General features: G+C 67.7%; 57 protein-coding genes (1 of these 57 only partly in view). 32 read left to right on the forward strand and 25 right to left on the reverse strand.

The features are described from left to right. Positions 1-122 precede the first annotated feature (122 nt). The 3 genes from VGN58_RS01965 (at position 123) to rarD (ending at position 3059) form a co-directional block, all read left to right on the forward strand. The gene (locus tag VGN58_RS01965; RefSeq protein WP_327481094.1) at positions 123-959 is read left to right on the forward strand and encodes a methylated-DNA--[protein]-cysteine S-methyltransferase; all 837 of its coding nucleotides are present in this window, start codon (positions 123-125) and stop codon (positions 957-959) included. Positions 960-1251: 292 nt separating this feature from the next. After that, positions 1252-2157 (forward strand): drug/metabolite exporter YedA, encoded by a 906-nt coding sequence (yedA, locus tag VGN58_RS01970; protein ID WP_327481096.1) that lies wholly within the window; start codon positions 1252-1254, stop codon positions 2155-2157. Continuing rightward, positions 2154-3059: an EamA family transporter RarD gene (gene rarD, locus VGN58_RS01975; RefSeq protein WP_327481098.1), complete on the forward strand. Its 906-nt coding sequence runs from the start codon at positions 2154-2156 to the stop codon at positions 3057-3059. The genes yedA and rarD overlap by 4 nt, the downstream gene beginning before the upstream one ends. A gap of 85 nt (positions 3060-3144) precedes the next feature. Here rarD and VGN58_RS01980 read toward each other — a convergent pair whose 3' ends face one another. The 3 genes from VGN58_RS01980 to VGN58_RS01990 form a co-directional block, all read right to left on the reverse strand. After that, a complete protein-coding gene (locus tag VGN58_RS01980; protein ID WP_327481100.1) occupies positions 3145-3732 on the reverse strand; it encodes a hypothetical protein in 588 nt (195 codons plus the stop codon). 10 nt (positions 3733-3742) lie between these two features. Next, entirely contained in the window at positions 3743-5938 is a 2196-nt protein-coding gene (locus tag VGN58_RS01985) for a xanthine dehydrogenase family protein molybdopterin-binding subunit (protein WP_327481102.1), read from the reverse strand. A gap of 63 nt (positions 5939-6001) precedes the next feature. Then, positions 6002-6457, reverse strand: coding sequence for a (2Fe-2S)-binding protein (locus tag VGN58_RS01990; RefSeq protein WP_327481104.1), 456 nt, complete (start codon positions 6455-6457; stop codon positions 6002-6004). Positions 6458-6627: 170 nt separating this feature from the next. Between VGN58_RS01990 and VGN58_RS01995 the strand changes: the two genes are divergently transcribed. Together VGN58_RS01995 and VGN58_RS02000 are read left to right on the forward strand one after the other, a co-directional pair. Further along, on the forward strand, positions 6628-7587 hold the full coding sequence (locus VGN58_RS01995; RefSeq protein WP_327481106.1) for an XdhC family protein: 960 nt from the start codon (positions 6628-6630) through the stop codon (positions 7585-7587). After that, a complete protein-coding gene (locus VGN58_RS02000) occupies positions 7584-8183 on the forward strand; it encodes a nucleotidyltransferase family protein (protein ID WP_327481108.1) in 600 nt (199 codons plus the stop codon). The genes VGN58_RS01995 and VGN58_RS02000 overlap by 4 nt, the downstream gene beginning before the upstream one ends. 44 nt (positions 8184-8227) lie before the next feature. Here the strand turns inward: VGN58_RS02000 and VGN58_RS02005 are convergent, their stop codons facing one another. From VGN58_RS02005 to VGN58_RS02020, 4 genes are all read right to left on the reverse strand, one after another. Next, entirely contained in the window at positions 8228-9538 is a 1311-nt protein-coding gene (locus VGN58_RS02005; protein WP_327481110.1) for an ABC transporter permease, read from the reverse strand. Positions 9539-9551: 13 nt separating this feature from the next. After that, complete coding sequence (locus tag VGN58_RS02010) at positions 9552-10712, reverse strand: ABC transporter permease (RefSeq protein WP_327481112.1); 1161 nt, start codon at positions 10710-10712, stop codon at positions 9552-9554. A 12-nt stretch (positions 10713-10724) separates the two neighbouring features. Further along, positions 10725-11417, reverse strand: coding sequence for an ABC transporter ATP-binding protein (locus VGN58_RS02015; protein ID WP_327481114.1), 693 nt, complete (start codon positions 11415-11417; stop codon positions 10725-10727). 507 nt (positions 11418-11924) lie between these two features. Continuing rightward, the gene (locus VGN58_RS02020; RefSeq protein ID WP_327481116.1) at positions 11925-13169 is read right to left on the reverse strand and encodes an efflux RND transporter periplasmic adaptor subunit; all 1245 of its coding nucleotides are present in this window, start codon (positions 13167-13169) and stop codon (positions 11925-11927) included. Between the two features lie 233 nt (positions 13170-13402). On the opposite strand from VGN58_RS02020, the gene VGN58_RS02025 reads away from it, so the two are divergent. The 4 genes from VGN58_RS02025 (at position 13403) to VGN58_RS02040 (ending at position 17086) form a co-directional block, all read left to right on the forward strand. Beyond that, positions 13403-14323, forward strand: a complete 921-nt coding sequence (locus tag VGN58_RS02025; protein ID WP_327481119.1) for an ABC transporter ATP-binding protein — start codon at positions 13403-13405, stop codon at positions 14321-14323. Beyond that, complete coding sequence (locus VGN58_RS02030; protein ID WP_327481121.1) at positions 14323-15081, forward strand: ABC transporter permease; 759 nt, start codon at positions 14323-14325, stop codon at positions 15079-15081. The genes VGN58_RS02025 and VGN58_RS02030 overlap by 1 nt, the downstream gene beginning before the upstream one ends. Before the next feature lie 28 nt (positions 15082-15109). Further along, a complete protein-coding gene (locus tag VGN58_RS02035) occupies positions 15110-16300 on the forward strand; it encodes a sensor histidine kinase (protein ID WP_327481123.1) in 1191 nt (396 codons plus the stop codon). A gap of 183 nt (positions 16301-16483) precedes the next feature. Further along, positions 16484-17086, forward strand: coding sequence for a response regulator transcription factor (locus VGN58_RS02040; RefSeq protein ID WP_327481125.1), 603 nt, complete (start codon positions 16484-16486; stop codon positions 17084-17086). Positions 17087-17263: 177 nt separating this feature from the next. Here VGN58_RS02040 and VGN58_RS02045 read toward each other — a convergent pair whose 3' ends face one another. From VGN58_RS02045 to VGN58_RS02075, 7 genes are all read right to left on the reverse strand, one after another. After that, positions 17264-18634, reverse strand: coding sequence for a leucyl aminopeptidase family protein (locus tag VGN58_RS02045; RefSeq protein WP_327481127.1), 1371 nt, complete (start codon positions 18632-18634; stop codon positions 17264-17266). After that, positions 18631-19371, reverse strand: coding sequence for an HAD-IA family hydrolase (locus VGN58_RS02050; protein ID WP_327481129.1), 741 nt, complete (start codon positions 19369-19371; stop codon positions 18631-18633). Before VGN58_RS02050 ends, VGN58_RS02045 begins: the two co-directional genes overlap by 4 nt. Positions 19372-20194: 823 nt before the next feature. Continuing rightward, positions 20195-21292 carry an AI-2E family transporter gene (locus VGN58_RS02055; protein ID WP_327481131.1) on the reverse strand — a complete coding sequence of 366 codons (1098 nt, stop codon included), beginning with the start codon at positions 21290-21292 and terminating at the stop codon, positions 20195-20197. Between the two features lie 192 nt (positions 21293-21484). Then, the gene (locus tag VGN58_RS02060) at positions 21485-21913 is read right to left on the reverse strand and encodes a hypothetical protein (protein ID WP_327481133.1); all 429 of its coding nucleotides are present in this window, start codon (positions 21911-21913) and stop codon (positions 21485-21487) included. Then, on the reverse strand, positions 21913-22392 hold the full coding sequence (locus tag VGN58_RS02065) for a phage holin family protein (protein WP_327481135.1): 480 nt from the start codon (positions 22390-22392) through the stop codon (positions 21913-21915). Before VGN58_RS02065 ends, VGN58_RS02060 begins: the two co-directional genes overlap by 1 nt. Before the next feature lie 9 nt (positions 22393-22401). Continuing rightward, positions 22402-22764, reverse strand: coding sequence for a hypothetical protein (locus VGN58_RS02070; RefSeq protein ID WP_327482030.1), 363 nt, complete (start codon positions 22762-22764; stop codon positions 22402-22404). Positions 22765-22926: 162 nt separating this feature from the next. Next, positions 22927-24387, reverse strand: a complete 1461-nt coding sequence (locus VGN58_RS02075; RefSeq protein ID WP_327482032.1) for a Do family serine endopeptidase — start codon at positions 24385-24387, stop codon at positions 22927-22929. Between the two features lie 541 nt (positions 24388-24928). Here VGN58_RS02075 and VGN58_RS02080 point away from each other — a divergent pair. From VGN58_RS02080 to VGN58_RS02145, 15 genes are all read left to right on the forward strand, one after another. After that, positions 24929-27079 (forward strand): adenosylcobalamin-dependent ribonucleoside-diphosphate reductase, encoded by a 2151-nt coding sequence (locus VGN58_RS02080; protein ID WP_327481137.1) that lies wholly within the window; start codon positions 24929-24931, stop codon positions 27077-27079. Between the two features lie 418 nt (positions 27080-27497). Further along, a complete protein-coding gene (locus VGN58_RS02085) occupies positions 27498-28094 on the forward strand; it encodes a hypothetical protein (RefSeq protein WP_327481139.1) in 597 nt (198 codons plus the stop codon). A gap of 121 nt (positions 28095-28215) precedes the next feature. Further along, complete coding sequence (locus tag VGN58_RS02090) at positions 28216-29058, forward strand: NrdJb (protein ID WP_327481141.1); 843 nt, start codon at positions 28216-28218, stop codon at positions 29056-29058. 12 nt (positions 29059-29070) lie between these two features. Beyond that, positions 29071-30093: a RelA/SpoT domain-containing protein gene (locus tag VGN58_RS02095; protein ID WP_327481143.1), complete on the forward strand. Its 1023-nt coding sequence runs from the start codon at positions 29071-29073 to the stop codon at positions 30091-30093. A 139-nt stretch (positions 30094-30232) separates the two neighbouring features. Further along, positions 30233-30715 carry a hypothetical protein gene (locus VGN58_RS02100; RefSeq protein ID WP_327481145.1) on the forward strand — a complete coding sequence of 161 codons (483 nt, stop codon included), beginning with the start codon at positions 30233-30235 and terminating at the stop codon, positions 30713-30715. A gap of 128 nt (positions 30716-30843) precedes the next feature. Continuing rightward, on the forward strand, positions 30844-32256 hold the full coding sequence (locus VGN58_RS02105) for a KAP family P-loop NTPase fold protein (protein WP_327482034.1): 1413 nt from the start codon (positions 30844-30846) through the stop codon (positions 32254-32256). A gap of 131 nt (positions 32257-32387) precedes the next feature. Then, the gene (locus VGN58_RS02110) at positions 32388-32741 is read left to right on the forward strand and encodes a hypothetical protein (protein ID WP_327481147.1); all 354 of its coding nucleotides are present in this window, start codon (positions 32388-32390) and stop codon (positions 32739-32741) included. 37 nt (positions 32742-32778) lie between these two features. Beyond that, on the forward strand, positions 32779-33204 hold the full coding sequence (locus VGN58_RS02115) for a hypothetical protein (RefSeq protein ID WP_327481149.1): 426 nt from the start codon (positions 32779-32781) through the stop codon (positions 33202-33204). 568 nt (positions 33205-33772) lie between these two features. Then, positions 33773-34240, forward strand: coding sequence for a hypothetical protein (locus tag VGN58_RS02120; RefSeq protein ID WP_327481151.1), 468 nt, complete (start codon positions 33773-33775; stop codon positions 34238-34240). 396 nt (positions 34241-34636) lie between these two features. Continuing rightward, positions 34637-34990 (forward strand): lysozyme inhibitor LprI family protein, encoded by a 354-nt coding sequence (locus VGN58_RS18320; RefSeq protein ID WP_414710742.1) that lies wholly within the window; start codon positions 34637-34639, stop codon positions 34988-34990. 304 nt (positions 34991-35294) lie between these two features. Next, positions 35295-35594, forward strand: a complete 300-nt coding sequence (locus VGN58_RS02125; protein WP_327481153.1) for a hypothetical protein — start codon at positions 35295-35297, stop codon at positions 35592-35594. A gap of 131 nt (positions 35595-35725) precedes the next feature. Further along, positions 35726-36250: a hypothetical protein gene (locus tag VGN58_RS02130; protein ID WP_327481155.1), complete on the forward strand. Its 525-nt coding sequence runs from the start codon at positions 35726-35728 to the stop codon at positions 36248-36250. Continuing rightward, positions 36250-38118 (forward strand): glycoside hydrolase family protein, encoded by a 1869-nt coding sequence (locus VGN58_RS02135; protein WP_327481157.1) that lies wholly within the window; start codon positions 36250-36252, stop codon positions 38116-38118. Before VGN58_RS02130 ends, VGN58_RS02135 begins: the two co-directional genes overlap by 1 nt. A gap of 206 nt (positions 38119-38324) precedes the next feature. Continuing rightward, on the forward strand, positions 38325-38678 hold the full coding sequence (locus VGN58_RS02140; protein WP_327481160.1) for an FKBP-type peptidyl-prolyl cis-trans isomerase: 354 nt from the start codon (positions 38325-38327) through the stop codon (positions 38676-38678). A gap of 121 nt (positions 38679-38799) precedes the next feature. Beyond that, on the forward strand, positions 38800-39447 hold the full coding sequence (locus VGN58_RS02145) for a hypothetical protein (protein WP_327481162.1): 648 nt from the start codon (positions 38800-38802) through the stop codon (positions 39445-39447). A gap of 117 nt (positions 39448-39564) precedes the next feature. Here the strand turns inward: VGN58_RS02145 and VGN58_RS02150 are convergent, their stop codons facing one another. The 3 genes from VGN58_RS02150 to VGN58_RS02160 form a co-directional block, all read right to left on the reverse strand. After that, positions 39565-40008, reverse strand: coding sequence for a hypothetical protein (locus tag VGN58_RS02150; protein WP_327481165.1), 444 nt, complete (start codon positions 40006-40008; stop codon positions 39565-39567). A 214-nt stretch (positions 40009-40222) separates the two neighbouring features. Further along, positions 40223-40804, reverse strand: a complete 582-nt coding sequence (locus VGN58_RS02155; protein WP_327481167.1) for a pyridoxamine 5'-phosphate oxidase family protein — start codon at positions 40802-40804, stop codon at positions 40223-40225. Between the two features lie 108 nt (positions 40805-40912). Continuing rightward, the gene (locus VGN58_RS02160; RefSeq protein WP_327481169.1) at positions 40913-42343 is read right to left on the reverse strand and encodes a M20/M25/M40 family metallo-hydrolase; all 1431 of its coding nucleotides are present in this window, start codon (positions 42341-42343) and stop codon (positions 40913-40915) included. 288 nt (positions 42344-42631) lie between these two features. Between VGN58_RS02160 and VGN58_RS02165 the strand changes: the two genes are divergently transcribed. Beyond that, positions 42632-42874, forward strand: a complete 243-nt coding sequence (locus VGN58_RS02165; RefSeq protein ID WP_327481172.1) for a DUF2789 domain-containing protein — start codon at positions 42632-42634, stop codon at positions 42872-42874. Positions 42875-43397: 523 nt separating this feature from the next. Here the strand turns inward: VGN58_RS02165 and VGN58_RS02170 are convergent. Next, complete coding sequence (locus VGN58_RS02170) at positions 43398-43634, reverse strand: hypothetical protein (RefSeq protein ID WP_327481174.1); 237 nt, start codon at positions 43632-43634, stop codon at positions 43398-43400. A gap of 184 nt (positions 43635-43818) precedes the next feature. On the opposite strand from VGN58_RS02170, the gene VGN58_RS02175 reads away from it, so the two are divergent. Next, positions 43819-44214 carry a hypothetical protein gene (locus tag VGN58_RS02175; RefSeq protein WP_327481176.1) on the forward strand — a complete coding sequence of 132 codons (396 nt, stop codon included), beginning with the start codon at positions 43819-43821 and terminating at the stop codon, positions 44212-44214. Between the two features lie 39 nt (positions 44215-44253). Here the strand turns inward: VGN58_RS02175 and VGN58_RS02180 are convergent, their stop codons facing one another. The 7 genes from VGN58_RS02180 to VGN58_RS02210 form a co-directional block, all read right to left on the reverse strand. Beyond that, the gene (locus VGN58_RS02180) at positions 44254-44916 is read right to left on the reverse strand and encodes a DUF1109 domain-containing protein (protein WP_327481178.1); all 663 of its coding nucleotides are present in this window, start codon (positions 44914-44916) and stop codon (positions 44254-44256) included. Continuing rightward, complete coding sequence (locus VGN58_RS02185) at positions 44909-45565, reverse strand: RNA polymerase sigma factor (protein ID WP_327481180.1); 657 nt, start codon at positions 45563-45565, stop codon at positions 44909-44911. The genes VGN58_RS02180 and VGN58_RS02185 overlap by 8 nt, the downstream gene beginning before the upstream one ends. 28 nt (positions 45566-45593) lie before the next feature. Beyond that, entirely contained in the window at positions 45594-46103 is a 510-nt protein-coding gene (locus tag VGN58_RS02190; protein WP_327481182.1) for a DoxX family protein, read from the reverse strand. Positions 46104-46125: 22 nt separating this feature from the next. Further along, complete coding sequence (locus tag VGN58_RS02195) at positions 46126-46911, reverse strand: DNA-binding domain-containing protein (protein WP_327481184.1); 786 nt, start codon at positions 46909-46911, stop codon at positions 46126-46128. Next, positions 46908-47804, reverse strand: coding sequence for a DUF692 domain-containing protein (locus tag VGN58_RS02200; RefSeq protein WP_327481186.1), 897 nt, complete (start codon positions 47802-47804; stop codon positions 46908-46910). The genes VGN58_RS02195 and VGN58_RS02200 overlap by 4 nt, the downstream gene beginning before the upstream one ends. Before the next feature lie 22 nt (positions 47805-47826). After that, positions 47827-48147 carry a DUF2282 domain-containing protein gene (locus tag VGN58_RS02205; protein WP_327481188.1) on the reverse strand — a complete coding sequence of 107 codons (321 nt, stop codon included), beginning with the start codon at positions 48145-48147 and terminating at the stop codon, positions 47827-47829. A 116-nt stretch (positions 48148-48263) separates the two neighbouring features. Beyond that, entirely contained in the window at positions 48264-51134 is a 2871-nt protein-coding gene (locus VGN58_RS02210) for a protein kinase domain-containing protein (protein WP_327481190.1), read from the reverse strand. A gap of 283 nt (positions 51135-51417) precedes the next feature. Here VGN58_RS02210 and VGN58_RS02215 point away from each other — a divergent pair, with 283 nt between their 5' ends. From VGN58_RS02215 to VGN58_RS02240, 6 genes are all read left to right on the forward strand, one after another. Next, a complete protein-coding gene (locus tag VGN58_RS02215) occupies positions 51418-52197 on the forward strand; it encodes a hypothetical protein (protein WP_327481192.1) in 780 nt (259 codons plus the stop codon). A 24-nt stretch (positions 52198-52221) separates the two neighbouring features. Beyond that, positions 52222-53502, forward strand: coding sequence for a glutamate carboxypeptidase (locus tag VGN58_RS02220; RefSeq protein WP_327481194.1), 1281 nt, complete (start codon positions 52222-52224; stop codon positions 53500-53502). Between the two features lie 56 nt (positions 53503-53558). Further along, the gene (locus VGN58_RS02225; protein ID WP_327481196.1) at positions 53559-53759 is read left to right on the forward strand and encodes a hypothetical protein; all 201 of its coding nucleotides are present in this window, start codon (positions 53559-53561) and stop codon (positions 53757-53759) included. A 154-nt stretch (positions 53760-53913) separates the two neighbouring features. Next, on the forward strand, positions 53914-54192 hold the full coding sequence (locus VGN58_RS02230; protein WP_327481198.1) for a type II toxin-antitoxin system RelE/ParE family toxin: 279 nt from the start codon (positions 53914-53916) through the stop codon (positions 54190-54192). After that, entirely contained in the window at positions 54192-54485 is a 294-nt protein-coding gene (locus VGN58_RS02235; RefSeq protein ID WP_327481200.1) for a HigA family addiction module antitoxin, read from the forward strand. Before VGN58_RS02230 ends, VGN58_RS02235 begins: the two co-directional genes overlap by 1 nt. A gap of 193 nt (positions 54486-54678) precedes the next feature. Next, on the forward strand, positions 54679-55726 hold the 5' portion of the coding sequence (locus VGN58_RS02240; protein WP_327481202.1) for a DNA/RNA non-specific endonuclease. Its footprint extends 26 nt past the window's final position; the window shows 1048 of its 1074 coding nt (coding positions 1-1048); the start codon lies at positions 54679-54681; its stop codon lies off the right edge, out of view.

Consider the following 55726-nt stretch of genomic DNA (forward strand, 5'->3'; position numbering starts at 1 on the left):
GGAGTGAGCGTACGCAATGCGCTCACCTCGTTACCCACTCCTTCGCACTCACCCCTCGTCTGGAGCGCAAGATCCGGATAGTCGGACTGGCGCACTCGCCCTAGTCTGGGCGCATGGACACCATGACGCGCCGATCGCTTCCCACCGCTGCCGTTGATCCCCTCGAGCAGGCGCGCCGCCTGCTCGAGAAGGGCGAACCGTCGTTGTCGGAACTGGCGTCGCGGACCGGCCTGAGCGCCTCCCATCTGCAGCGCCGCTTCCGCGCCCGCTTCGGCCTGAGTCCGGCCGAGTACCTCGCACGCAGGAAGCTCGGCACGCTGAAGAGCGCGCTGCGCCAGGGCCGCGATGTCACCACCGCGCTGTACGACGCCGGCTACGGTTCGCCGTCGCGCCTCTACGAACAGGGCGCGGCGAAGTTGGGCATGACGCCGGCCACGTATCGCGCCGGCGGGCGTGGCGTGGCGATCCGCTGGACCGTGGTTGATACGGTGCTGGGCCGCACACTGGTGGCCGCCACCGAGCGCGGCATCTGCGCGGTGGAACTGGGCGATGACGAGGCGGCGCTGGAGCGTCGGCTGCGCGAGGAATTCCCGCTGGCGCACCTTGAACGCGTCGAAGCCGGTCGCGACGACTTCCTCGCGCCGCGGCTGCGCGCGGTGGCGGAGCGGTTGGCCGGAGGTGAGGCGGACGTGCCGGTCGACCTGCTGGGCACCGGCTTCCAGCAGCGCGTCTGGGATGCGTTGATGAAGATCCCGGCGGGCGAGACGGTCAGCTATGCGGGTCTGGCGCAGTCGCTGGGTGCGCCGCGCGCGGCACGGGCGGTGGCCAGCGCGTGCGCGCACAACCGCATCGCGGTGGTCGTGCCCTGCCATCGGGTGATTCGCGGCGACGGATCGCTCGGCGGCTACCGCTGGGGGCTGCCGCGCAAGCAGCAGTTGCTGGCGCGCGAGCGCGGCTGATCGACCCGTCCGTTGTGGGAGCGACGCGAGTCGCGATGGGTGTGCAGGGTGGCCGCACTTTGTCGGTGAATCCCGCAGGGGGGGCAACGCCCTGATGCGCGCGCGCATGATGTCCAGCGCGCTCCATCGCGACTGACGTCGCTCACACACCTGTGACCCCGGACCCGGGGCCGTCTTGAAGGCAGCTCAAGCCTGCCCGGAAAGGTTTCAAGCAGCCGAGAGCGTCCGTGTCATGCCGCGGATCCGCCGCTGGCCTAGAATTGCACCACACCGCACTCCCCACGGCTCCCCCATGACGTCCTCCGTTTCCGCCGCGCCCGCGCGTGGCGGCCTTGCCGTCGCTGCCGCCCTGGCCATCGTCTACGTGGTCTGGGGTTCGACGTATCTCGGCATCCGCTTCGCGCTCGAAGGGGGGTTCCCGCCCTTGCTCATGGTGTCGGGCAGCCGCTTCGTCGCCGCCGGCCTAGTGATGTTCCTGTTCCTGCGGTGGCGCGGCGTGGCGCCGCCGACGCGTGCCCAGTGGAAGAACGTGCTGGTGATGGGCGCGCTGCTGCTGTTGATGGGCAACGGCATGGTGGTGTTGGCGGAGCAGACGGTGTCGTCCGGGCTGGCCGCGGTGGCGGTGGCGTCGATGCCGCTGTGGATGGGGCTGTTCGGTGCGCTGCGCGGACAGCATGCGACGAAGGCCGAGTGGCTGGGCATCGTGATCGGCTTCGCCGGCGTGGTCTGGCTCAACGCCGGCAGTTCGCTCACCGGTTCGCCGGTCGGCCTGGTGCTGCTGTTGATCGCGCCGATCGCCTGGGCCTACGGCTCGGTGTGGTCGCGCGGCCGCGACCTGCCGTCGCCGTTCATGACGGCGGCGGCGCAGATGCTGGCGGCGGGCGTGATGCTGGTCGTTGCCGGCCTGCTGCACGGCGAGCGCTTCAACACGGCGGACTGGACGCTCACCGGCGGACTGGCGGTGGCCTACCTCGCGGTGTTCGGCTCCATCGTCGCCTTCACCGCCTACGTGTGGCTGCTGCACCATGCGCGTCCGGTGCTGGTCGGCAGCTATGCGTACGTCAATCCGGTGATCGCGGTGGCGCTGGGTGCCTTCATCGCGGGCGAGACGTTCACGCGCCACGATATCGGCGCGATGGTGGTCATCCTGGCCGGTGTGGTGTTCATCACGCTGGCACGCGCGCGCCAGGCGAAATGAGCACCGCGCCGATCGACCGCAAGGGGCTGGCGATCACCGCCGGCACGTTCCTGATCTGGGGCGTGGTGCCGCTGTACTGGCACCTGCTCAAGGCGGTGCCGTCGTTCCAGATCATCGCGCACCGCATCGTGTGGAGTGCGGTGCTGGTGCTCGGCTGGCTGCTGCTGAAGCACGGACGCAGCTGGTGGCGGCAGGTGCGTGCGCAACCCCGCGCCGTGCCGCTGCTGGGCCTCAGCAGCCTGCTGATCGCGTTCAATTGGGGCCTGTACATCTGGGCGGTGAACGCCGGCCATGTGGTCGAGACCAGCCTGGGCTACTTCATCAACCCACTGATCAACGTGGTGCTGGGCGTGCTGGTGCTGCGCGAGCGTCTTTCGCCAGCGCAATGGATCGCGGTGGGTTTCGCGCTGGTCGGTGTGGCGTGGCTGACGCTGCAGGCGGGCTCGCCGCCGTGGATCGCGCTGGGTCTGGCGTTCTCGTTCGGCCTGTACGGGCTGGTGCGCAAGCTGGTGGCGGTGGATCCGGTGGCTGGGCTCGGCGTCGAGAGCGTCTATCTGTTCCTGCCCGCGCTGGCCTATGTGGTCTGGGGCGAGGTCGGCCACGGCGGTGGTTTCGTCAGCGGGTTCGGCTGGAAGAACGACCTGCTGCTGGTGTTCGGCGGCGTGGTGACGGCGGTGCCGCTGATCGGCTTCGCCTACGGCGTGCGCCGCATTCCGCTGTCGGTGGTGGGCCTGCTGCAGTACATCGCGCCCAGCATCCAGCTGCTGATCGGCGTGCTGGTGTTCAAGGAAGCCTTCGGCGTCGAGCGCGCCATCGGCTTCGCCGCCATCTGGACCGGGCTGCTGATCTTCGCCAGCGATGGGCTGTGGCGCGCGCGCCGCCGCGACATGGCGACCGTGTAGAGCGGAGCCTGCTCCGCCGCACCTCTGATACGAGACGTAAGCCGAGCAAGCTCGGCTCTACGAGAGGGCCAACAGCGCGTGCGTCCTAGCCTTGCGCCGCGGGTGCCGGCGCCGGGCACGGACCGCCGGCGTCGGACCAGGTCTTGAACGCGGCGACGAACTGGTCGTGCGGCACCGGCACCGGGGCGCGTTCGCCACCGGGGTTCCAGCCCCACAGCACCAGCTTGTCCTCGGCCACGTGCTTGAGCAGCGCGTCGAAGTCGCGGTCGCCGTTGCGCTTCCTGTCCTGGATCATCGCGCACAGCTGATCGGCGGGCAGGCCGATCCAGGCCATCTTCTGGTCCGGCGGCGGCAGCTGCCAGTGCGGTGCGCCGGGCGGAGCGTGCGGGCCGTAGCTGGCGGGTGCGTTCTGTTCGGCGTGGCAGGTCGAGCAGGGCAGGCCGGGCGCGCCCTTGCCTTCCGGACCGCGGACGACGTTCATCGCGTGCGGCGTCTGCGCATCGAACTGCAGCGGGGCATCGCCCGGGATATGGCAGTTGCTGCAGCGCGGGTGCTGGAACACCTTCTCGACCGTGGCGAAGGCGGTCAGGGCCTGCGCCTTCTGTTCCTCGCTGATGCGGGGGCCGCAGGCGGCGAGCAGGAGCACGGTCAGGGACATCAGGGCGATGCGCATGGCGGTCTCCTCAGGCAGTCGGCGTGGAGGTGGCGGAGGCGACCGGCAGCCGCAAGGGCAGTTCGCGCAGGCGCTGCCCGGTCAGGGCGAACACCGCATTGGCCACGGCCGGTGCGATCGGCGGCGTACCGGGTTCGCCCACGCCGCCCATCTTGTCGGTGCTGGGCACGATGTGGACCTCGATCTTCGGCATTTCGTGCATGCGCAGCACGCGGTAGTCGTGGTAGTTGGATTCCTGCACCTGGCCTTCCTTCAGCGTCAGCGTGCCGTGCAGCGCCGCACTCAGGCCGAACACGATGCCCGACTCCATCTGCGCCTCCACGGCGGACGGATTGACCGCCACGCCGCAGTCGATGGCGCAGACCACGCGGTGCACGCGGATGCGGCCGTCTTCCACCGACACCTCGGCCACCTGTGCGACGTAGCTGCCGAACGATTCGTGCACGGCGACGCCGCGTCCGCGCCCTTCCGGCGACGGCGACGACCAGCCTGCTTTTTCCGCCGCCAGATTCAACGCCGCGAGATGGCGCGGATGCTCCTTCAGCAGGGCGCGACGGTACTCGACCGGATCCTTGCCGGCGGCATGCGCCAGTTCGTCGACGACGCCTTCCATCACGAAGCCGTTGGCGCTGTGGCCGACCGAGCGCCACCACAGCACGGGGATGCCGGTCCTGGGCGAATGCAGGTCGACGCGGTGCGCGGGCGTGCCCAGCACATACGGCGAATTGGCGACGCCTTCGGTCGAGGTGGCATCGATGCCGTCCTTGACCATCATCGCTTCCATGAAGGTGCCGGCCATGATCGACTGGCCCACCATCACCTGGTGCCACGCCGTCGGCAGGCCGTCCTCGCCCAGGCCGACCTTGATCTTCTCGACGAAGGCGGAACGGTAGTAGCCACCGCGCGTGTCGTCCTCGCGCGTCCACACCGTCTTGACCGGGGCCTTGGCCGCCCTGGCCACATGCACGGCCTCCGACACCACGTCCGAGCTGGGCGTGGCGCGGCGACCGAAACCGCCGCCGAGGAACGGCGTGTGGATGCGGATCTTCTCCGGCGCCATGCCCAGGATCTTGGCGGTGCTGTTCTGGTCCAGTGTCGGGAACTGCGTGCCGCACCAGATATCGCACTCGCCGTCGCCGATCTTCACCGTGCAGTTCAACGGTTCCATCGCCGCATGCGCCAGATACGGCACGGCGTATTCGGCATCGACGGTCTTCGCGGCCTTGCTGAGCGCCGCAGTGACGTCGCCGGCGCGCACGGCGGTCGGCCCGTCCTCGGTGGCGAGCTGCGAGAACTGCTGGCGTAACGCGGTGCTGTCGAGCTTGGCGCCTTCGCCGGCTTCCCACACCACCTGCAGCGCGTCACGGCCCAGCTTGGCGGCCCAGAAGTGTTCGGCCACGACGGCGACGCCGCTGGGTATCTGCACCACATCGCGCACGCCGGGCACGGCGCGCGCGGCGGTGGCATCGAACGATTTCACCGTGCCGCCGAACACCGGCGAGCGCAGCACCACGGCGGTCAGCAGGCCGTCGAACTGCACGTCCATGCCGAACACCGCCTTGCCGGTGATCTTCTCCGGCGTGTCCAGCCGCTTGGTGCCCTTGCCGATCAGCTTCCAGTCCTTGGGATCGCGCAGCGTCAGCGTGGCGGGATCGGGTGGCGTGAGTTTGCCCGCCGCATCGGCGATCTCGCCATAGCGCAGGCGCTGGGTACCGGAGACAACGGCGCCGTTCTCGGTACGCAGGTCGGCGAGCGGCACGTTGAGGCGCGCCGCCGCGGCCTGCAGCAGCAGGTTGCGCGCGACGGCACCGGCCTGGCGGTAGCGGTCGAACTCGGACCACGTGGTGGTCGAGCCGCCGGTGCCCTGCATGCCGAACACCGGGCTGGTGTAGGCCTTGTCGGCCGGGCCGTGTTCGACGCGGATCTTCGACCAGTCGGCGTCCAGCTCTTCGGCGATCAGCATCGGCAGCGTGGTCCAGATGCCCTGGCCCATTTCGGCATGCGCGAGCAGCACGGTGATCGAGTCGTCGGCGGCGATGCGCAGGAACGCATTCGGCGCGAACGCCGCGGCGGTGGCCGGCTGCGCCTCCTGCGCCCAGGCGAGGCGGCGGGCGCCGGGCACGGCGATGGCCACCACCAGTCCGCCGCCGACCAGGGCGGTGGAGCGCAGGAAACCGCGGCGCGAGGATTTCAGTTCAAGGTTCACGGACACAACCTCCGTCGAACATCGGATCGGGGCCACGGCACGGTGTACCGCAGCGAAGTGGAATCAGGCTTTACCGATTTCCGCGGCGCGGTGCACGGCCGCGCGGATGCGCTGGTACGTACCGCAGCGGCAGAGGTTGCCGGAGAGGGCGTGATCGATGTCGTTGTCGGTCGGCGCGGGCACCACCGCCAGCAAGGCGGCCGCCGACATGATCTGCCCGGACTGGCAGTAACCGCACTGCACCACGTCCAGTTCGGCCCATGCCTTCTGCACGGGATGCGAGCCGTCGGCGGACAGGCCTTCGATGGTGGTGATCTTCTTGCCGGCCACGGCGGAGGCCGGCGTCACGCAGGCGCGCAACGGCGAACCGTCCACGTGCACCGTGCAGGCACCGCACTGCGCGATACCGCAGCCGAACTTGGTGCCGGTGAGGCCCATCAGGTCGCGCAGGACCCAGAGCAGCGGCATGTCGTCGGGCGCGTCGACCTCGCGCTCCGATCCATTGACGTTCAACTTCATGGGGTCTCCTGGCGGCGGCGTGGGACTGAGCGACGATACTCCGTGCCCCCGTGGCATGCCAGTGAAAATGCCGGCGAACACTTGCACGATCCTGCGCGATGCTTGCCCGATGCCCCCACGCGCGTGCGGGGCGTTGCCTTCTGCCCGGTGCTTGCGCCATCGTGGTGCGCATGTCGGTCCCTCGCCATCCCTTGCAAGCATCCGCGCGCGCCAGCGAGGCCGGCGACGGCAGCGCGCTGGTCGTGGTCGTCGCCACCGAAGGCTCGACCTACGTGCGGCAGGGCGCGATGGCCGTGTTCGCCGCCGACGATGCGCAGACCGGCTGGCTCAGCGGCGGCTGCCTGGAGCCGGAGATCGCACGCCGCGCGCGGCACGCGGTGGCGGCCGGCCATCTGGACGCGATGGACATCGATACGCGCGATGACGAAGACCTGCTGGCCGGTTCGGCGGTCGGCTGTCGCGGTCGCCTGCATCTGGCGTTGCTGCCGCTGGATCGGCTGACCGGCTGGTCGCACCTGGTCCAGGCATGGTGGCAGGGCGCCGGTGTGCTGTCGCTGCGGCTGACGGCCGACGGTGGCGTGTCCGCCGATGTCGGTAGCTTGCGGAATGCGTGGACGTTGCCCGTCGCTGGCGCCGCCACGGTCGGCGTCGCGGGCGAGCTGACGCTGCCGCCGCCGCCACGCGTGGCGATCTTCGGTGCCGGCCCCGAAACGCCGATGCTGGTGACGTGGCTGCGCCAGCTCGGTTGGCATGTCACCGTGGTGGAGCGGCGCGCGCGCTGGATTCCGGACGACGACATGGCGGACGACTGGCGCATCCGGTCGCCGCAGGAAGCGCTGCAGGCGCTGCATCCTGCGCCGGATGCGGCGCTGGTGATGCATCACCACTTCGAACACGACCGCGAGACGCTGGTGGCGCTGGCGAACACCGCGATTCCCTTCATCGGCCTGCTCGGCCCGGTGCGGCGCCGCGAAGACCTGCTGCGGGTGATTCCATCGCGTCTGCACGCGGTGTTGCTGGCTCGCCTGCGCTCGCCGATCGGCATGAAGCTGGGCGGGCAGGGACCGGAGGCCATCGCGCTGAGCATCGCCGCCCAGCTGCAGGCCTGGCATCACGGCGAGCCGGCGTGAGCGGATCGCATGCGGCGGTCGTCCTGGCGGCGGGCGGCAGCACGCGCCTGGGTCGGCCGAAGCAGTTGCTGACGCGCGAGGGTGAAACGCTGGTGCATCGTGCGGCGCGCCTGGCGCTGGCCTCCGGTGCCTCGCGCGTGCTGGTCGTCGTGGGCGCGCAGGCGGACGACGTTGCTCGCGCGGTGAGCGACCTGACCGTGGAATGCGTGGTCAACGCCCAATGGCGCACGGGTCTGGCAGGGAGCGTGCGCATCGCCGCGGAGGCACTCGCCACGCATGCGGAGACGACGCTGTTCGTCACCTGCGATCAACCTGCCCTGGGGGTTGCCCATCTCCTGACGCTGCTGGACGCCTCCCGCCGAGCGCCTTCGGGTTCGGCGGCGACGCGTTTCGGTGATCGCGTCGGCATTCCCGCCGTCGTCGCACCCACGATGCTGCATGCCGCCCTTGCCGTGCAGGGAGATCGGGGATTGCGTGATGTGCTGAATGCCGCGGATGCCGGCGTCATCGGCTGCGATGCGCCGGATCTCGGTGTGGACCTCGATACGCCCGCCGATGTCGCGCTGGCGATATCGCGAGGCTGGCTCGATCCCTGAACGCGACAAGGCGCCGGCAGGCACCGGCGCCTTGCCGATGGCCGTCAGATCGCGCGCAGGGCCTGCGTGATCGGCAATCGCGCCGCGCGCAATGCCGGGAACAGGCCGCCGACCAGGCCGATGCCGAGCGCCCACTTCAGCCCGCTCCACAGCAGTTCCGGCGTGACCTTGAACTGGAACACCACCTGGCTGAAGTTGCTGCCCAGCGTGGCCACGCTGTAACCGTTGAACACGACCCAGGCGATCAACCCGCCCAGCACGCCGCCCAGCAGCGCCAGCAGCATCGTCTCCAGCATCACCGCCATCACCACCGGCAGGCCGCGGAAACCGATCGCCCGCATGGTGGCGATCTCGCGCGCACGGCCGGCGACCGCCGCATACATCGTGTTGAGCGCGCCGAACACGGCGCCGATGGCCATGATGGTGCCGATCACCGTGCCCAGCACCTTGATCAGTGTGTTCAGGCCGGTCGACTGCTTGGTGTAGTAGTCGCGCGTGGTCAGTACGTCCAGCTTCAGGCGCGGGTCGTTCTCCATCGCCTGCTTGAACTGGTCGAAGCCGGCCTTGCCGTCCGTACGCACCGTCACCGACTGGTAGGCGCGGCGGTCGTAGGCCGACGACAGTGTGTCGATGTCGGTCCACAGTTCCGAATCGTGCGCGTCGCCGGAGGCGAACACGCCGACCACCGTCCACTCCTGGTTGCCCAGTTTCAGCGTCTTGCCGACGTCCAGGCCGCGGTACTGGCCCTTCGCGCCCTGGCCGACCACGATCTCGCGCACACCCACGTTGAACTTCCGGCCCTCGATCAGCTTCACCTGCGGACGGATCGACCATGCCGCTTCGCTGACGCCGCGGAACTGCGCGTTGGCATCTTCGCCGGTGCTTGCCGTGGGCAGGTTGACGATCTGCGACAGCTCCGGCGACAGCAGCGCGCGGCCGTCCTTGCCCTTGGCGACACCGGCCAGCGTGGAGATCAGCGGTACCTGGTCGCGACTGATGACCGAGTTGGTCTCCGCCTGCGAGCCGCCGCGCAGCACGATGGCCGTGTCCTCGCTGCCGGTCTGCTTGAGCGTGGCGGAAAAGCCTTCGCCCATCGCCAGCATCGCCACCAGCACACCGACCACGCCGGCGATGCCGACGACGATCACCGAAGATGCGCCCCAGCGCTGCGGCAGGCTGGCGATGCCGATCTTCGCGGCCTCCAACGACAGCCGTCCGCTGCGGGTGAGGAACAGCCACAGCACCAGCGCCACGGCGATGCCGAGCACCGCGAACCACGGCAGCACGATCCACACGCCGAGGCCGACCACCAGTGCCACGATGGAGATGAGGTTGCCCAACCATTGCTTCTTCATGTCATGTCTCCTGTCAGCGGCCGGCCAGTGCATCGACGATCTTCAAGCGCATCGCACGCGTCGCGGGCAAGGCGCCGACGATCAGGCCGATCGCGACCATCAGTCCCAGGCCCGTGCCCCAGGTCTGTGCCGGGATGCTGGGCAACGCGATCATGCCGTTGCTGGCGCCGCTGACCACCGGGATGAGGGCCGAGGCGATCGCCATGCCCAGCACGCCGCCCAGCACGATCAGCAAGACCGACTCGACCAGCACGAGTACCAGCACGGTGCCGTTGGTGAAGCCCAGCGTCTTCAGCACGGCGAGTTCGGGGACGCGCTCGCGCACTGCCTGCGCCATGGTGTTGCCGGTCAGCAGCAGCAGGGTGAAGAACACCGCCGCCATGATCGCGGTGACGATCAGGCCGATGTCGGCGAACTGCTTGGCGAAGGACTGGTTGAAGGCCTGCTCGGTCTGGGTCTTGGTCTCGTGCGCCGAGTTGGCGGAGATCGCATCGATGGCATTGGCCACGCGGGTGGCGTGGTTCACGTTGTCCAGCTTCACCATGTACCAGCCGATCTGGCCGTTGACGTACTGGTTGGCTTCGTCGAAGTACTTCCAGTGGAACAGCAGCTGGTTCTCCTCGCCCTTGCGCTTGCTGTCGGCCAGCCTGAACGTGCCGCGCAGCGTCAGGGGCCAGGCGTTGCTGCCATCCTTCTGCGGGAAGATGGTCGCCTGCAGCGGAATGGTGTCGCCGATCTTCCAGCCGAATCGCCTGGCCAGGTTCTCGCCGACGATGGCGCCGGTGCGGTCGGCCTCCCAGGCCTTCAGCTGTGCGGGATCGATGATGTATTCCGGGTACATCTCCATGTAGCCGGGGCCGACCGAGAAATTGGGGAAGAAGTTCTTCGGGTCCTTGTAGATGCCGCCGAACCACGCGGCGTAGGCACTCTTCTTCACGCCCGGCGTGGCGTCGATGCGGGCCGACAGGCTGTACGGCAGCATCTGCGTGATTGACAGTCGCGACGCGACCACCAGGCGATCCGCGCCGGCCACGCTGCCGCCGGAGTTGAACGCCACGCGCACCGAATCCAGCAGGCCGAACAGCAGGAAGGCCGCCACCACCGAGAGCAGGGTCAGCAGCGTCCGCGTCTTGCTGCGGAACAGCGCCGACCATATCAGCGAGAAATATTTCATGGCCGCCTCCGGTCAGTGCGCGCCGGCCGGGGCGTCGGCCAGTTCGCCCTTGTCCAGGTGGATGGTGTGGGTGGCGTAGTCGGCCGCCTTCGGATCGTGCGTGACCATGATGATGGTCTTGCCATGCTCCTTGTTGAGCATCTGCAGCAGGTTGAGGATGTCCTCGGCGGACTGGCGGTCGAGGTCGCCGGTCGGTTCGTCGCAGATCAGGAAGGTCGGGTCGGACACGATGGCGCGGGCGATGGCCACGCGCTGCTGCTGGCCGCCGGAGAGTTCGTTCGGGCGATGCGACTTGCGGTCGGCCAGGCCGACCAGCTGCAGCGCGATCTCGGCATTGCGCTTGCGCTGTGCGCTGCCGAGCTTGGTCAGCAAGAGCGGCAGTTCGACGTTGCGCTGCGCGGTGAGCGTGGGCATCAGGTTGTAGAACTGGAACACGAAGCCGACGTGCGAGCTGCGCCAGTGCGCCAGCTGCGCGTCGTTCATCCGGTCGATGCGCTGTCCCTCGATCTCGATCTCGCCGCCGCTGGGCGTGTCCAGGCCGCCGATCAGGTTCAGCAGCGTGGTCTTGCCGGAGCCGGACGGGCCCATCAGCGCGACGAAGTCGCCGTGCGGGATGTCCAGGTCGATGCCGTGCAGCACCTGCACCTGCTCGGGGCCGCGCTGGTAGGTCTTGGTGAGGTTGCGGATGGAAACCAGGGAGGACATAGGCGTTTTCCTTCGGTGCGATTCGGGAGGTGGCGCAGGCGGGGCGGTGATCGTGGGGACGATCGGCACGGGGCGTGGCCTGAGCGATGGATCGTGCGGTTCTTTCGTGCGACGAAACGGTTGACCGGCTTTCGACACGTTGGCGGTGGTTCGCTGGACGTGCTTGTTGCGCGTTGCTGTCTTGCCCCTGCGGTGTGTCATTCTGGTGCGCTCGCCGCGGGGCGTCCCTTTTCTTTGCTTGTGCAAAGAAAAGGAACCAAAAGAAACACACCCCGGCGGTCCGCCCGCCACGCCGTGGCGGGTTCGCAGTCCCGGCAGGAATTTCCGGAAGACACCGCCTGTGTCATCCGGAAACGGCGCACGTCCTGTGCGCCGCCCCTGCGGGGTTTGACCTGCCGTGCCAGCCGGACCTCAAGGGGCCCCGTGAAGCAAGAGCAAAAGCGAACAGCCACTACCCGGTGATTCGTCGCAGCGTGGGTTTCCTCACGCGCGCCGTTTCGGTGGGTCTTACTCGGTGTCCTCGGCCAACACGACCTTGGCGCCGTCCGTCAGCTCGGCGGGCGGATCCAGCACGACGGTTTCGCCGGCCTGCAGTCCGTCAGTGACGTGGACGTCGTCGCCCAGCTTTCCGGCCACCTTCAGGGTCCGCTGCTGCACGGTGTCGTCGTCGCCGACCACGAAGGCCACCTGCGCGCCCTCGCGCGCGACCACGGCGGCACCGGGTGCGCGCACGCCCTTCGGTTGTTCGGCCTGCTGCGGTTTGGCGGCTTCCATGAAGCTCACCCGCACGCCCATGTCCGGCACGATGCGCGGATCCTTCACGCCCAGCGCCACACGCACCTTCACCGTCGCCTTGCTGCGGTCGGCGGTCGGGATGATGGCGATCACCTCGCCGGGGATCTGCCAGTCGGGATAGGCGTTGAGCGTGGCCTGGATCGGCATCTTCGGCTGCACGCGGCCGATGAAGGACTCGTTGACCTCCACTTCCACTTCCAGCGACTCCATGTCGACGATGGTGCCGATGCCGGTGCGGGTGAAGCCGCCGCCGGCCGACAGCGGCGAGACGATCTCGCCCGGCTGCGCGGCCTTGGCGATCACCACGCCGGCGAACGGCGCGCGCACGATGGTGTTGTCCAGGCCGATGTCGGCGATCTTCAGGCGGTCGGCCGCCGTGCGCTCGTTGCGCTGCGAAGTCTGCAGCTGCGCGCGCAGCAGGTCGCGCTGGGCGACGGCCTGGTCGTACTGCGCCTTCGACACCAGTTGCTGCGCCACCAGCGACGACAGCCGGCGCGCGTTGGCCTCGGCTTCCACCAGCTGCGCCTGCACGCCGGCGGTCTGGCTGCGCGCGGCCTGCAGCTGGCTCTGCGACAGGGCGCGGTCCGCATCGGCATCGATCGGCTCCAGCCGCGCCAGCACCTGGCCGGCTTCCACGCGCATGCCTTCCTCGATCAGCACTTCCTGTACCTTGCCGGTGACCTTGGCCGACACCGTCGCCATGCGGCGCGCGACCACGTAGCCGGAGGCATCCAGCACCGAGGCGGATGCGGCGTTGTTGCCCAGCGCCACGGTGGGGGCGGTACGCACCTCGATCGGCTTCTCGCGCCCGAACAACACCCAGCCCGCCGCGGCCAGCGCCAGCAGCACGACGACCACGCCCAGGGTGATCCACAGGCCGCGGCGCGACCGGGGTTCGGGCGGCGGCGCCTTGCGGTCGATGCGGAGTTCCTTCAGCAGGTCGGCGGACGTGTTCATGCGTATCCAGACGGTGAATGCGGGGAAGTGTGACCAGCAAGGGTAACGGAAGCCTAGTTGCCGGAAGTCACTTCGTGCGGCGAGGGCGGGCCACGGCCTGCCATGGGACGCATCCTGGGCCAGCGACGGTCCGCTGCCCAGTGACACCTGTCATCTGATTCGCCTGAGAGGCCGCACTCATCACGCCATGCGGGCCGCGGCAGGATGGCGGCACCCTCCGGCGAGATCCGCGCATGACCGTCACCAGCCTGACCTCCGCACCGTTGGCCCGCCTGCGCGGCGTACGCCATCACTACGGCAAGACCCTGGCGCTGGATGGCCTGGACCTGGCCCTGCCCGCCGGCCAAGTGCTGGCGCTGCTCGGTCCCAATGGGGCCGGCAAGAGCACGGCCATCAGCCTGCTGCTCGGCCTGCAGCGCGCCGACGCCGGTACGGCCGAACTGTTCGGCCTGCCGCCGCAGTCGCTCGAAGCGCGCCGCCGCGCCGGCGTGATGCTGCAGTCCGCCGCCGTGTCCGACACGCTGAAAGTGAGCGAGCTGATCGACCTGACGCGCGCCTACTACCCGCAGCCGCGCAGCGTGGCGGACCTGGTGGCGCTGGCCGGTCTCGATGGCCTGATGGCGCGCCGCTACGGCCAGCTCTCCGGTGGCCAGCAGCGGCGCGTGCAGTTCGCGCTGGCGGTCTGTGGCCGGCCTGCGCTGCTGTTCCTCGACGAACCCACCACCGGCCTCGACATCGATGCGCGCCAGACGCTGTGGAAGGCGATCCGCGAACTGCGTGCGCAGGGCTGCGCGGTGTTGCTGACCACCCACTACCTGGAAGAAGCCGAAGCGCTGGCCGACCGCGTGGTGGTGATGACCCGCGGACGCGTGGTGGCGGAAGGCACGGTGACGCAGATCCGCGCGCACGTCGCCCAGCGCCGCATCCGCTGCACGAGCGCCGTGCCGGCCGAGCGCGTGCGGGACTGGCCGGGCGTGCAGCAGGCGCAGCGCGACGGCGCGCGGCTGGACATCGTGGCCGACGCCGCCGAAGCCGTCGTGCGCCGCCTGCTGGCCGAGGATGCCGCGCTCTCCGACCTGGAAGTCCAGCGCGCCGGCCTGGCCGACGCCTTCCTCGCCCTGACCCGTGATACCGCCGACCAGGAAGCCGCCTGATGGACACCACCGCCGCCGTTCCGTTCTCCTCCCGTCGCGCGTACCTGCTGGAAGCGCGCTACGAATTCCTGCGCCTGCTGCGCACGCCCTCGTTCTCGCTGCCCTGCCTGCTGTTCCCCCCCGTGTTCTACCTGCTGTTCGGCGTGCTGCTGGGCGGAAAGGGCGGACCTGCCGCCGCCACGTACATGTTGGCGGGCTACAGCGTGTTCGGCGTGATGGGCGTGGCGCTGTTCGGGTTCGGCGTGACCGTGGCGATGGACCGCGAACAGGGCCTGCTGACGCTCAAGCGCGCGCGGCCGATGCCGCCGGGCGCGTACCTGGTGGCGAAGATGGCGATGGCGGTGCTGTTCGGCGCGATCATCCTGCTGCTGCTCGGCACATTGGCGATCGGGGTGGCCGGCGTGCGCCTGTCGGCGCTGCAATGGCTGGCGCTCGTGACGACCTGCCTGGTAGGCGTGTTGCCTTTCAGCGCGCTGGGCCTGTGGCTGGGCACGCGGGTGAGCGGGCGCGGCGCGCCGGCGCTGATCAACCTGGTCTACCTTCCGATGGCGTTCCTGTCCGGCCTGTGGGTGCCGCTGGCGATGCTGCCCGCGTTCCTGCAGACCATGGCGCCGTTGTGGCCGGCGTATCATCTGGCGCAGATCGCGCAGGGCATCGTCGGCGTCGGCATCGACGGTCCGCTGTGGGTCCACCTCGCTGTCCTGCTCGCGGTCATGGCGGTGTGCTTCCTGCTGGCCCGCCGTCGGCTGGTGCAATGAACCGGCCTGCCGGTACAAGGAGTCGTCGATGAGTCTGTCCTCTTCCCCGCTGCTGCGCACGCTCACCCGACTGCGCGATGCGCTGGTGCCCGAAGCGCTGGGCCTGGGCTGGATGCCGGTGCTGCTGCTGGGCTATCTGCTGTTCCTGTTCATGCCGGTGCTGGTGCCGTCCGGAAGCGAGTGGGGCGAGGGGCTACAGTGGCGCCTGTGGCCGACGCTGCTGTCCATCGCCGTGTTCCTGCCGATGTACTTCCTGGCCTATCGCGGCAGCGCGCTGACGCGGGTACTGTGCACGTTGGGCATCGCCGCGCTCGGCTGCGGACTGATGGCCTACAACGCCTTCTCCAACACCTACATCATCTACGCGGCGGCGTTCGTCGCGCTGCTGCCCGGCACGCTGTGGACGCGACTGGTGGCGCTGGCGGCACTGCTGGGGACGTACCACGGCTTGTCCGTGTGGCTGGGGTTCCCGGTGTTCGTTCCGGTGTTGACGGCGATCATCTCGGTGGCGGTATTCACCGGCAACTACTTCCAGTCCGAAACCGTGCGCAAGCGCGCCGAGCTGAAGCTCTCGCACGAGGAGGTCCGGCGCCTGGCCGCGCTGGCCGAACGCGAGCGCATCGGTCGCGACCTGCACGACCTGCTCGGCCACACGCTGTCGCTGGTGGCGCTGAAGTCCGATCTCGCCGGTCGCCTGATCGAGCGCGATCCGCAGGCCGCGCGCAACGAGATCGTCGAGGTCAGCCGCGTCGCCCGCGACGCGCTGGCGCAGGTGCGCCGTGCGGTCACCGGCATACGCGCCGCCGGGCTGGCGGCCGAGCTGGCGTCGGCGAAGCTGCTGCTCGAGTCCGACGGCGTCACCCTGCGCTACGACGCGAACGAGGTGGTGGTGCCGCCCGATCTCGAAACCGTACTCGCCCTGGCCCTGCGCGAAGCCGTCACCAATATCCAGCGCCACGCCCGCGCCACGCTCGCCGAGGTCTCGCTGGCATCGGCCGACGACCACGTGCGCCTGCGCATCCGCGACAACGGCGTCGGCAGCGCCGCCGTGCCCGGCAATGGCCTTTCCGGCATGCGCGAGCGGGTCGAGTCGCGCGGCGGCCGCCTGCGCATCGATTCCACCCTGCGGCAGGGCACGACCGTGGAAATCGTGCTGCCGCTGCCGTTACGCGAAGACGTCGTGTCAGCGCCAGCGAAAGCCCCTGTAGGAGCGACGTAAGTCGCGACCACACATGTTCCGGGTCATGAGGCTTGGCAGTACGACCGGATGCCATTTCTCCCCATCCAGCGCGTAGGCGAGGATGCTTGACGGTCGCGACTGACGTCGCTCCTACAACGGGCGATCCACTTTCATGGGCCGATTTGCTAGCGTGTCGTCCTACCTTCCTGCCACGACGTCCCGATGATCCGCGTACTCCTCGCTGAAGACCAGGCCATGGTGCGTGGCGCGCTCACCGCACTGCTGGGCATGGAGAGCGACATCGAGGTGGTCGGCAGCGCGCCCGATGGCGAGACGGCGTGGTGCGAGCTGCAGCGGCTGACGCCCGACCTGCTGGTGACCGACATCGAGATGCCCGGGCTCAGCGGGCTGGAGCTGGCGCAGCGCATCCAGCGGCACGAGCTGCGGTGCAAGGTCGTCATCGTCACCACGTTCGCCCGCGGCGGGTTCCTGCGGCGCGCCCTCGATGCCGGCGTGTCCGGTTACCTGCTGAAGGACGCACCGGCCGAAGACCTGGCCGAGGCGTTGCGCAAGGTCCATCGCGGCGGCCGCGCCATCGATCCCCAGCTCGCCCTGGAAGCCTGGTCCGACGCCGACCCGCTCAACGACCGCGAGCGCCAGGTGCTGCGGCTGGCCGGCGAAGGCCAGTCGGCGGGCGACATCGCCAAACAGCTGAACCTCTCGCAGGGCACCGTGCGCAACTACCTGTCCGAAGCGATCGGCAAGCTGGGCGTCGCCAACCGCATCGAGGCGTACCGCATGGCGCGCCAGCGGGGATGGTTATAGCGCCCGCCGCCGCGCTCTTCTGTAGGAGCGACGTAAGTCGCGACCGCAGACCCGAAACCGCACCACATCCCCATCCGATAGACACGAAGCCTTGCGTGTCCACTACGCCGTGATCCGGACTACGCGAGCGCTGATGGCATGTGGTCGCGACTTACGTCGCTCCTACAGAAGGCAAGCTCAACCGCCGTAACGCGCCTTCAGCATCGCGTACGCGCTGCGCAGTGCCAGCGCTTCGCCACCGGCAGGACGGCCGGCGCGGTCGCTGTCGTTCCATGCGTACACGTCCAGGTGCGCCCACGGCATGCCGTCGGGGACGAAGCGCTCGAGGTACAGCGCGGCGGTGACCGCGCCGGCCATGCGCGAGCCGGCGTTGGCCAGGTCGGCGATGCCGCTGGTCAGGTAGCGCAGGTAGGGCCGCCACAACGGCATCCGCCACACCGGGTCGCGCATGCGCTCGCCGGCGGCGATCCAGTCGTTGGCGACGCTGTCGTCGTTGGCGAACAGCGCCGGCAGGTCGGGGCCCAGCGCGATGCGAGCGGCGCCGGTCAGCGTGGCGAAATCCAGCAGCAGGTCGGGCGCCTGTTCGCTGGCATAGGTCAGCGCATCGCACAGGATCACGCGGCCTTCGGCGTCGGTGTTGTCGATCTCCACGCTCACGCCCTTGCGCGTGGCGATCACCTCGCCGGGGCGGAACGCGTTCGGCCCGATCGCGTTCTCCACCGCCGGCACCAGCAGCGTCAGCCGCACCGGCAGCGCGCGTGCCATCACCAGCTGCGCCAGCGCGATGGCATGCGCGGCGCCGCCCATGTCCTTCTTCATGTGGCGCATGCCGTCGGCCGGCTTGATGTCCAGGCCGCCGGTATCGAAGCACACGCCCTTGCCGACCACGGCCACGTGCGGATGCGCGGCATCGCCCCAGCGCAGCGCGATCAGCCGCGGCGCACGGTGCGAGGCGCGGCCGACCGCGTGGATCGCCGGGAAGTTCTGCGCCAGCAGCGCGTCGCCGGCGATCACCTCCACCTCGGCGCCATGCGCGGATGCCAGCGCGCGCACGGCCGCTTCCAGTTCGTCGGGCCCCATGTGTTCGGTCGGGGTGTTGACCAGGTCGCGCACCTGCAGGCTGGCCGCCAGCAGGTCCAGCGCTTCGGCATCGGCCTGCGGCACCACCAGGCGCGCCGGCACGCGCGCGGGCTTCTTGTAGCGGTCGAAGCGATAACTGCCCAGTCCCCAGCCCAGCTGCAGCGCGACGCGCGCGTCCGCCGCCAGATCGGTGGCCACGTCCCAGTCGCCCGCCGGCAGTCCGAAAGGCGCGTGCGCGTAGGCATAGGGATCGAGCGCATCGCCGATGCCGATCACCGCGCCGGCCAGGCCGCCGTCGCCCGGCAGCAGCAGCAGCGAACCGGGCGAGGCGGTGAACGCCTGTGCCTCGATCCAGGCATCGACGGCCGCCGACTGCGTCGCGCGCCACGCGCTCAGCTGGGCGCGTTCCAGGACGTGCAGCGGACGGGCGCTGGTGGACGAATCGGTATAGGCGAGGGCAGCGCTCATGCGGCGGCGGGCTCCGTGGCGAAGTCGGGGTGTGCGTCCAGCCAGTCGGCCAGCGCGGTGAGGGTGGCGAATTCCAGGTCGGGGCGCAGCGCATCGTGCGGCCACGCCGGCGCCTGCCCGCCGTGGTCTTCCGGACGGTTGATCCAGCAGCTGCGCAGACCGGCGCGGAGCGCGCCGACCACGTCCATCTCGATGTGGTCGCCGACATGCAGCACCTCGGCCGGCGGCACGCCCAGCAGGTCGCAGGCCACGTGGAACAGCGCGGGCTCCGGCTTCGCCACGCCATGCTCGCGCGAATGCACCTGGTGCACGAACAGATGGCCCAGCCCGATCCGCTGCAGGTCCGCGTTGCCGTTGGTCACCGCCGCGACCGGCACGCGGGCGGCGATGCGCTGCAGGGCGTCCAGCGCGTCCGGGTAGTACTCCACCTGGTTGCGGGCGGCGTAGAAGGTCTCGTAGGCCGGTTCCAGCAGCGCCATGTCGGCGCCGCTCTCGCGCAGGGCGTGTTCCAGCGTCATCCGCCGCAGGATGCTGAGGTCGTGCTTGTACTGGGGATGCGCGGCGAACACCTGTTCGCGCACGGCACGCATGCGTTCGACCGGGAACATCTCGGCGGTGGCCGGGCTGTGCTGGCGCAGCCAGTCGTCGAGGACGCGCTCGATGCGCGCGCCGATGGGGGCGAACGGCCAGAGGGTGTCGTCGAGGTCTAGGGTGATGGCGCGGACGGGGAAGCTCATCGGCGCGATTTTACACCCGGGCGGGAGGCGCCCTTTCACCGGCGCCAGGATGAAGCCCCTCTCCCTGCGGGAGAGGGGTTGGGGTGAGGGGCAACGAAGTCCATCGCCTGTGCAGGCATTGGACCGCTCCAGAGGCATGCTGCCGCTTCGGGTTTCTAGGCCTGACGGGATGGTCGCCTAGCTTGCAAGCATGGCGCCGCTAGCCGCGGAGGCCTTACTTTCTTTGCTTGTGCAAAGAAAGTAAGCAAAGAAAGCACACCCCGGCGGCCCGCCCGCCGCTTCGCGGCGGGTGCGCAGTCCCGTCGGGAATTTTCGTAAGGGCCATCCTGGCCCATACGAAAACGGCGCACGTCCTGTGCGCCGCCCCTGCGGGGTTTTACCCGCCGGGACTGCCGGACCTCAGGGGCCCAGCAGCAAAGGCAGAAGCGTCCGAGCGCCGCGATTGCTTTTGCTTGCTTTCGGGTCCCCATGAGGCACGGCGAGTGGGTCGGGCAAAACCCGCAGGGCGCCGTCATGGATGACGGCGTTTCCGTAGGCACACGGATGTGCCTTACGGAAATTCCCGGCCCGCTCGCGGACCCTGCGCGCAGCGCAGGGCGTGCCGCCTGGTGTGTGTTTCTTTGCTTACTTTCTTTGCACAAGCAAAGAAAGTAAGGCCTCCGCGGCGAGCGGCGCCATGTGTGGAAAAGAAGATGCGACCCGCAAGGCGCCATGCAGTCAAAGCGCCATCGTGGATGTTGTGCCAGTCAGGCAGATCAAAGAGGCGGGCTTCGTTGCCCCTCTCCCCAACCCCTCTCCCGGCGGGAGAGGGGCTCAAGCCTCCTCACTCCAGCAGCCTCGCCCAGCCTTCCATCCCCTCCACCCGCGCCAGCACCAGCTTCACGCATACCAGCAGCGGCACTGCCAGCAACAGCCCGATGATGCCCCACAGCCAGCCGAACAGCATCAGCGCCAGGATCAGGATCAGCGGCGACAGCGCCATGCGCCGGCCCAGGATGATCGGCGTGACGATCTGGCCCTCGATCGTGTGCAGCACCAGGTAGGCGATCGCCGGCAGCATCGACTGCAGCGGCTGCTCGAAACTGATGAACCCCACCAGCAGCATCGACACCATCCCGATCAGCGGGCCCACGTAGGGCGCGAAGTTCAGCAGCGCCGCCATCGTGCCCCACAGCAGCGCCTCGGCCAGCGGCAGGCCCAGCAGGTACAGCACGCCGGCGAACACCAGGCCCACCACCGTGTTGATGATGCTGATGGTCAGCACGTAGCGCGACACCTCGCGCTCGATCGAATGCAGGATCTCCACCGTGAACTTCTTCTGCTGCCGCCCGGGCAGCAGCGCGATCGCGTTGCGTTGCAGGTTCTCGCCGTAGACCATGAAGAAGAACGTCAGCAGCACCACCGCCAGCAGCGAGGCCAGCACGCGCGGGGTGGCCAGCAGCTTGCCGTACGGGTCGTCCGGCGTGGCCTGCACCATCTGCGGCTGCCGGCCCGAGGTCTGCCCGCCGGCGGCGGCACGGGCGAAGTTCTCGGCCGCCTTGTTGGCGTCCTGCACCGGCTTGGTCAGTTCGCGAAGCTTGGGCGCCAGCTGGCGCATCTCGCGCGGCGCCTGCTGCGCCCATTCCATCGCCGAGGGCAGCATCTTCTGCGCCAGCAGGCCGGCCGCCGCCATGCCGCCGAGCAGCACGATCAGCGCGCCCAGGAAGCGCGGCACGTACAGGCGCCGCAGCGTGCGGATGATCGGATTGCCCACCAGCGCGAAGAACATCGCCAGCAGCACCGGCAGCAGCACCGCCTGCGCGGCCCAGAGCGTATAGCCCACGGCCAGCGTCGCCACCACCAGCATCGGCGTGGACGCACGCGGACGGGGCGGGGGCAGGGAGGACGCCACGGATGCGTCGGGTGGGGCAGGTGTGCTCATGGGCAGGTGGCCACCGGGAAGGAGGCGCGATTGTGCAGTGATCCCTGTAGGAGCGACGTGAGTCGCGACCGCGCGCCACGGCAGCCAAGGGGGGCCACGGGGTGGCCGCGATGTTTCCGCACGGGTCGTGTCCCAGGGACGTCCTTCGTGCGGTCGCGACTCACGTCGCTCCTACATCAGCCCCGCGCGCTGTCAGCGCTCCGACAGCTCCGTCGCCGCTTCGGCCGGGCGCGGCGCGGTGACCACGATCTCGTCCTCGTCGAAGGCCTCGTCCACCATCGGTTCGTCGTCGGCCACCCCTTCGGCCTGCTGCTGCACGTCCTGGGCGGTATCGGCGGCCTGCTCCGCGGTCTCCGCCGCGGTGGCGGCCTGCGCGGTGGCCAGGAAACTGGAAACCGCGGTGAACATCTGCATCCAGCGCGCGCCGGTCAGCGCGCGCAAGGGTTCGGCGCGGCCCACCAGGAAGCCGCTGACCACGCCGGCGATGACGATGCGCGCCGGCGTCCAGCCCTCTTTCCAGGACTGCTTGAGGATGGTCCAGTACAGCGAGGACTGCGCGCTGCGCAGTTCCACCCGCTTCTCGGCCCGCGCCACCCGCTGCTGCAACTGTTCGAAGCGCATCACGGACCTCCGTTGCCGGACGGCGGCGCGGGGGGCGGGGCCTCGTCCTCGTCGCCGGTACCGTGCTCGTCGAACAGCCCCAGCTGCGACAGCTGCCGGCGGGTGGCGTGCATGCCGGTGTAGTCGAAGTAGCGGCTCACCCGCCATGCCGCGAATGCGGTCATCGCCAGGCTGACGAAGGCCGCCAGCGACAGCGACTGCAGCCACGAGAAACCGAACCGCTGCATCAGCGCGATCAGCGCGCCGGTGATCAGCAGCCAGGCCGAGGCGCCGAACACCACCGCCACGCACGCCCACGCCAGCGCCCGCCCGAAGGCGCTGCGCGCCAGTGCGAAATCGGCCGACACCAGCGCGCGCATCGCACGGCCGGTGTCCCGGGCGGAGCCGTACGCAGCGCGCCCGGCTTCACCGACCTCCTTGAGGCTGTCGATGAAGTCGGGCGGCGGTGGCACGTCGTTGTCGCGGGGCGCGTCGCTCACGCGTGGGGCTTACTTGTCGCCGCCGCTGCGCGCCAGCTTGGCGATGATCCAGCCGGCGGCGAAGGCCACGCCGAACGAGGCGATCGGCCGCTCGCGGATCAGGTCGGCGGCGCTGTCGATCAGGTCGCGGCCCTTGTCCATCAGCGCATCGACCTGCTCGCGCGCGGCGCCGCCACCGGCTTCGGCCGCAGCCAGGCCCGACAGCGCGCCGTCGGCCAGTTCGGACTTGATGTTCGCCTTGCCCAGGCGCAGTTCGTCGCCGGCAGCGCTGGCGGCGCCCTTGATCGCTTCGCCGGCGGCGGCGGCGGCCGAGACGAGGTGCGAGCCGGCTTCGCCGAGGTTGGACTTCAGGGCATCGGTATTCGTGGGCATGCTCATGGGTGTCTCCTGCAGGCGGGGGATGGGGGCACTCTAATGCACGGCGGTGAAGGGGCTGTTAGATGAGGAGGGGCGAGGAGTGAGTGGCGAGGAGTGAGGCGTGAGCGGAAGCAAGGTGCCACTTCTCCCTCCTCTCCACTCACCCCTGCTCCACCGTCACTGCATCAGCGCCCGCGCCACGCGTCGGCCGCGCAGCACGTCCACCACCAGCTGCGCCGGCTTGCGCTCGAAGCTGGCACGGAAGCCGGGCAGATCGCCGAACTCGCCGCTGCTGCTGCCCACGATGATGTCGCCCGGGCGCAGGCCGTTGTTCCAGGCGCGGCTGTCGCGCACCACGTTGCCGACCTGCACGCCGCCGTTGGCGCCCATGCTCCGCAGCTGCTGCCGCGCGGATTCGTCCAACTCCTTCAGCGTGGCGCCGGTCAGGCGCGCATCGATCGTCGCGCCCTCGGCCGAGCGCGCGCCTTCCTTCAACGCCACGCTCAGCTGAAGCGGCTTGCCGTCGCGGCGCACGTCCAGCGCCACCCGCGTGCCCACCGGCTGCAGGCCCTCGAAGTTGTGCAGGGCGGCGCGGTTGTCGATGCGCTGGCCGTTGGCCGACAGCACCACGTCGCCCGGCTGCAGGCCGGCGGCGGCCGCGGCCGAACCGGCATACACGCGGGTGATCAGCGCGCCGCGCGGCAGCTCCAGACCCACGGCGCGCGCAGTGCGTTCGTCCAGGTCCTGCGCTTCCACCCCGAACGTGCCGCGCCGGACCACGCCGTCGTTGGCGATCAGCTGGTCCATGATCCCGCGCGCCATGTTGATCGGGATGGCGAAGCCCAGGCCGATGTTGCCGGCCATGCTGCCGCGCGGGTTGAAGCTGGCGGTGTTGATGCCGACCAGCCGGCCCTGCAGGTCGACCAGCGCGCCGCCGGAGTTGCCGGGGTTGATCGAGGCGTCGGTCTGGATGAAGTTCTGGTAGCCGGCCACCGGAATGCCGCTGCGGCCCACCGCCGAGACGATGCCCGAGGTCACCGTCTGGCCCAGGCCGTAGGGGTTGCCCATGGCCACGACGAAGTCGCCCACCTGCAGCTGGTCGCTGTTGGCCATCGGCACCGCGGTCAGGCCCTGCGTCGGGATGCGGATCAGTGCCACGTCGGTGTCGGGATCGGAGCCGATGAACTCGGCTTCCACCTGGCGGCCGTCGTTGAGCGTGACCGACACGCCGTCGGCGTTCTCCACCACGTGGTGGTTGGTCAGCACGTAGCCGCGCGCCGCATCGACGATCACGCCCGAGCCCAGCGCGCGCTCGACGCGTTCGCGCGGCATGTCGGGGATGCCGAAGATGCGACGGAATACCGGGTCGTCGCCGAACGGCCCCAGCGGGCTGGCCACGCGCACGGTCTGTCGGCTGTACACGCTGACCACCGCCGGGGTGACGCGCTTGAGCATCGGTGCCAGCGACGGCAGCGCCTGGCCGTCCACGCTGGTCGGCAGCGCGGCGGCCATCGGCACGGCCGCGGCGGCCGGCGTGGCCTGGGCGGGCTTCTGCAGCAGGTCGTTGAGGCCGGTGGCGGCGAACCCGCCGAACGCGGCGGCGGCGGACAGGGCGATCAGGGTGGGGAGCGGGCGCAGCGCTTTCTTCATAGTCGGTCGTCAGCTCGTGGCGTCGAAGGGAGCGGGCGGCCGGCGGCCTGCCCGCGAAGCTGAATGAGTCTGCTGACGGACCCCTAAACCTGCAATGAAGTTCGGCCGCCTTGCGGCCTCACGCCACCCTCGCGCGGGATGACGGACGGTGGGGTGGAGGCCATGCAATTGTCATGTCAATCCGGTTGACAGGGGGGACCCCCGGGCGTAGTTTGGCGCCTTCGTGCTGACACAAGATGTTGCGGTCCAGCACGGGACGGACCCAAGCACTGGTGTTTTCAAGGGGTTTGCGCTTGGGACATCGGGCGCCTCTGGGGATTGGCGCATGAGGGCGAGGGAAACAGTGGGCACCACGGCAACGGCAGGTCCCGCTTCCACAATCCGGCCACCGGTGCGGCGCCTCGCGTGCAGCCGCCCGGGCAGCCGTCGCCGTCGTCCGGGTCCGCGATGAGATACCGGGGTGGGCCACGGCCCGCCCGCCACCACAGTCATCCGTAGTTCCAGTCGTTTTCAGGAGAACAACACAACCATGAGTACGGTGCGCCTCGAGGCGATCAAGACGGAACAGCCCACCCTGGTCCCCATGCAACCGGCGTCCCAGGACATCTGGGACAAGAAGTACCGGCTGAAGACCAAGCAGGGCGAGGCCCTCGACGCCGACATCGACGGTACCTACCAGCGCGTGGCCCGCGCCCTGGCCGACGCCGAAGCCACCCCCGAGAAGCGCGCCTACTGGTACGAGCGCTTCGTGTGGGCGCTGCGTCGCGGCGCCATCCCGGCCGGCCGCATCACCTCCAACGCCGGCGCCCAGCAGCACAAGCCGGCCACCAGCACCATCAACTGCACCGTCTCCGGCACCATCGAGGACTCGATGGACGGCATCCTGGACAAGGTCCACGAAGCAGGCCTGACCCTCAAGGCCGGCTGCGGCATCGGCTACGAGTTCAGCACCCTGCGCCCGAAGGGCGCCTTCGTCGCCGGCGCCGGCGCGTACACCTCCGGCCCGATGTCCTTCATGGATATCTACGACAAGATGTGCTTCACCGTGTCCTCCGCCGGCGGCCGCCGCGGCGCGCAGATGGGCACGTTCGAAATCTCCCACCCGGACGTCAAGGACTTCATCCGCGCCAAGCGCGAGGACGGCCGCCTGCGCCAGTTCAACCTGTCGCTGCTGATCACCGACGGCTTCATGGAAGCGGTCGACACCGACGCCGACTGGCCGCTGGTGTTCCCGGTGAACATCAAGGAGAAGGGCGACATCGACGTGGAAGACCCCCGCCAGGTCGTCTGGCGCGAGTGGCCCACCCACAAGAACTACATCGTCCGCGACGACGGCCTGGTGGCCTGCAAGATCTACGGCCACATCCGTGCCCGCCACCTGTGGGACATGATCATGGTCTCGACGTACGACTACGCCGAGCCGGGCTTCATCCTGATCGACCGCGTCAACGAGATGAACAACAACTGGTGGTGCGAGACCATCCGCGCCACCAACCCGTGCGGCGAGCAGCCGCTGCCGCCGTACGGCGCCTGCCTGCTGGGCTCGGTCAACCTGACCACCTTCGTGCGCGACCCGTTCACCGACCAGGCGCGCTTCGACTGGGAGGAATACAAGGAAGTCGTGCGCGTGTTCACCCGCATGCTCGACAACGTGGTCGAAGTGAACGGCCTGCCGCTGGAACAGCAGCGCCAGGAGATCCTGCGCAAGCGCCGCCACGGCATGGGCTTCCTGGGCCTGGGCAGCACGCTGACCATGCTCAAGCACAAGTACGGCAGCCCCGAGTCCTGCGAGTTCACCGAAGCCATCGCCCGCGAGATGGCCGTGGCCGGCTGGGAAATGGGCCTGGCCCTGGCGAAGGAGAAGGGCCCGGCCCCGATCATGGAGGAGCGCTTCGCCGTCACCGCCGCCATGCTGCGCCAGCGCCCGGAAATGGCGAAGGACGGCTGGAAGGTCGGCCAGGAGATCCCCGGCAAGGTGCTGCACGCCAAGTACAGCCGCTACATGCAGCGCGTGGCCACGGTGGCCCCGGAGCTGGTGGACGAGCTGGCCGAAGTCGGCAGCCGCTTCACCCACCACAGCTCCATCGCCCCCACCGGCACCATCAGCCTGTCGCTGGCCAACAACGCCTCCAACGGCATCGAGCCCTCGTTCGCGCACCACTACAGCCGCAACGTGATCCGCGAAGGCAAGAAGTCGAAGGAAAAGGTCGACGTCTATTCCTACGAGCTGCTGGCCTACCGCGAGCTGGTCAACGGCAAGGCCATGCCGTTCTCCGAAGACCCGGAGGCGAAGCTGCCGGACTACTTCATCGCCGCCGACGACATCTCCCCCAAGGAGCACGTCGACGTCCAGGCCGCCGCGCAGAAGTGGGTGGACAGCTCCATCTCCAAGACCGCCAACGTGCCCACGGACTACCCGTACGAGCAGTTCAAGGACATCTACCGCTACGCCCACCAGCAGGGCCTGAAGGGGTGCACCACGTTCCGCTTCAACCCGGCCGCCTTCCAGGGCGTGCTGGTGAAGGAAGCCGACCTGGAGAACACCACCTACCGCTTCGAGCTGGAAGACGGCAGCGTGATCGAGGTCAAGGGCAACGAGCAGATCGAGTACGACGGCGAAATGCACACCGCCGCCAACCTGTTCGATGCGTTGAAGGAAGGCTATTACGGCAAGTTCTGAGGTAACCCCTCAGCGCGTGTCAGAGCATGACCCCTCTCCCCGTGTGGGAGAGGGTGCCCCGAAGGGGCGGGAGAGGGGGAGCGAGCGCAGCGAGTTGCTTTGGCTCTTCGCGAACAGCACCCTCTTCCGGCCTCCGGCCACCTTCTCCCACAAGGGGAGAAGGGAGGAACAAAAGCGTTACCCCTCTCCCCTTGCGGGAGAGGGTGCCCCGAAGGGGCGGGAGAGGGGGGAGCGAGCGCAGCGAGTTGCTCTTGCTCTCGGCGCGAACGGCGCCCCCATCCCAACCTTCCCCCGCACGCGGGGGAAGGAGCAGCGCCAAGAAGTTGAACCACCGATTCACCCGCTTCACACGTTCCACCCCGCGCCATCGGGTATAGCATCGGCAGCGTCAACCAACCTCGCCCACTAGGAGGGCAACATGAGCAACGGTAATGGTGTCACGGCGACGCTCTCCGGCGCCGCCGAGAGCGTGAAGGAAACAGTGGCCGGCATCGGCGAAGCGGTGGCTTCCACCGCCAGCGAGACGGTCGCCAAGGCCAAGAAGGCGGCCAAGAAGGCGCGCAAGACGGTGACCGCCGACATCGCCAAGGCGAAGAAGGCCGTGGCCAAGCGCACCGACAAGGCCACCAAGGCGGTGAAGAAGACCGTCGCCAAGGCCAAGAAGAAGCTGGCCGCCGCCAGCAGCGCCGCCAAGGCCGAAGCGGCCAGCCTGCAGAAGAAGGTGACCGGCAAGAAGGCCGCGAAGAAGGCGACCAAGAAGTCGGCCGCCAAGAAAGCTACCAAGAAGGCCGCCACCAGGAAGACCGCCGCCAAGAAGGCGGTGAAGAAGGTCGCCCGCAAGGCCGCCGCCAAGAAGGCGCCGGTCAAGAAGGCCGCCAAGAAGGCAGTGAAGAAGGTCGCCCGCAAGGCGCCCGTGAAGAAAGCGGCGAAGAAAGCCGCGCCGAAGAAGGCGGCCAAGAAAGCCGTCCGCAAGGCAGCCCCGAAGAAAGCGGCGAAAAAAGCCGCCCGTAAGTAAGACCTGAAGCTTCACCCCTCCTCCCCCGGGTCCGGGGGAGGGTTGGGGCGGGGGCCGGCCCGGAAGGCCAGGCGCCGCCCATTCACGACACCACACAGATTACGAACAGGATTCCACCGTCATGGCCGTCAAGATCGACAAGAAAATCAAGGGCTACAGCGTGCTCACCCCGGAAGACAAGGCGCGCGAGGCCGCCGCTGCCATTCCGACGGCGTCGGTGCCGCGCGAGACGGTGGAAAAGGAAGTGCCGCAGGACAACATCATCCAGATGCACGAGCGCATCGAGCGCCCGGAGGTCCTGATCGGCAGCACCTACAAGATCAAGTCGCCGCTGGTGGAGCACGCCATGTACGTGACCATCAACGACATCGTGTTGAATGCCGGCACGGAGCACGAGCTGCGCCGTCCGTTCGAGATCTTCGTCAACAGCAAGTCGATGGAGCATTTCCAGTGGATCGTGGCGCTGACGCGCATCATGAGCGCGGTGTTCCGCAAGGGCGGCGACGTGACGTTCCTGGTGGACGAGATGAAGGCGGTGTTCGATCCGCGCGGCGGCTACTTCAAGGCCGGTGGCGTGTACATGCCGTCGCTGGTGGCCGAACTGGGCGCCATCGTGGAAGAGCACATGAAGTCGATCGGCCTGATCCACGACCCGGAAATGAGCGCGCACCAGCGCGCCATCCTGGCCGAGAAGCGCAAGCAGTACGAAGACCGCGCAAAAAAAAACTCTGACGTAAGCGCATCTCCCCTCCCTTCCCCTGCGACAGCGGGGGAAGGTGCCCGAAGGGCGGATGGGGGCGCTTCTCCCGTCAGCCCCGGCTCCTCCGAAGACATCGCCGTCACCGGCGATGGCGCCAGCTTCCCGCCCTCCGCGACCCTTTGCCACAAGTGCAACACCAAGGCGCTCGTCATCATGGACGGGTGTGCGACGTGTTTGAACTGTGGTTATTCGAAGTGCGGGTGATGTGGGTGCAGTATGTCGCGGACCTCGTGGGTTGAACCAGCCTTCAGTCGTAGTCGCGTTGACAAATCAGCGCGCGTGCTCGTTGATTTGGAGGCGAGCGATGAGGAGTTTGGAGATGCGCTGCGAGTCTTCAGTAACTGGCGTGCAGCTCACGGATATCCTCTGAATACAGCGCAAGTTGTGTTGCGCGCTCGAGCTCGCAGGGTTTGCTCAACTGCTCTCATCTCTCAGCGACATAAACGAGAGATATCAATCATCAGGAAGATTGAGCGAAGCCGTAGCATGCGGCTTACGCAAATGCAGGATATTGCTGGGTGTAGGGCGATAGTCAACACAATGCGGCAGCTTTCCGCCTTGGAGCGAATCTATCGCGACGATGTGCGAGATGATTACGTCAAGTCTCCGCCGGCATCCGGTTATCGCAGTGTGCACGCGGTTTCGCTCTATGAGGGGAAGAAGAAAACTGCATTCGATGGGCTGCTGGTAGAGACGCAACTTAGAACTGCCTTGCAGCACGCTTGGGCGACCGCTGTTGAGACTGTGGACACCTTTACCGGCAGTGATCTGAAGTCAGGTTTCGGTGAAGATGATTGGCGTCGACTGTTCGCGCTCGTGAGTACGTCATTTGCCGTTAGGGAAAGAAGTCCCCCAGTTCCAGATACTCCAGCATCAATTGAATTGGTCAGGCGAGAGCTGCGAGAGCTGGAGTCGGAGCTAGGGTTAACGCAGAGACTGATGGCTTGGCATAGGGCCTCCCAGTTTGTTCGTGCGCCCGAGTTCCGATTCAAGAAGCACCTGCTTATCGAGCTCTGGCCCACAACCGGTGTCGTGAAGCTTCACACGTTTTCGGCGGACCAGTTTGAAAGCGCTGCCCAGAAATATTCTGAGCTGGAGCAGCAGGTAACTACTGAAAATAGGCTGCAAGTTGTGATGGCGTCAGCTGACTCGCTTCAGGCACTCAAACGCGCGTATCCAAACTTGTTTGTGGATCCGACGGCATTTCTGGTTGCATATTCTCAAGCTTTGCTTGAGTAATTCTTGAGATGTTGTGGATAGGATAGTCTCGTTAGCATGTAGGGCGGCTTGGGCGTAGCGATGTTATAGGTATGCAGCGCGTAGGGTGGGTTGAGCGTAGCAATACCCATCAATCGGGACGACAAGGCAAGGGGATGCCATGGAACGTCAGGAGCCCAAGTTCGACAAGGACATGAAGGACGTTGAGTTTCGTCCGCGCACCTATCGGGGCCCATCATTACCTACGCCCTCCCGTGATAATGACGGCCTCTCCTGGAAGATCGGCGTGGCCGTCGGCATCGGTGTACTCGCCGCACTGCTGATCTTCAATGCCTACGAGCGCTATCAGGCGCGCCGTGACGCCGAGCAGGTCCTGCAAGTCCTCAAGCAGGAGACCGCCAAGCTGGAGCGCGAAGCGCGGGCCACGCTCAGCACGGTCACCGTTCCTCCACCTCACCTGGTTGACGTCATCCATCCGGTCCCGCCCGGCTACCGCTGCGCCGGCGGTGCGCTGCTGTATCGCGATGGCAATAGCTGGACGCAGATCACCGCGCGCTCCAACCACATCTACTGCCCGCTTGATGGAGGGTCGGTGGACGACTGTTATCCAGTGACACCTCAAAGTATCGGGTGTCTTCGCTGACCTAATAGTGGTTAGGCCCTGGCCAATCCGCACGAACGACGTTTACGACAAAGAGGTCAAGTATGTCTGAGCAAGTATCGTGGGCTCGTGATGCGTTGGAGCGGAAGGACCTCGCTCAGTTCTTGTCAGTGGCACTGACAAACTTGTCGTCTGCCAGTACAGACGAAGGAAAGGGTGGCCTGACGGTTGCGCTGGATGCGGAGTGGGGTGCTGGCAAGACGTTCTTTGTGAAGGAGTGGATGAAGGATCTTCGGGCTGCCAGCCATCCCGTTGTCTACTTTGATGCTTGGGCCAATGATCTAGGCGAAGAGGCGTCGGTCGCCCTGATGGCAGAGATCCTGGATGGCCTTGATGAGTGGCGGGAAAAGCTTCCCAGAAGCAAGGGTTTGGCGACTTCAGCAGGCGATCTGACGAAGCAGACAGTTAGGAGTTTGCGGGCTGCCCTTCTCCCCGCTGCTGGCGTTATAGCTAAAGGGTTGGTGAAGAAGGCTACGGGAGTTGTCGTCGATGAAGTTATTGATTCGTTCGGCGCAACCGATGAAGAAGATGGCGCCACTTCAGCTGGCGCAGTGGTGGAGGGTGCACTTGATAAGTTGTTTGAGAAGGCAATCGAGGCTCACGGTGCTCGTAAGAAGGCGGTTGCCGAATTTAAGGAGAATCTCACCGGATTAATCAATCTCCTTAGTGAAAGCGCCGGCGCTTCGCTCCCGCTGTTTGTCTTTATCGATGAGCTTGATAGGTGTAGGCCGTCCTATGCGTTGAAGATGCTGGAGGAGGTAAAACATATTTTTGGGATATCAGGTGTTGTCTATGTCATATCAACAAATATAGATCAGCTTCAAAACTCAGTTCGAGCTGTCTACGGCGCCGAGTTCGATGGCCGAGGCTACTTGCGGAGAATGTTCGATAAAGAATACTCGCTACCAGTTCCAACTGTGGATGCAATAGCGATGGTTGTGGAGGATCGCCTCGCCGCGCTGGTGAAAGCGGATGACGTGAAGGGTGTTCCACGGGCTGCCCAAGGTAAGGAGCTGAAGCCCTGGGGGCTCGTTGCGCGAGCGATGATGCCAAGCGATATTCGCAGCCAAAAGCAAACCGTCTCGCTGATATGCGAGGTCTATCCATCTCTTGGTGGGTCTGTTCATCTGCTTTGGCTCTATTACTTGTCCGCGCTGTATCGAACAAATAGAGAAATGCTCGATCAGTTGGTAATGGGTAGCGTGCCTAAGGCCGATCTCAAACGATTTGTTGTAGGTAGTCTTAAGCTTGATGTTGAAATTCCATACATAGCCATGTCCGATCGCTTCGGTCATGACAAGCGGGAAGCGTCGACAACGCTTAGTGAGGCCATCCTTGAGTACATACGTATGAGCGCAATGGATAACGATGCTCTCAGGCAGCACGCCAGATTCGATGGGTACTCATATCCAAGGGTGTTGGCGATCAATGTAGTAGACGGCCAAGTAAGGGGAGATACGCAGCTTGCTAGCTACCCTCCTTTAGTGCGCAGTGCCGGCTATCTGACGACTGGCCCTCACTAGCTTGGTAAGTAGCGTAGCCCGGGTAAGCGCGGCGCACCCGGGACGCCCTACACGTTACTGATCCGATCCCCGGGTGCGACCTCCGGCCTTACCGGGGCTACCATCCAGCTTCGATACGCACGGGGAAGACGATGCTGTTCAAACGCAAGGCAAGCCTCAGCTGGTGGCGCTTCGCGGGAGGAATGGTGTTCGCGCTGCTTCCGTTGGCCTTCATTCTCTTCGTGCTTACACGCGAGGACGACTTCCTCGACTCAGCCCCGGTGTTGTTCCTTGTAGCTGCCGCAGTGGCGTATGCGGCCTTGCGCTGGCATCAGATGAGGAAGCAATTCAACGGTGACGCGGACGCCGCCGCAGCGGCCATCAGACAGAACCCGTTCGGCCTGGCGTTCGGCTCGCCACGCACCTTCATCGTGTGGCTGCTGGTCACCTCGCTGATCGTGATCGCGTCGGTGTTCGCGTGGGCGCTCTGGCACGAACTGCAATGACGCGTGTCACTGACGTCCATCGCCACCCCGCATCCCCATGACTGAAACCCCCAACCCCTACGACGCCCCACGTGCCGCGCTGGTCCAGACGGACCGCGCGCCCATGCGCATGCCGCCGGCGATGATCGCGGCGCTGGTGATCTACGTGGCGATCTACCCGATCGAGGTCATTCCGCTGATCGACACGCCCGTGTGGAGGTTGGAGTTCTTCATGCCCACCATGGCATCGCTCGGCGTTTACACCTTGGGGATGACGTTCGCCCTGTGGCGGCGCTGGCAGTGGGCCAGGCTATGGCTGGTGCTGACCACCGTCGTCTCCGTCTTCCTGCTGGCCCGCATGGTCTGGCGCGGCGCCTCAATGGCGCATTGGTATGCCTACCTGGCCGCTGTGCTGCGCATCGGCGTGACGGTGCTGGTGTTGCTGCCTGCCAGCCGTCGGTGGTTCGCGGCGAAGGGCGGGTAGGGTGGGCTCAAGCCCACCGTCGCGTACCAGTCGCGCACCCTGAGCGGCGGGCCAAGGCCCGCCCTACGTCGGATGAGATTCGGGGCGCCGTTACTCTCACATTGAGCGCCAATCGACGGGGCGCCGCGCACCGTCGCCAGGACTCAGCGCTCCGTCCGCAAGGCTCGGAATGCCAGGCGCGAAGCTCGGAATCCTAAGCGCAAGGCGCACGCGCTCCGTCGTCCGGGCGCGGAACGCCATCGCCCGCGCGCTATGCTTCGTCGATGGCGCGCCGAGCCTCGTCGTTCTCACATTGAGCCCCGTCGATGGGGCCCAAAGCGCGATGTCTCCGAAGCTCCCAGCCCCAGCCGCAAGGCGCGATGCTCCGGATCTCACACGCCGAGCCCCAACCGCAAGGCGCCGCGCTCCGCGCCTCACATTCCGAGCCTCGTCGTTGGCATTCAGAGCTCGATCGCCGTGTCGCCACGCCCTGCATTTGTGAGAGGTAATGCGCGCGATCACGCGCTAGGCTGCGGTCGTCGGCGCCGCGTCGCCGACGTGTCCTTTCCACGTGATCAACGGAGTGACCATGACTCAGAACCTCGTGTCCCTGCGCCTTGCCGCCGACGACCTGAGCGCCATCGAAGCCGCGCTCGACAGCCTGGAACAGCGCCTCACCGGCCTGGTCGGCCTGACCCCCGACGAACGCCGCCAACTGACCAAGATGGGCGACAAGTCCGAAGCCTTCTGCCGCCAGGCCGTCGTTACCCTCGGCAAGCATTCCGAAGTGCTGCCGCGCAACTTCGACCTGGACGAATACCGCGCCGACCTCGCCGCCCTCGACGCGCTGCGCCCCATCCTGGCCCGCCTGCAGCGCCTGTACGAACGCATGGTCGATACCGAGACGGCCCTGGGCAGCGACGTGATGGTCAGCTCGCTGGAAGGCTACGCCCACCTGCAGGTAAGCGGCCGCGGCGACGGCCTGGAAGGCCTGCGCGAAGCCCTGGGCGCACGCTTCATCCGCAAGCGCCGCGCCGAGGCAGAACCGGCGGCGTGATCCTGACGTCATGTGAAAGAAAGGCGAGCTTCGGCTCGCCTTTCAGACAAAGTGCAACGATCTGAGGCTCACCTTCCGTTCTTGCATGCCGTTGATCGTTTGGTGGCACTACCTCTTTGCCAGACTAGAGCCTCGGCTCGAAGGTCCGCCGAGCGACACGCAAAGGAGAAACACATGTCATCTGGTCATTGTCGAACCATCAGACACTCTCATGTGCATGCTGGGGTGCTGAAATCCAAGTCCTTGATCGCGAAGACACGCGCAACGCTTCTCATCTTTACGCTGGCTGCATGCCAGCACGAAATTCCGACTGCGACCCCTTCGCCATCTTCAGGAGGTGCCGCTGTTTCACCCGTATCTGCGTCCAGAGATGTTTCGCCCGATCATTCCAAGGTGATGGAAGAACTTTCCGCCCGCAGCCGAATCCCGACCTCAGAGCTGCGGCAATTGTTGGATGATTGTGAGCGCACACAGCGCAGCATGAACATCTGCGCCTTCCGAAACTTTGTCGCATGGGATCTGGAGCTCGATGCCGCACTCAAGGCTAAACGAGAGTCGGCGTCACTGCAGTGTCGAGCTGATCTTGATCGCGCGCATGCTGCTTGGGAGGCAGAGCGTGATAGAGCATGCTATGAAGAGACAGAAGTAGATGCAGGGGGCTCGATGCGGCCGATGCTTATCAGTGGCTGCAAAACGGACCTAACCAGGGCGAGACTAGTCTTTGTGGGAAAGATGGATGCCTGTCCATGAGGGTGGTGATAATGGTGCCCGTAGTGAGTCAGCGTCGAAATTAGACAGGGAGCAGGTACATGGTCTATGGGAAAGCTAGTGCGGGCGCCCGTCCGCAACTGGGCCTAGCCTTCGGCTTATGTGTGGGCTTGGCAGCTTGCGCTTCCGGTCCAGTTGTCCAAACAAACAAGCCGGACTTCACTGGAACTTGGTCAGCCAAGTGGTGCGACTCGCAGTATCCCCGGGCTGAGTGCGGCAACTTTTCCCGCATCTCGTTCAACGTGGCGAGCGCATTTGTGGCCAGCACTTCGCCGCAACGCCGAGGATGTCCAAGCTTGAGGAGGGCGAGCCGGGCTCGGTGCTCGGCACATCCGTTGGTAACGCAGCCGTCCTGTTGGTCGACAACGCGCGAACCGGAGAAAAGAATATCGCTATCGTGACGCTCACGACCAAGGGTCTGCGATGGCGCATGATCGGGACGGCTGTGCGAGGCGAGTGGCCTGGTGAGAGCATCATTGGCGGGACGTGGATGCTGAGCGAAGACACATCGGAGCATGCACGCTCGGTATTACGTGACTTGGAGGAGCTTTCCTGCCGCTGGCCGGATGAGATCCCGTCTGGCTAGCCACGCGTCAAGGCACGGCGCCGCCAAGGTGTCGTGCCAGGTTCAATACGAACCCGGTACCGCAGATCACCGTAGCGCTCATTCATCTCTGGCAGACTGCCGCCTGTCAGGAAAAAGGTCAGGAGGACCCCATGGCAATCCAAAGATTTGCTGTCAAAGCGTCTGCGATCTCTCTGATCGTTTCCTGCGCTGGATTGGTTGGTTGCGCATTCAACCAACCGATGCAAGCGGCGAAGCCAGACTTTACGGGTGGATGGTCGGTGAAGTGGTGCGACAGAACCAATCCGGCGCTCGAATGTGGCGGCTTCGACGTTGCTCTCGTGCAGGACGGCGAGCGCATCTGTGGCGACTTCGGCGGCGCACTCGTCAACCTGCGGCAGATCGACGAAGGAAGCATTGTCGGCACCGCGGTAGGTGATACCGCCATCCTGGCGGTGGAAAGCTTCCGGAACGGATCCATTGCGCTGGTGCGCGCGACGCTGAAGGGAAGCGACCTGCATTGGAAACAGGTGGATAACGTTCGACGCGGGGAAACAGATATCGCCATCATTGCTGCGGACGAGGTTCTGGTGAGATCGCTTGAGGCTTCATCGCAAACGGATGCGAAGAAGAGGGGGCAGAGTTGTGACGCGGTCCTGGGAAGGAAGGAGAATTGATGATGGACTATCGGGAATTGAGCCAGTCTGAGTACGATCGAAAGCTGCGCCTCGTTGTTATAGGGGCCGAGGGGTTGCATGCACATGCACAGAACATTGGCGATGGCATGGCGACGATCGGTTGGGGATACACCTTCAACCGGGACAACAACGTTGAGATATGGCGACAATCAGGTATTGATTTGACGCAAGACCAATGGCGGACGTTGGCGACCATTGATGCGGCTGAGACCAATGCCGAGAAGACCCGAATTGGTGTGACGTTCACGCGGGTGCTGGATGCGAGGGATTCAGATAGGTTACTGCGGGCCTCGCTCGCAGAATACGAACGCCCCGCGAACGACCTTGAAATGCCGCTGTCGGACGAAAGAGTCGCGGTGGTGTCGTTGGCATACAACCGGGGAGTGGGCAATCTTTCGGGTTCGCAGCAGCGTAACGTTCCCGAGCATTCGGTGATGGATGCCATACGCAACGGCGACCGTGCGGAAGCGTGGTTCCAGATGCGATACAACTGCTGGGGCAGCGACGAGCTTCATGAGCAATATCCGGATGCGGATTCGAAGGAGGCGGGCCTTCGCAAGCGACGGTTCGCGGAGGCAGAAGTGTTCGGCCTGTACGATGATCCCGACAACGTTACGCCCCAGCAGGCCCGTGACGTGTATCGCGCGTTTCAGCTACACCGCGACGAAGTAGATCGCGTCGAGAGGGAGTTTGGCGTTACCGTCGAGGGTGAAGCCGCACGTCGCAACCGGGTTGCCCAGGCGAACAGAGACTATCCGGAACTGGTGAACGAGTACGGTCGTGTATCCACTATAGCTGACGCGCTCGCACCCGCGCGCACTGCGCTGCTACAGGACCTGCGCCGGCAATACCCGGAACTGTCGGATCGACTTACCGACGCCAATTTCAATGCGGGGCGTATCCATCTCGATGCGGGCCGTGACCTGCAGGACGCGGAAGCGGTGGCTCGCGCGCACGCCGGGAACAACCGAACCCAGAATGCGGTACGTCGAGAACAGCGCAACACGAGTGTTGAAGAGGTAGACCAGGATCATGCCGCCACCCTCGACTCCCGCAGGATGCGAGGCAATGCCGAGATCTCAAGCAACGACCTGCTGATCGGCGAAGGCGGCAACGACACACTGCGAGCCCATCGGGGCGATGACATCCTGATCGGTGGGCAGGGCCGGGACCGGCTGGAAGGCGGTGAGGGTCGCGATACCTATGTGATCGATGCCGGCGACACCGTGAGGGACAGCGACGGCGTGGGCGAGGTGCGCTGGGGCGGGGAGGCCCTGACGGGCGGCGCGCGCGCAGCGGACGATCCTGCCAACACCTACCGCAGCGAAGAGGGGCGCTTCATCTACGCGCTGGAGAACAACACTCTCTCGGTGACGGACACGTTGGCCCAGGATCAGGTGGGACGCGAGCCTACGGTGATCGAGCATTTCCAGAATGGACAGTTGGGAATCGTGCTGAGCGAGCCGGGTGGCGGTGCACGAGTGCGGGCTGAGCTGCAACGCGCGGAAGAACATGACCACATGGAGGCACGAGAAGGGGATCGCGGGACGGTCGACACGCTGCCACGCATTCCAGCCACGGCCACGGAAACCCACGATCGCCAAAGCGCCCGTGAACCCGCACGCGGACCTTTCGACGATCCGTACGTCAACAGCGTCTATGCCGCCCTGCTGGCGGGCGACAGCCATGAGCTGGACCGCATCGCCGGCGCGTTCTCCCGGTCTCCCGAGGGGCAGCGCATGGCGGAGCTGGGCGAACAGATGCTGATCCAGCAGCAGCGTGAGGCGCAAACGCCGTTGCAGGATCAACAGGTGCAGGCGCGTGAGGGGCCGGCCATGCGCATGTGATGCGCCCGACGTAAGCGCCGGAACAAGAGGATCAACAAGGAGTCCACGTAGCCCGGGTAAGCGCAGCGCACCCGGGGTGCATTGCACACGTCACGGTCGCGATCCCGGGTGCGGCCTGCGGCCTTACCCGGGCTACGTGAAGCGCTTGGGGTTCACGGGCGATAAACTACGTCCCGGACACTTCCGATCCCCACAAGGAACACCCCATGGCATTCACCACCACCGCCTCCGGCCTGCAGTACGAAGACACCGTCGTCGGCAGCGGCGTCGAGGCCAAGCCCGGCAGCAACGTCACCGTGCATTACACCGGCTGGCTGTACGAGAACGGCGCGCAGGGCGCCAAGTTCGATTCCAGCAAGGACCGCGACGAACCCTTCATCTTTCCCCTCGGCGACGGGATGGTCATCAAGGGCTGGGACGAAGGCGTGCAGGGCATGAAGGTGGGCGGCCAGCGCACCCTCATCATCCCCGCCAACCTCGGCTACGGCGCCCGCGGCGCCGGCGGCGTCATCCCGCCCAACGCCACCCTGAAGTTCGACGTGGAACTGTTGGGGACCTGAGGATCGTAGGGCGGGCCTCGGCCCGCCATCGCACGCGATCCGTACACGTCGAACGGCGGGCCAAGGCCCGCCCTACCGCGATCCCGAAGGTCGCGTTCGCAGCCATGCAAGAGGTCGCGCCATGGAGAAAGGTTTGCGCATCATTCTGTGGTTGGTCTGCGCCATGGCGGCCATTGAGCCAGCCATGGCCGCAAAACGCATACCGCTGACCGATGCGCATTACTCGGGCGCGGTCACTGCCCAGTCGTCTGCCTCTGTCGTCGTGGAGAGCACCACGTTCACGCCTGACGAACAGACCTGGTCGGACCTGGCGATGGCGGGTGGCATGTATATCCCTGTTTTCGGAAAGACCAAAACGGAGTTCTTCTTCAATCCTCCGGATCAGGAAGCGCTGGCGTCGATACTGGCAGCAGAACTTGAGCGGGTCGGCATCTTCGCCCCGACGGGTACCGCCGCCCAAGCGGTCATGCCGATCAGGCTGATCTTCAAGAAGGGCACGTACCGGCATGCCGACAATACCTACACTCTGGACGTCGCGATGGCATGGACGGACGCACATGGCGTGCCCATCGAGAAGAACTACACCCTCAACTCCCATGCGCGCCTGACCCGCTGGCAGAAGCTCAACACCAGCGTGTGGCAAGGCAAGATGTATCTCGTGCGGGAAGCGTTGGACGTCATGATTCCCGACATCCAGCAGTCGCTGAATGGCGAAGCGCCGGAGAAGCAGGTCGTTGGCGCGGCCAGCGCGCCGACGGACCAGGAGTAACGCGACGCGGGAACGACTGCGTCCGCAGCGCGGGCCTAGGCCCGCCATCGCACGCCATCCGTACCATCGAACGGCGGGCCGAGGCCCGCCCTATGCGGCCATGCAGCAGCGCTAGGCTTAGCGCTGGCGCGTCTCCCCACTCGGGCCTTCGGCTGAGCCGAAAATCTTCCTGCAGTTTTCCTTGTTGGCGGGGAATTCGCACCATTTCCGGCAATACTCGAGATTGCCCTTGTAGTCGTCCCAGGCTGCCTTGCAATAGTTGTAGTAGCGCTCTTCATCGACGGTCGCGGCCGTCTGTGCGATGTCCCGAGTGATGAACGTCGCCAGCGCAAGGACCGCCGCTCCAGCCAGTGCGACCAACGACAGCCAGGCCTTGAATCGTGCCGTCGAGCCGCGATTCCGTTGCTTCACCAGGTGATCGTAGGATTCGAATTCCTGGACGCCGGCCGCATTGGTGCGTTCGAATGCCTCGCGATCCATGGCATTGGCGGTCCTGCTTGCGCCCACCATCAGATACACCGCGAAGACCACTAGCGCGACAGCGCCGAGATAACCGAGCATTTCCCCCTCCCGCTACCCGTTGATGGAGGCCGCAGCCCCACCACCTATACGTGGATTCTGCGCCTTGAACGGAAGATTCCACATCCCAATAGGTGGTGCAAGCGATCTGCCGCGGGCGAACCGCCTTTCACCTAGCAACGCAGCAAGGTAAGGCGGGCTCAAGCCGGCCATCGCATGCGATAGGTAACTGTCGAACGGCGGGCCAAGGCCCGCCCTATGGCTTCCCGCGCAACTCGGCCAGCTGCGCCTCAAGCGCCGCGATGCGCCGGTCGCGCTCGTCCAATGCACGCTGCACGTCTTCGGCCTCGAATCTGATCGGGATGTACTTCGGGCAGTTCCAGTCGAAGGCTTCCATGTGGATCGTCATGGTGCGTTCGGTGCGCGCTTCGCCCGGTGACTCCTCGACACTCAGCCGGCCCAGCAGCTTCAACCGTTGCCGGTGGGTGTAGTCCATCAGGATCAGGGCCACGCGGTCGTCGTTGGCCACGTTGCCCACGCTGATGAACTGGCGGTTGCCGGGCAGGTCGGTGAAGGTCAGCGTGGTGGCATCGACCACGCGCAGGAAACCCGGGGTTCCGCCGCGATGCTGCACGTAGGGCCAGCCGGTTTCGGACACGGTGGCCATGTAGAAGCTGCGCTGCGCGTGGATGAAGGCCGCTTCATCGGCGCCGAGTTTGGCGTTGCGCACCTCCTCGCCGGACTCGAACGCGCGTGCGTACTGCGCGCGGCTGCCCTCGCGCGCCTGCACCTCGCGGACCGCAGGGGTGAAGGCGATGGTGGCGAATGCGTGTCTCATGTCGGTCTCCAAGGGGGCCACGACGTAGCCCGGGTAAGCGCATAGGGCGGGCTCAAGCCCACCATCGCATCGTGTCCGCACTCATCGAGCGGCGGGCCAAGGCCCGCCCTACGGCATCGCCAACACCTGCGCCGGTCCGCCGGTGACCTTGCCGCGCGTCTTCGCGGTCTCGCCGAGGTAGGCGAGCGCGAACTGGGCGAACTTGACGCTGTGCTGCGCGCTCTCGCCCATCGTCGCCAGGGTGTCGTACGGCGTGTGGATGTAGCGGAAGCTGCCATTCGGATCGCCGGCCTCGAACATCATCGCCGCCGGATAGCCCGCATGGGTCCACGACGCATGGTCCGAACACGCGTACCCGCAGGCCACGCTGCCGCGGGTCAGGCCGCGCGGCGCCAGGTAGGTGTCGAAGAGGGTGACGAAGAAGGCCTTCAGCTCAGTGTTGGAGTAATCGCTGATCAGCTTCATGTCGGTGACCGCGCCGGACTTGTAGTTGGTCATGTCCACCTGCAGCACGCTCACCACGTTGACGCCGCCGGCGCGGAAGGACTGCGCGATGGCATGCGATCCGCGCAGACCGACTTCCTCCGCCGCATAGCCCATGAACTTCACCGTGCGCCGCGGCTGCCAGCCGTCGGCCAGCGCGATGCGCAGCGTCTCGGTGAGCGTGGCGATGCCGGAGGCGTCGTCGTCGGCGCCCGGCGCGTGCTGCTCGGGGTCGTAGGGATTGCTGCCGTTGATCGAATCCAGGTGCGCGCCCAGCACCACCACCTCGTGCGGCAGGTCGCTGCCGCGGATCGTGAGGATGACGGAGGGCTGCGTGCCGCAGTTCGCGCAGGCGGTGAACAGCTCGGTGGTGACGTCCTCGCGGCCGGCCGCCAGCGACTGCCAATGGTCGCGGATCCACTCCGCCGAGGTCCTGCCGTGCGTGCTGGCGAAGTAGCGGTTGCGGTAGCCCGACAGGTGGCGGATGGTCGCGTACAGCCTCTGCTCCTGCACCTGCGGCAACCAGCGGTTCACCGTGTCGTGGTTGTCGAGCGTGTAGCCGGCAAGCATCGACTTCGCCATCGCCTGTTTGGCCCGGTCGGCCTGCACGAAGGTCTCGGCCTGCGCGCGCGTGGGGAACGCGAAGTAGCCGCCGCAGCGGCGTTCGTTGACGTGCACGTGGTCGCTGATCGCGCCCAGGCGATCGGCGCGCGTCTCGGCGATCACCAGCGGCTGGCCGGTGCTGTCGTGCTCCGCGACGGCCTCCCGCGCCAGCCCACGGATGCCCTGCCACGTATCGCGCGAGGTCACGATGTACACGGAGGCGAAGGGATCAGTGGACGACGGTGCGGTGGAGGCCGCGGGCGGGGCGTGCGGTGTCGCTGACGACGGTGGTGCGACGCGGTCGGCGGTCGGCGCGTTCCAGCGCACCTCGACGGACGGTGTGGCCTGCACACGCGTGCCCGACGCCCGTACCGCCTGCAGCGCGTCCGAGCGCAACAGCAGCAGGCCGATCAGCAGGGACAGCAGCAGCTTCGACAGCAAGAACGGTTTCATGTCGCTTCCCCCGGAGGACGCCTGCGGCCACGGGGGCACGCTACCACTTCGACGGGCTCATGCCTGCCATCGGACACCGCGGCGGATGGGCGGAGCGGTGGGCCAAGGCCCACCCTACGCGGGAGCGCATCTTGCAGCCGTCGCCCGGGGCCGCAGCAAACCCGGGAGGGCGTGGCACCGGACGGGTCCGAGTCCGGGTGCGGCCGTTGGCCTTGTCCGGGCCATGTCTCAATCACTCGCTTCACGCGTCTCGGGATAGGCTGGAACCCTCTCCCACGAGGCAACGTCATGGAACCCACGGTCCATCCCTTCTCCGACCTGTTCGCCCAACTCGGCCTGCCGGACGACCACGCCAGCATCCAGCAGTTCATCGCCACGCATTCGCCGCTGCCCGACGACATGCGGTTGGAGGAAGCGCCGTTCTGGTCGCCGGCGCAGGCACAACTGCTGCGCGAGGAGCGCCTGGACGATGCCGACTGGGCGATGGTGGTGGATAGCCTGAACGTGGCGCTGCACGCCGACCCGATGTGAGCCCGTAGGGCGGGCTCAAGCCCGCCGATTGCGCACCATCGCGGATGGGCAGCGGTGGGCCAAGGCCCACCCTACGCGGAAGCCTGTCCCGTGCACGCCGACCCGCGGTGAGCCCGTAGGGGCTCAAGCCCGCCGATTGCGCACCATCGCGGATGGGGGCGGTGGGCCAAGGCCCACCCTGCGCGGAAGCCTGTCCCGTAGCCCGGGTCCGCGCGGCGAACCCGGGAGACCTGCCACGGAAAGTATCCGACTCACTGGCGGTTGCCGTCGGCCGTCTGTGAGCTGCGTGCTGCACGGGACAAGGCAGGCAGAAATGTAAATGGACGCGCATTGCGTGGTCGGGACAGACTGCGGGTGTCGGGAGCGTGTGGAATACAACACCCTCCATGGGAAATACGCACGGCCGTCCTTGACTCCGGTGGTCCACTCCCGACACCTTCCCTCGCACGCCGGCGTCGCCCGGTCAGACGCCGGCGATCGCCTTCATCCCGATGCGATCACGGGCGGTGGGCCAAGGCCCACCCTACGGGGAGGTCGTGGGATCCACCCAGCCGTTCGCGCGTGCGAGGGCGATGGCGGCGTTCTCGGCGGATTCGCGCGTGGCGTGGCGGGTGCGGGTGACCACGTCGGCGCGGGCGCTGCCGTTGGCGATGCGGAACATGGCGCGGCCCTGCCAGTAGGCGACGCCGAGCGGATCGACTTTCTGCAGCGTCTGCACGGTCAGCTGGCGCCCGTCTTCGGTGATCGTCTTCACGGACATGCCGGCACCTTACCTTCAAACGCGGCGGGCTGTCGTGACGTCTGTCGGCGGTGGGCGACGCCGATCGCGTCGGCGCAAGGGAGGGCGGCGTGCGCCCGCTGGCACATCGTCGCCGTGGTGTCGCATCCGTTCGGCCTGCGCGACGCGTAGCGCAGTGGACTCCCCGCCGACAAACGGAACACCGATGCGCACGCCCCTGATCGCCGCCGCCGCGCTGGCGCTGTCCTTGTCCCTGCCCCTGCAGGCCACCCCGCTGGACGGGAGCTGGGTGGTGGACCTGTCCACTGTGCCGGGCACGCCGTACACCCAGCCCATGCAGCTGACGCTCAACGCCGACGGCACGGTGAAGGGCAGTTTCTACAACAGCGTCATCGAGGCCGGCCGGTGGAAGGAGAGCCGCGGTCGCCTGTGCGCCAGTTTCCGCACCACCGATGGCGTGGGGCCGTACCACACCGCGGTCTGCCTGACCGGCGACACCGCCAGCGGACAGACCTGGGCCGAGCATCGCGCTTTCCTGTTCAACTGGAACGCCACCCGCGCGCCCGCGGCCAGCGGGGCTGGATCCACCCCCGGCCGCTGACCGCGCCGCGTGCGTCGAAATGCGGCACGGCGTGGGGCATCAGCGTTTGGCGTAACCGATCCACGCGAACAGCGGGCGGCCGAACAGCAGGCACAGCAGCGACAGCACGACCACGGCGCCCAGGTGCCACAGCAACACCATCAGCGCGGTCTCGCCGCCGTGGTACAGGCTGACGCCGGCAGCGGACAGCGCGGCGGCGCTCAGTGCCACCAGCATCGCGGTCGGCGCCGGCCGCACCACGCCGGCATGGCGCACCATCACCAGCATCAGCAGGCCCAGCGGCACGCTGGTCATGGTGATGGCCACGGCGCATTCCGAACTGACCGCTTCCATCAGGAACGCATCCGCACCCAGCCGCGCGTAATCGCGCAGGCAGCCCCAGCCCAGCCCGCCCAGCCACAGCAGCAGCGCCGGTACCGGCAGCCACATCCACCGCGGCGAGCGTCCGGGCACGCTGATCTGGAACACCGCATACGCCGCCAGCAGTCCGGTCAGCACGCTGGCGATCCATTCCAGCAGCAGCGGCGCCTGGGCCAGGTCCGCCAGCAGGCCGGTACGCAGGCCGTAGACCGAGGCGATCATCGCGATCAGCACCGCCGCCAGTACCACCCACAGCGCCGTGCGGCGCAGCGGCGAGGAGAGCGGGCGCACCGGTTCGGCGCGCGCGGCAAGCTGGTCGATCAGGCGGCGGGTATCAGTCATGGGGGACGTCCTCTTTGCCCAGTGCGTGCCGGAGCGATTTCAGCGCGCGGTGGCAGGCCACCTTCAGCGCGCTGACGCTCTGCCGGCTTTCCGACGAGGCTTCATTCAACGACAGGTCCTTCAGGTGCACCAGTTCGATGGCCTGCTGCTGGCGCGGCGTCAGGTCGGCCACCGCGCGGCGTACGTGCTGCGCGGCCTGGCCGCGGGCGAGGGCATCGTCGGGGCCGGGGCTGTCCTCGTCGATGCGGTCGAACGGTTCCTCGGCCAGCACTTCGTATTGCACCCGACGCGCGCGCCGGCGCAGCACATCGATGCAGCGGCGCGTGGCGATGGTGGCCAGCCACGGCTTGAACGGGCGCCCGGGTTCGTAGGTGTGGCGCACGCCGTGCACGATGATGAGGATGTCCTGCACGGCGTCCTCCGCATCCTCGCGGTCGCCCAGGTAGCGCCGTGCGATGGCGCGCAGGTACGGCGCGATGGCGCTGAGCAGCGCGTGGTAGGCGGCGTTGTCGCCACCCTGCGCGCGCCCCATCCAGTGGCCCCACGCATCGTCGTCGCCGGCAGGCGTCTGCTGGGCGTCGGCAGGCATCGCATCGGTGCGTTGCGGCTCGACCACGACGGGTGACGGGAAAGCGAGGAGAGTGGCCATCATGCGGCTCGCATCGGGGTCTGCCAAGTCAGCGTGCGGACACGCCACAGCGGCGTGCGATCAGGGCGTCCAGCGACAGCACGCCCGGTCCGCGCGCCATGACGTACAGCAGCGACACCGCCCACAGGCCGTGCGTGGCGAACGCGGCCGGATACACGAACACCTGGATCACCAGCGTCATCGCCAGCAGTGCCAGCGCCGACAGCCGGCTGGCCAGGCCGATCACCAGCAACAGCGGGAACACGTGTTCGGCGACCGCCGCCAAGTACGTGGCGAGCTCGGGCGGCAGCAGCGGCAGCGCGTATTCGCTGCGGAACAGTTCGATGGCGTTCTCCGAGATCCGCGGCCATTCCAACTGCACCGTGCCGCCGAGCGGGTCCAGCACCAGCCCTTCGATCTTGGTCTGCCCGGACAGCCAGAACGTCACCGCCACCGACACGCGCGCCGGCAGCGCGATCAGGCTGTGCGGGACGCGGGCGAAGTGCGCCAGCGTTCCGGCGATGCGGCGTGCGGCGGCGCGTTGGGGTCGTGCGGTCATGGAGGTATCGAGCGTGCTCACATCAGGACTCCGTTGGAGGATCGAAGGCGATGGCCAGGCCATGCGCCAGCAGCAGGGCGAACAGCGCGCCGTCATCGGTGTGCGGTGAGGACGCATGCGCCAGGGCGAAGGCCTCGCCGAGCGCGTGGCCGGCGGCGAGCGCGTCGAGCCAGGCGAGGGCGCCGGCCGGCAGTGCGGTCACCGTGATGTCGAAGGCCGGGCGCGCGACCAGCACGTCTTCGGACACGGTGGTGTCGATGTCGTCCAGTCGTGCGTCGGCCAGATCGGTCAGTCCCTGGTGCGCTTGCCACACGGTCAGTGCGGCATGCGACGCACGTAACCAGGCGCAGGCCGGATGCAGGGTGATGCGCGTACCGGGCAGGCGCGTCGGTGCCTGCAGCAGGGCGTGGTAGGCGGCGTCGGGCAGCGGCACGGCATCGGCGGCGTGGTAAGCGCGGATGCGCAGCGCTTCGATGCGCGCCACGTCGGCCAGGCCGGCGACGACGGCGGCCGGCGCGAAGCCGGCGATGAAATCGGGGAAGTCCAACGCATAGTCGGTCAGCACCGGTGATCGCGGCGGATCCGCCAGCACGCGTTCGCGCGCCATCGCGCTGAAGAATGTTTCGCCCACCAGCGCCTGCGTCACCGGAAACGACGCGGCCAGCGCATCGACCAGGCTGACGACGAAGGTGTTGCGGTGGATCGCCAGGCGGCGCACGGCGCGCTCGCCGGCGACGCTCGCAGGCAAGGTGGCCGCATGCCGCAGCGCGGTCGCGAAGGCGCCGTGCAGGGTGGCCGCGGCGCTCATGCTGCGGCGCGCCGCGTGGCGGCGTCGTCCAAGCACGCCTGCGCCTGCCGCGCCTGTGCGCGCAGGGTGGCGTAGTCGGGCACGTGCGTGTCCCACTCGATCAGCGTGGGCAGCGGCCCGGTGCGCTTCAGCACATGGCGGTACAGCGACCACACCGCGTCGTCGACCGGTGCGCCATGGTCGTCGATCAGCACCGTCTCGCCGACGGCATCGACATCGCGCGCGTGGCCGGCCAAGTGGATCTCGCGCACCGAGTGCAGCGGCAGCGCGGCGAGGTAGGCGAGCGGGTCGTGGCCCTGGTTGTGGCAGGACACATGCACGTTGTTGACGTCCAGCAGCAGCGCGCAGCCGGTGCGCTGCACGATGGCCGACAGCAGGTCGGGCTCGCTGTAGGTGCTGCCGGCGACGGTGAAATAGGTGCTGGGATTTTCCAGCAGCAGTTGCAGGCCAAGCTGTTCCTGCACCTGTTCGATGTGGCGGCAGACGCGGGCCAGGCAGGCGGCGTCGTAGCGCAGCGGCAGCAGGTCGTTGAAGAATCGGCCGTCGTGCGTCGACCACGCCAGGTGTTCGGAGAACACCGCCGGCCGGCAGCGCGCGAGCAGGGCCTGCACGCGCGCCAGGTGGACGGTGTCGAGTGGGCTTTCGCCACCCAGCGACAGGCCGACGCCGTGCACCGACAGCGGCAGGCGTTCGCACAGCGCGGACAGGTGCGCGTGTGGCGTGCCCCCCGCGCCCAGATAGTTTTCCGCATGCACCTCGATGAAACCGGGCGGCTGCGGATCGCCCATCAGCGCATCGAAATGCACCGGCTTGAAACCGATGCCGGCCTGCGTGGGCAGGCCGGCATCGACCGGGAGACGATCGGTGGCACGGGGAAGGGACGTACGGGTCACCGTCGCATCTCCGGCGTCGCGATCAACCGGCCTTGGCGGGCTTGGGCGTGAACGCCGCCAGCTGGCCGAAGCCGGTCGGCGAGGTCTTCGACGGCATCTTGGTGCAGGTACCGGCCGGCACGTACTTCCACGCGTTGGCCTGGTAGTCGGTCTTGGAGGTGCCGGCACAGGTGGTGCCGGGGCCGGCGGCGCAATCGTTCTTGCCGGCCAGGGCCACGCCGTAGCAGCGTTCCTTGGCGGCCTTGTCGGCGGCGGAGGCGGGCGTGGCGCCCATGGCCAGGGCCGAACCGAGGGCGGCGGCGAGGGCGAAGGCGGGAACAGCGGAAGCGAAGGGGCTCGACATCGGGAAGTCTCCTGTAGGTGGACCGGAGGGGCCGGCACCGTGCCGGATGTCCCTCTCGCAGAAGACTTCGCGCGCAGTGCGGAAAAGGTTACGTCCGCCGTCGCGCGGCGATGCCGTCACTCGGCGAGGGCGATGCGGCCGGTGCGCTCGAACGCGGCCAGGGTGGCGCGGATCGACTCGGTATCGGCATGCGCGGGGCCGGAGGTGGCGAGGCTGTGCGCCAGCGCCTTGTCCAGCCAGATGCGTGCCTGCGCGCGGTCGCCGCGTCGCACGGCCAGGTCCGCGCGCAGCACCAGCACCTGTCCGAGCATCCTGCGCTGCGCCGGTGTGCTCTGCCAGTTCGGCAGCGTGGACAGCAGGTCGGACAGGCGCGCCCCGGCGCGGTTCAGATCGCCCTCGCGCAGCGCCAGCTCGGCGTCGAGGTGTTCGTTGAGCAGGCGCCAGCCGAAGTCCGGCGTGTAGGCGCGCAGCAGCACGCGGTTTTCCTCCAGCAGGCGGCGCGCCTGCGCGAGGTCGCCGGGACGGTCGCGTTCCATCAGCGCCTCGGCCAGGGTGACGCGGTGAGAGGCCGGCACCGGCAGGCCGCTGCGCCGGCTCTGCACCAGGGTGGCGTGCAACTGGCCGATGACGTCTTCCACCTGCTGCCGGCGCGCGGCCGGCGTGGCGGCCGGCAGCGTCAGCAGGCGGCGCGCCAGCATCGATTCCATCCGCAGCACGTCGGCGTGGTCCGGCGGGTAGGTCGCGCGCAGGATGGCATCGGCGCGGCGCAGCAGGGCGGTGCCGTCGCTCGTGCTGGCCGGGTCCAGCATCGACGCCAGCGCACGCACGCGCAGCACGTCGGCGTATTCCGGGTGCTGCTCGCCGAAATCGCGGCGGACGATGGCTTCGGCGCGTTCGATCGCGGCGAGGCAGGGCTCGAACTGGCCGCGCACGCAGTCGCCGTGCGCGAGCAGGCGCCAGCTGCGGCCGACCAGCGGATGCTCATCGCCCAGCAGGCGACGGTAGTCGGCCAGCACCTGCGTGGCGGCAGCGTGGCCTTCTTCCATGCGGCCCTGCGTCATCAGCGCGTGGGCGGCCAGCAGGCGCGCCGCGTGCGCCACCAGCGGCGCGTGATCGCGCGACAGGCGGATGGCGGCCTGCAGGTCGGTATCGGCGTCGGCGAAGCGCATCAGCCGGAGTGCCCACTCGCCGCGCAGGGTCCGCAGCTCGGCCTGCGCGGTCGCGTCGCCGCTGCCCTCGGCCAGGGCCAGCGCCTGCTGAAGGGAGCGGTCGGCGTCGGCGTGCTGCATGCGGTGCCACTGGCTGCGCGCCTGTTCGGTCAGCAGCTGCAACCGGGTGGCGACCGCGGTGTCGTCGTCCGCTGCGGCCAACGCCTGCTCCGCCACGCGGCCGGCCTCCACCGGTTTGCCCTGCAGGTTGAGCAGCGCGGCCAGCGTGGCGGCGGTGTTCGCGGGATCGTCGCGCTGCAGCGTGCCGGCTTCGCGCGCCAGCGCCGTGGCCCGCGTGTAGTCGCCGACGGCCATGTAGTTGCGCGCCAGGATCGCCAGGCCGCGCGCCTGCACGTTGGGATGGTCCTGCAGGTCGAGCGCGCGCATGCGCCGTTCGGCGTCGGCCAGCAGCTGCTGCGAGGACATCGGCGTGGCGCTCAGGCCGGACAGGGTGGCGGTGCCGACCGTCTGTTCGAACACCTGCGACAGCGCGCGGGCTTCGGCCGCTTCGTGCGCCAGGTGCCGGGCGTGCCAGACCGCGCCGCCGCCACCGGCCACCAGCAGCGCCACGCAGGTACCGACGATCGTGGTCGCGATGGGGTGGCGCATCACCGCGCGGCCCAGCCGGTACGCCAGTCCACCGGCGCGGGCCTGCACCGGCCGGGTCTGCAGCCAGGCCTGCAGGTCCGCGCGCAGGGCGGCGACCGTGGGATAGCGCGCTTGCGGCTGCGGCGCGGTGGCACGCAGCGCGATGGCGTCCAGATCGCCTGCCAGGCGCCGCGCCAGCACCGCCGCCGAGCGCGCGCCGCGCGCGCGCGCGGCCTGGACCGTGACGGTCGCGGCCAGGTCGGACATCGGCGGCGGTGCCGCATCGCCGTCGGGCGCCGGCCCCTGCACCCACTGCAGCGGCGAGCGGTCGTGCGGCAGCAGGCCGCCGAGCAGCGAGTACATCATCCTGCCCAGCGACCACACATCGGCGGTCACCTGCGGTGCGGTCGCCGTCAGCGCCTCCGGCGCCGTGTAGCCCTGCGACATGGCCAGCCGCGGCACGCTGCCGGGCGCGGTCAGCGATGCGGTCAGGCCGAAGTCCAGCAACTGCACCTGACCGTCGTGCGTGACCATCACGTTGGACGGCTTGATGTCCTGGTGCAGCACCTGCTCGGCATGCGCGTAGACCAGCGCGTCGCAGGCCTGCACCAGCAGCGCCACCCGCTTGCGCAGGTTGGCGCGGCGGCGGTCGCACCAGACGTCGATCGGGTCGCCCTGGATGTAGCGCATGGCGAACCAGGGGTTGCCGCTGCCGTCCACCCCGCCGTCGATCAGCGGGGCGATGCCGGGATGTTCCAGCGCGGCCAGCGTCTCGCGCTCGCGCAGGAAGCTGGCCACCAGCGCCGGCGAGGACAGCTCGCGGCGGATGCACTTGATCGCCACGCGCTGCCGGTACTGGCCGTCGGCGCGCTGCGCTTCGTACACGGTGCCCATGCCGCCGATGCTGACCACGCGGTCGATCCGCCACGGCCCCAAGCGCTGGCCCAACAGCGGGTCGTGGGCATGCGCCGCGGACGCTGCCCGGGTCGCCAGCGTGTCCGGGATCCGGTCCAGCAGGTCCGGTTGCTCACCGCCATCCAGCGCCGCGTCCGACGCCAGCAGCCGGTGCAGCACCCTGTGGGTGTCCGGATCCGACTGCGCCAGCGACGCCAGCGCTTCGGCCCGGACTGCCGGTGCGAGCGTGAGGTAGTCGTCGAACAGCGCCAGGGCGCGGACGGCGGACGTGCTCATGCGCTGGCCCGGCGGTGGCGCCGCGTCCTGGCGACGGCGCGGGCGGTGGACGCAGGACGGGGACGGACGACCGGCATGCAACGACTCCCTCGGCCGACAGACGAACGGATGGCCTCCAGTGAGGGGATCGCTGCGCGGCCGGTCGACAGGACGTGGGCCGATGCCGGACGGCGCGTGCTGGTACCGGTCTCACATTGGTGCTAAACAGGTCCGGTGGGAACGCGGCGTGGCGGCATTCCGCCACCCGCCGCGGGGACCGGCGCGGCGTCCAGGAGGGAACGGCATGGCGATCATCCGCTGCGGTTGGATACTGGCAGGGCTGGCGTGGGTGGCGCCGGCGACGGCGCACGCGCAGGACACGCAGGACGACGCCTGGACGTTCCGGCTCACGCCGTACGTGTGGGGCTCGTCGACCGAGGGCACCTTCGCGCACGCGCGCCTGCCGGTGACCCTGCGGACGTCCAAGAGCTTCCGCGACTCGCTGGAAGAACTCGACGCCGGCGCGATGGGCGCCTTCGAGGCACGCAGGGGCCGCCACGGCCTGCTGCTGGACGGCCAGTTCGCCAAGCTCTCCACCACGGTCCACGTGCCGGTCGCCGGTGCCGCCCTGCCGGTGCGCCTGAAGACGCGCACCACCAGCGGGCTGGTGGCCTGGCGCTACGGTCTGGTGGAACGCGAGCGTTCGCACCTGGACCTGGTGGCCGGCGTGCGCGTGTGGTCCGCGCGCGTGCGCATGGCCTACGCCGTGCCGGTACCGACTCCGCCACCGATTCCGCAGCAGTACGCAGGCGAGCAGTCGCACCGCTGGGTGGATGCGCAGGTCGGCCTGAAGGGGCGCCATGGATTCGGCAACGGCATGTTCGTCGGTGGCTGGGTCCTGGCCGGCGCCGGCGAGTCCGACCTGTCCACCGACCTGATGCTGCTGGCCGGCTACGACCTCAACGAACGCCTCGCGGTGATCGCCGGCTACCGGCGGTTGTCGACCGACTTCGAGACCGGCGGCGGCTTCCGCTTCGACACCACGATGCAGGGCCCGGGCCTGGGCGTGGAATACCGGTTCTGATCGCTTTCGCACAGGAGTGATGCCATGCAGATCGCACGTACCGCGTTGCAGTCCACGGTGTTGATGCTGCTTGCCGCAGGTGTCGGCGCGTCGGCCCGGGCCGCGCAGGCCGACACGGCGCTGAGGGATGCGGCGACGCAGGCGCAGCCGGCGGTGATCGAAACGCTGCGCGCGCTGGTGACGACCGAATCCGGTTCGACCGACCACGAAGGCGTCGACACGCTGATGACGTACCTGGACACGCGGCTGCGCGCGCTGGATGCCCGGGTCGACCGCCTGCCCTCCGCCACCGGCGGCCCGGACCTGGTACGAGGCGTGTTCACCGGCAACGGCGCACTGAAGGTGATGCTGATCGCCCATGCCGACACGGTGTACGACCGCGGCATCCTGGCACGCGAACCCTACCAACAGAAAGGCAACCTGCTGTACGGACCCGGCATCGCCGACGACAAGGGCGGTATCGCCGTGATCCTGCATGCGTTGGCGCTGCTGAAGGCGCGCGGCTGGACCGATTACGCCACCGTCACCGTGCTGTTCAATCCGGACGAGGAAATCGGCTCGCCCGGATCCGGCGAGACCATCGCCACGCTCGCCGCCGACCACGACGTGGTGCTGTCGTTCGAGCCGTCACCGGCCAAGGCGGTGATCGAACACGAAGGCGTGCTGTTGAGCGCGGCCGGCACCTCGCAGGTGCGGATGACGGTGCAGGGCCTGTCCGCGCACGCCGGCGCCGCGCCCGAGCAGGGCCGCAACGCATTGCTGGAACTGGCGCACCAGGTGGTGCAGACGAAGGACGTGGCGGCCGGCGTGCCCGGCGCGCAGCTCAACTGGACCACCGCCAGTGCCGGCACCGCGCGCAACCAGATTCCCGAGCGTGCCGAGGCCGGCGGCGACGTGCGGGTGATGCAGGCCGACAGCAACGAGAAGCTGCTCGCGGCGCTGCAGGCGAAGGTGAAGGAGCGTCCGCTGGTGCCCGACACCACCACGACGGTGACGCTGGAGCCGCTGCGACCGATCTACGTGGCCGGCGACCGCGGCCGCGCGCTGGCCGACCTGGCCCGCGACATCTACGCCGAACTCGACGGCCGGCGGCTGCTGATGCATCCCACCACCAACGGCGGCACCGATGCCGGCTTCGCGGGGCGCTCCGGCAAGGCCGCGGTGCTGGAAGGGCTGGGCCTGGCGGGCTGGGGCTACCACGCGCGCAACGAATACATCGAGATCGATTCCATCCCGCCGCGCCTGTATCTGGCGTCGCGGATGCTGATCGAACTGGGCCGACGCGCGCATGCGGCGACGCCGTGACGCGACGCATACACGGCGCGGCCTAGGCTGGGGCCTTTCCTGACGGAGCGCCCCACATGAACGCCTCGACCCGCGAAGAGGTCATCCTGCAACTCGACCGCGTGGATACCGCGCTTGAAGCCCCCGAGGCCGACAAGGCCGCGATCCTGCAGGAGGCGCTGGACTGGCTGGCCGACCATCCGCCCGAAAAGGCCGCCGATTCGCTGTACTACCGCGAACGCCTGCAGGTGATCCGCGAGCGGCATGGGGCGAAGTGATGTTGGCCGTATCGCGCAACGGCGGCTTGTGACGTGCTTGAACGCGCCATGCAGTGAATCGGGTCCCTTTCGCGGCAGAGTGTGAGCCAGCCAGTACGCCCGCTTGCTGAGCAGGTCGAGTGTTGCGTGATGCGCAACATGGTATGCTGGCAACGTGATCAAATCGTTCCGGCACAAAGGCCTGCGGAAGCTCTTTGAGACCTGGAGCACCTCCGGCGTGCAGGCCAGCCATGCCAAACGGCTTCGCATGCAGCTTGCTGCCCTGGACACGGCGCAGGTCGTCGAGGATATGGACATTCCCGGGTTCCGGCTGCATCCGCTCAAGGGACCCATGCGCGGACGCTGGTCCATTACGGTCAATGGCAATTGGCGACTGACGTTCGGGTTCCAGGATGGGAACGCCTACGTCCTGGACTATGAGGACTATCACTGATGGCCATGTACAACCCGCCGCATCCCGGCGAGTTCATCACCGAGATTTACCTCGAGCCGCATGGCGTCAGCGGGCGCGAGCTTGCGGAAAAACTGGATGTGGCCGCTTCCACGCTCAGCCGCATCCTCAAGGGTACGAGCCGTGTCACTCCCGAGATGGCACTCCGCCTGTCCAAGGCGGTGGGCCGCTCTCCCGAGAGCTGGCTTGCCATGCAGGATGCCCATGATCTGTGGGTGGCCCGGCAACATGTCGACCTGAAGCGCGTGGGCAAGCTCAAGCTCTCCGCTGCCTGACCTTTTCAGTCGAGCCCCCGCCGATGCCGGAGCGGGCATGACCGCCTCGCGCGGTTGCGGGACATGTCGACCTGCCCGCATGGCCGCCCCGCGCAGGCGCCTGCGTGTCACCAGGAGATCCCGCGATACGTGCGGCCGGCCAGGCCGGTCGTTGCACGGGACCCGCCCGCCTGCCCGCAACCGGATGCCCACGATGCGCCTTTCACCGCACCTTCGTCCGTGGCCGCGCTTGGCCCTGCTGCTCCTGCTGGGCGTCGCGGCCGCGGGCTGCACGACGCGGGGACCGGTGCGTGCGGTGCGGGGCGAGCCCGAGGTGAAGCAGGTGCCCAGCCGCATTCCTGCCGATGCGGTCAGCCGTCCGTACTTCCACGACGAAAGCGCGTCCGTCGCGATGGCGGAGGACGCCGTCGACGCATCGGCGATGGCGGGCGATGCCGCACCGCCCCCTCCGCCGACGACGGAAGATCCGGTCGCGGCCACCACGACCGCGCGGGCGTCGGCGTCGGAGACATCCCACTGTCCCTTCGGCGAGCCGGTGCCGCGCCGCGGGCTGGATGTCGGTGGCACCGAACGCGTGGTGCGCGCCGGTTACGCGCTGCTGCACAGCACCGACCTGAAGACGCCGTACTGGGTATGCGAGCGATACACCACGCGTTCGTTGCAGCACAACGTCGAGCGCGACGGCCTGTCGTTCAAGGCCGATCCCGCGCTCCGGGGCGCGCGTGCCGTACCGGCCGACTACGCGGGCTCCTCGCAGCACCGCACGCGCGCCGGCCTGTTTCCCATCGACATCGGCCACATGGCGCCGGCCGAGGCGCATTCCAGCAGTGCGGAGCGCATCGCCGATACCTTCTACCTCTCCAACGCGGTGCCGCAGCATCGCGCGATGAACCGTGGCCAGTGGGCGCGGCTGGAAGCCTGTGCGCGCACCACCGGTCCGGTGCGCGGGTCGAAGTGGGTGATCAGCGGCCCGATGATCTACACCGCGCGCGACGTGCAGTTCATCACCGTCGACACCATCGGCGATGGCGTGGTCATTCCCACCCACACGTGGAAGATCCTCGTCTACCGCGCGCCGGCCGGCGACCTGCGCGCGTGGGCTGCCGTGATGCCCAACGAGGTGCTGCCGGAGAACTCCCAGCTCGGCGATTTCGTCGCCAGCATCGATGCGATCGAGGATGCGACCGGTTTCGACGTCCTGCCGGATCTCGAACCCCGCGAGCAGGCGGCGCTGGAGCGCG

The organism is Pseudoxanthomonas sp. (assembly GCF_035999195.1).
Lineage (GTDB): Bacteria > Pseudomonadota > Gammaproteobacteria > Xanthomonadales > Xanthomonadaceae > Pseudoxanthomonas_A.

Bases quoted from the DNA above. Each gene is read 5' to 3' on its own strand.
- VGN58_RS01965 (WP_327481094.1), top strand. From the start codon at position 123: ATGACGCGCCGATCGCTTCCCACCGCTGCCGTTGATCCCCTCGAGCAG.
- yedA (WP_327481096.1), top strand. From the start codon at position 1,252: ATGACGTCCTCCGTTTCCGCCGCGCCCGCGCGTGGCGGCCTTGCCGTC.
- rarD (WP_327481098.1), top strand. From the start codon at position 2,154: ATGAGCACCGCGCCGATCGACCGCAAGGGGCTGGCGATCACCGCCGGC.
- VGN58_RS01980 (WP_327481100.1), bottom strand. From the start codon at position 3,732: ATGCGCATCGCCCTGATGTCCCTGACCGTGCTCCTGCTCGCCGCCTGC.
- VGN58_RS01990 (WP_327481104.1), bottom strand. From the start codon at position 6,457: ATGAAGTTGAACGTCAATGGATCGGAGCGCGAGGTCGACGCGCCCGAC.
- VGN58_RS01995 (WP_327481106.1), top strand. From the start codon at position 6,628: ATGTCGGTCCCTCGCCATCCCTTGCAAGCATCCGCGCGCGCCAGCGAG.
- VGN58_RS02005 (WP_327481110.1), bottom strand. From the start codon at position 9,538: ATGAAGAAGCAATGGTTGGGCAACCTCATCTCCATCGTGGCACTGGTG.
- VGN58_RS02010 (WP_327481112.1), bottom strand. From the start codon at position 10,712: ATGAAATATTTCTCGCTGATATGGTCGGCGCTGTTCCGCAGCAAGACG.
- VGN58_RS02015 (WP_327481114.1), bottom strand. From the start codon at position 11,417: ATGTCCTCCCTGGTTTCCATCCGCAACCTCACCAAGACCTACCAGCGC.
- VGN58_RS02020 (WP_327481116.1), bottom strand. From the start codon at position 13,169: ATGAACACGTCCGCCGACCTGCTGAAGGAACTCCGCATCGACCGCAAG.
- VGN58_RS02025 (WP_327481119.1), top strand. From the start codon at position 13,403: ATGACCGTCACCAGCCTGACCTCCGCACCGTTGGCCCGCCTGCGCGGC.
- VGN58_RS02030 (WP_327481121.1), top strand. From the start codon at position 14,323: ATGGACACCACCGCCGCCGTTCCGTTCTCCTCCCGTCGCGCGTACCTG.
- VGN58_RS02035 (WP_327481123.1), top strand. From the start codon at position 15,110: ATGAGTCTGTCCTCTTCCCCGCTGCTGCGCACGCTCACCCGACTGCGC.
- VGN58_RS02040 (WP_327481125.1), top strand. From the start codon at position 16,484: ATGATCCGCGTACTCCTCGCTGAAGACCAGGCCATGGTGCGTGGCGCG.
- VGN58_RS02045 (WP_327481127.1), bottom strand. From the start codon at position 18,634: ATGAGCGCTGCCCTCGCCTATACCGATTCGTCCACCAGCGCCCGTCCG.
- VGN58_RS02050 (WP_327481129.1), bottom strand. From the start codon at position 19,371: ATGAGCTTCCCCGTCCGCGCCATCACCCTAGACCTCGACGACACCCTC.
- VGN58_RS02055 (WP_327481131.1), bottom strand. From the start codon at position 21,292: ATGAGCACACCTGCCCCACCCGACGCATCCGTGGCGTCCTCCCTGCCC.
- VGN58_RS02060 (WP_327481133.1), bottom strand. From the start codon at position 21,913: ATGCGCTTCGAACAGTTGCAGCAGCGGGTGGCGCGGGCCGAGAAGCGG.
- VGN58_RS02070 (WP_327482030.1), bottom strand. From the start codon at position 22,764: ATGCCCACGAATACCGATGCCCTGAAGTCCAACCTCGGCGAAGCCGGC.
- VGN58_RS02080 (WP_327481137.1), top strand. From the start codon at position 24,929: ATGAGTACGGTGCGCCTCGAGGCGATCAAGACGGAACAGCCCACCCTG.
- VGN58_RS02085 (WP_327481139.1), top strand. From the start codon at position 27,498: ATGAGCAACGGTAATGGTGTCACGGCGACGCTCTCCGGCGCCGCCGAG.
- VGN58_RS02090 (WP_327481141.1), top strand. From the start codon at position 28,216: ATGGCCGTCAAGATCGACAAGAAAATCAAGGGCTACAGCGTGCTCACC.
- VGN58_RS02095 (WP_327481143.1), top strand. From the start codon at position 29,071: ATGTCGCGGACCTCGTGGGTTGAACCAGCCTTCAGTCGTAGTCGCGTT.
- VGN58_RS02100 (WP_327481145.1), top strand. From the start codon at position 30,233: ATGGAACGTCAGGAGCCCAAGTTCGACAAGGACATGAAGGACGTTGAG.
- VGN58_RS02110 (WP_327481147.1), top strand. From the start codon at position 32,388: ATGCTGTTCAAACGCAAGGCAAGCCTCAGCTGGTGGCGCTTCGCGGGA.
- VGN58_RS02115 (WP_327481149.1), top strand. From the start codon at position 32,779: ATGACTGAAACCCCCAACCCCTACGACGCCCCACGTGCCGCGCTGGTC.
- VGN58_RS02120 (WP_327481151.1), top strand. From the start codon at position 33,773: ATGACTCAGAACCTCGTGTCCCTGCGCCTTGCCGCCGACGACCTGAGC.
- VGN58_RS18320 (WP_414710742.1), top strand. From the start codon at position 34,637: ATGGAAGAACTTTCCGCCCGCAGCCGAATCCCGACCTCAGAGCTGCGG.
- VGN58_RS02125 (WP_327481153.1), top strand. From the start codon at position 35,295: ATGTCCAAGCTTGAGGAGGGCGAGCCGGGCTCGGTGCTCGGCACATCC.
- VGN58_RS02130 (WP_327481155.1), top strand. From the start codon at position 35,726: ATGGCAATCCAAAGATTTGCTGTCAAAGCGTCTGCGATCTCTCTGATC.
- VGN58_RS02135 (WP_327481157.1), top strand. From the start codon at position 36,250: ATGATGGACTATCGGGAATTGAGCCAGTCTGAGTACGATCGAAAGCTG.
- VGN58_RS02140 (WP_327481160.1), top strand. From the start codon at position 38,325: ATGGCATTCACCACCACCGCCTCCGGCCTGCAGTACGAAGACACCGTC.
- VGN58_RS02145 (WP_327481162.1), top strand. From the start codon at position 38,800: ATGGAGAAAGGTTTGCGCATCATTCTGTGGTTGGTCTGCGCCATGGCG.
- VGN58_RS02150 (WP_327481165.1), bottom strand. From the start codon at position 40,008: ATGCTCGGTTATCTCGGCGCTGTCGCGCTAGTGGTCTTCGCGGTGTAT.
- VGN58_RS02155 (WP_327481167.1), bottom strand. From the start codon at position 40,804: ATGAGACACGCATTCGCCACCATCGCCTTCACCCCTGCGGTCCGCGAG.
- VGN58_RS02160 (WP_327481169.1), bottom strand. From the start codon at position 42,343: ATGAAACCGTTCTTGCTGTCGAAGCTGCTGCTGTCCCTGCTGATCGGC.
- VGN58_RS02165 (WP_327481172.1), top strand. From the start codon at position 42,632: ATGGAACCCACGGTCCATCCCTTCTCCGACCTGTTCGCCCAACTCGGC.
- VGN58_RS02170 (WP_327481174.1), bottom strand. From the start codon at position 43,634: ATGTCCGTGAAGACGATCACCGAAGACGGGCGCCAGCTGACCGTGCAG.
- VGN58_RS02175 (WP_327481176.1), top strand. From the start codon at position 43,819: ATGCGCACGCCCCTGATCGCCGCCGCCGCGCTGGCGCTGTCCTTGTCC.
- VGN58_RS02180 (WP_327481178.1), bottom strand. From the start codon at position 44,916: ATGACTGATACCCGCCGCCTGATCGACCAGCTTGCCGCGCGCGCCGAA.
- VGN58_RS02185 (WP_327481180.1), bottom strand. From the start codon at position 45,565: ATGGCCACTCTCCTCGCTTTCCCGTCACCCGTCGTGGTCGAGCCGCAA.
- VGN58_RS02190 (WP_327481182.1), bottom strand. From the start codon at position 46,103: ATGACCGCACGACCCCAACGCGCCGCCGCACGCCGCATCGCCGGAACG.
- VGN58_RS02195 (WP_327481184.1), bottom strand. From the start codon at position 46,911: ATGAGCGCCGCGGCCACCCTGCACGGCGCCTTCGCGACCGCGCTGCGG.
- VGN58_RS02205 (WP_327481188.1), bottom strand. From the start codon at position 48,147: ATGTCGAGCCCCTTCGCTTCCGCTGTTCCCGCCTTCGCCCTCGCCGCC.
- VGN58_RS02210 (WP_327481190.1), bottom strand. From the start codon at position 51,134: ATGAGCACGTCCGCCGTCCGCGCCCTGGCGCTGTTCGACGACTACCTC.
- VGN58_RS02215 (WP_327481192.1), top strand. From the start codon at position 51,418: ATGGCGATCATCCGCTGCGGTTGGATACTGGCAGGGCTGGCGTGGGTG.
- VGN58_RS02220 (WP_327481194.1), top strand. From the start codon at position 52,222: ATGCAGATCGCACGTACCGCGTTGCAGTCCACGGTGTTGATGCTGCTT.
- VGN58_RS02225 (WP_327481196.1), top strand. From the start codon at position 53,559: ATGAACGCCTCGACCCGCGAAGAGGTCATCCTGCAACTCGACCGCGTG.
- VGN58_RS02235 (WP_327481200.1), top strand. From the start codon at position 54,192: ATGGCCATGTACAACCCGCCGCATCCCGGCGAGTTCATCACCGAGATT.